The organism is Shewanella waksmanii (assembly GCF_043643685.1).
Taxonomy (GTDB): Bacteria; Pseudomonadota; Gammaproteobacteria; order Enterobacterales; family Shewanellaceae; genus Shewanella; species Shewanella waksmanii_A.
On sequence record NZ_JBHZSN010000002.1, the window covers coordinates 458884 to 516554 of the forward strand.

The following is a 57671-nucleotide window of genomic DNA, read 5'->3' on the forward strand; positions in this document are numbered from 1 at the left end:
TGCCTCTTCATTTAGGTTTTCTGAGTTGTCATGAATAAACTGCAGGTAGGCATCGGCTTTAGTTCCTGGTTGTAATAGCTCCTTCATTGGCATGAAAAAACTATTTTCATGGCCCCAGCCAAAGATAGCGTTGCCATAGCCATCGAATGCTCTGGCATAGGTTTGCTTGCTGTCATCGTACCATCGCTGACGAAAATCTTGCAGTAGCGCTGCGGCTTGTTGTTGATAGCGTTCGGCTTCAGCCTGCAAGGCATCTTGGGTCGCTCCTGGTTCAGTTAATGCTGCTTTTGCACTGAGCATCTTCTCAAAGGCTAATGTCGCCTGGTATTGAACGCCTAAGGTATCGCCTGCTTCTACAACACGATTCATCGCATTTTCAACGCGGTAGAGTTGACGGTTTTCAGTGGGGGTTTGACTGAAATCTAGGTTGAGGGTTACATCGGCTAAATTATGCCAGTCTAGGGTGATGTCGCTGACATCTAAGATATCACTTGCATGGGTTCTTGAGCCCGCTTCGACCACCATTCGTTGGCTGATGCCATCTGAGAAATCAAAGCCAAAAGAGAATTTATACCGGTAGGATTGACTGCGTAAAATTGCGTCGAGATAAGTGCTTTTTATGATAACTGTGTTGCCAGAGATGGTGTAATCGCTACCCAAAGTAAGCGCTGTCTCACCATCAAAAACCTCGCTAAGCGTTGTGGTTTCATCGATATTGAGCTGCACCGAGATATCGGGCACAGTTTGAGTGTTTTCGATAAACTGGTAGTCGTGGCTTAAACGAGGTGTTTGGCCTTGTTGGTTGGTTAGGTTGTTAATTCGTACCGAAAGGTAGTCATCTTTACCGTTTTTAAAACGGACTTTCAGCCCCATATCTTGTACGCCGAGTCGGGCAAAGTACTCCTGTTTAATGGTGAGCGTACCGCTCTGCTCATCGTTAGAGAGGTTGAATATCAGCTCATCATCGGCAATGTGGCTAGCGCCTTCAAATTCCCATAGGGTTGGGAGTATTCCCTCGTTTCCTCGGTTGTCGACAATGCCATTACCGTTGAAATCATAACGCTTGGCAAACTGTTGATGTAGCTGCCGACCGTAGTCGATAAAGGTATCAGATAGCCATCTGCTATCGCCAGTTTGCTCATACATTAGATAGACTTTCTCTAGTAACTCTAGTGGTGCCGGTAACTCTTGGAAACCTGCGTCCATATAGTAGGGGGCACCATAAAAGTTATACGACCATAGCGTCCAGTATTCCTGCCAAAAGCTCTTTGGTGTAGCCGAGGCCCAGGGGTCTAAGGGATCTAAATTGGGATCGCTTATCTGTACCCGTTTACTTTGCAGTGCATCAAAGGCAAAGCGATGCAGCATGTCGAAATTCTCTTCATTTAAACTTAACAGCGCTGCGCCTTCGGTTTGGTGTGCCACATCTCTAAGACAGAAATTTTCTCGGTAACCTTGGGCATTAGCTGTGGGGGTGCCATGATAACTGCCCCATAATGATGGCACAGCATCAACGCCAGCCTCTCTAAATTTAGTAATTCTGGGTTCAACCTCGGTAGTTGGAAATTGCTGTGGTCCGACAACGAGATAATCGTAGATGTAGTTAATCGAGCGGTCGATAGCAATATCCAACTGTGGATCGCTGGAGTTGATTTGTAGTTGCGATTGTGGACGAATGCGTGGGTCGGTGATTAAGCCATCGGCATCGGCACTGAGGCTTACAGTGCCTAGGGCAATGGAGATGGCTAGTGAGAGGGTGACGCAGGGTTGGTTGTTGAACATCATCTTATTCACTCCTGACTGAGTTTTATTAGTGGGAATTGACACCAGCAACAGCAGCTACCTCTATTGATGCCTATTTTTTATCCAACCATCAGTGAGCGTGGCTGACCACTCAAAACACAACGGATCATTACCGAAAAGTAAGCTTTGCTATCAGCTAGGGTTGTAAAGCCTGTTGCTGGTTACCTTTCTATTTTAAAAATCGTCTAATTTTCAGCGTGTAAATAATGTTTGATCACTAATTGGGAGCTAAACGCGCCTTTTCAGGAATGACAGCAATAGGGCTTGTGGCTGAGCATATCCCCATCGAAAAATAAACCGGATAGATGGCTGTTATGGTGCAGGTAATAGAGAAAATGGATCAGTTTATTGAAAGTGAGCACCCTCATCGACGTTTTAATCCACTGATGTCGGAATGGGTGCTATTGGCGCCTCACAGAGCAAAGCGACCTTGGCAAGGACAGATAGAGCCAAAAGAGGTGGTAGAGTCTGTCGCTTATGATGAAACCTGTTATCTCTGTGCTGGCAACACCCGTGTAAACGGTGAGGTGAACCCTAACTATCAGTCAACCTTTGTGTTTAATAATGACTTTTCAGCTTTAATGAGCGAAGGACCCAAAGCGCATAATGATGACCCGTTGTTCAAGTTAACTACCGAGCGTGGTGAGAGCCGGGTGATCTGTTTTTCCCCCCACCACAGTAAAACCCTACCAGAGTTGTCATTGATTGAACTGGAACAGGTGATCGCCACGTGGCGTCGAGAGAGCGAAGAGTTGGGACGTCACTACCGTTGGGTACAGATATTTGAGAACAAAGGGGCGGCCATGGGGTGTTCAAATCCTCATCCCCACGGTCAGATCTGGGCGCAAACTCAACTACCGACTCTTGTAGAGAGAAAACAGCAGAATTTGCTGCAATATAACCAGAAATACACCAGCAGTATGTTGGCTGATTATGCGCAACGCGAGTTAGCGAAACGGGAACGTATTGTAGTGCAAAATGAAGACTGGTTGGTGGTGGTGCCCTATTGGGCGGCCTGGCCATATGAGACGCTGCTACTGCCTCGCTTTACGATTAAACGAATCACTGAATTAACCCCAACTACTCAAACTTCATTGGCGGATATTATACAGCAGTTAACAATTCGTTATGACAATCTATTTCGCTGCTCGTTTCCCTATTCTATGGGGTGGCATGGCGCGCCATTTGACAAGAAGATCCATAGTGAGTGGACGCTACATGCACACTTTTTCCCGCCTTTGTTACGTAGTGCCAGTATTAAGAAGTTTATGGTGGGCTATGAATTGCTCGCCGAAGTGCAGCGAGATATCACTCCTGAACAGGCGGCGAAACGGTTACGGGAACAGTCAGCTACTCACTATAAGGCGGAGGAGATATGATGGAATTAGAGCAACTAAATCAGCGATTTAATCAGCTCTTTAGCCGACAGGTTGATGGGGTGGGATATGCGCCGGGACGGGTAAATCTTATTGGCGATCACACTGACTATAACCAGGGTTTGGTACTACCTGCAGCCATCAATATGGGCACTTGGGTGTTGGCGGCTAAGCGCAGTGATAAACGAGTGAACATGGTTGCTGTTGACTTCGATGACACCCTAGTGAGCTTTGAACTTGAGCAAATCCTATTCGATCACCAATGGCCCTGGAGCAACTATATCCGTGGTGTATTTGTTGCGCTTCACGCAGCAATGACAAACCAACAGTCAGCTTTGTTCGGGCGACAGCTCTCTGGTGTCGATCTTTTAATCGGTGGCAATCTGCCTCAAGGTGCAGGTTTAAGTTCATCTGCATCCCTAGAGGTCGCGTTGCTGCGCGCGTTAGCGGATCTTTTTCAGCTACCCATTGATGCAGTATTAGCAGCGCAACTTGGGCAGGCGGCTGAGAATCAGTTTGTTGGTTGTAATTGCGGCATCATGGATCAGCTGACCGCTGCTATGGGCCGTAAATCACAGGCAATGCTGCTAGATTGTCATGACTTAACGACCGAGTTTGTATCACTGCCGCAATCGTTGGCCTTGATGATCATTAATTCCAATATTAAGCGTGAATTGGTTGGCAGTGAATACAACGACAGACGACAGCAGTGTGACCAGGTGGCGCACTACTTTCGTCAGCCAAGCTTACGTGGTGTCACTCAGCAGATGCTCAATGGGGCAAGCGATAAGCTTGATGAGACACTATTGAGAAGGGCACGGCATGTGATCAGTGAAAATACGCGAGTGCAGCAGCTGTTTACCGCATTAATCGACAGTGATTTGCCCCAAATCTCTCGACTAATGGCTGCTTCACACGCCTCGTTGCGTGACGATTTTGAGGTGAGCACAAAGGCGATTGATCAGCTGGTGCAGATAGTCCATGCCATGTTAGGGGAAGGCGGTGGTGTACGTATGACTGGTGGTGGCTTCGGTGGCTGTGTTGTGGCGCTAGTGCCTAAAAGCCGTGTCAGTACGATAATCGATGACATCACTGCCCAATATAAACAGGCAACGGGCTTGGATGCGGATATCTACCTATGTCGAGCGCAAGCGGGCGCCTTTAGCCAATGCAAATAAAACCTTGCGCAAGCACTGCAAGTGAAGGCAATGAAACTAACAAGAGAGCAGGACTATGTTACATATAATTGATATCACAATATTTGTAGGTTACGTGCTGGCTTTGCTACTGCTGGCACTCTATATCTCTCGTGCTGATAAAGAGCATCAGCGTGATACCAAAGACTACTTTTTAGCGGGAAAAGCCCTACCGTGGTGGGCCATCGGTGCATCGCTTATCGCATCCAATATCTCGGCGGAGCAGATTATTGGGATGTCTGGTTCGGGCTATGCTATTGGCTTGGCGATCGCCTCTTATGAGTGGATGGCGGCGATCACCCTAATCTTAGTGGGTAAATATATGTTACCCATCTTCATTAAGAATGAAATCTTTACCATGCCGCAATATTTAGAACAGCGGTTTGATAAGCGAGTGAAGACTATATTGGCACTGTTTTGGCTATCTGTGTATATCTTTGTCAACTTAACAGCAGTACTGTGGCTTGGCGGCTTAGCCATTGAGACCGTGGCAGGGGTAGATTGGCTCTATGGCATGATATTTCTCGCCCTGTTCTCCTTGGCTTACTCCCTTTACGGTGGGCTTAAGGCTGTAGCCTATACCGATATCATTCAAGTGGTGCTATTGATTTTTGGCGGATTACTACTGAGTTATTTAGCATTAAATGCCATATCCGACAACCAAGGAGTCATCGCAGGCTTTAGTGAGCTAACAAAGCAAGCACCAGATCATTTTAAAATGATATTACAACAGAGTAACCCTCACTATATGAGTCTGCCTGGGATCTCTGTGCTGTTGGGGGGGCTATGGATAATGAATATCAGCTATTGGGGATTTAACCAGTATATTATTCAACGGGCACTCGCGGCGAAAAGCATTGGTGAAGCGCAAAAAGGGATAGCCTTTGCCGCCTATTTAAAGCTGCTGATGCCACTGATCGTGGTGCTGCCAGGCATTGCAGCAGTCGTGCTGCACCCCAACTTAACTGCACCGGACCAAGCCTATCCGTCAATGATGGCACTGATGCCTACTGGTATTAAAGGGTTAGTATTTGCCGCATTAGTTGCGGCGATCGTCTCATCACTGGCATCGATGACCAACAGTATCTCAACCATTTTTACCATGGATATCTATCAACCGTTGCAGCCTAACCGAAGTCAGACACACTATGTGATGATCGGACGCCTGGCGACTCTTGTAAGCTTATTGGTGGCATTGGGCGTTGCCCAACCCTTACTTGGCCAGTTTGATCAGGCATTTCAGTATATTCAAGAGTTCACGGGGGTATTTACCCCTGGGATTGTGGTGATCTTTTTGATGGGCATGTTTTGGCGGCAAACCAGCGCAGCAGGGGCTCTGGCTGCAGCGCTGGGCTCTGCGGTGTTTTCTTTCAGTTTGCGCATTTTTTGGCCCGAGCTGCCATTCATGGATAGGGTTAGTGTGGTGTTTATTCTCTGTCTATTGCTGTGTTATGTGGTTTCCTTGCTCGGTCAACCATCCACCCAAGATAGGAGTGTTGCATTGGCGGAGGTAAGTTTTACTACTGCTCGCTCCTTCAACCTGTCTGCGCTTGGAGTCGTTATCATCGTTAATTTGCTCTATGTCACTTGGTGGTAAAGGCACCAGATGATAAAGACCACATGGTATTAAGTCTGTTGCTACTTAGGAGGTATCAATGAAAGTATTAGTTACGGGGGGAGCCGGTTACATTGGCTCTCATACTTGTGTTGTGTTGCTGCAAGCGGGTATCGACGTTGTTGTGCTTGATAACCTGTCAAATGCCAGTGAACAGTCGCTGGTACGGGTAGAGCAGATCACCGGCTGTCAGCTTAGCTTTGTCAACGGCGATGTGCGTGATACCAGCCTATTGCAGCAATTGTTTAATCGCGAGCAGTTTGATGCTGTTATTCATTTTGCTGGCGTTAAAGCGGTCGGGGAATCAACCAGCGCACCGTTGCAATACTATGATATTAACGTCGGCGGCAGTATCGCGCTGTTACAGGCAATGCAAGATAATGGTGTAAAGCAATTTATTTTCTCTTCTTCTGCTACTGTCTATGGTGAGCCAGACTCGGTGCCGATTGTTGAGACAGCCCCACTGCGCTGCACTAACCCCTATGGGCAGAGCAAGTTGGTGGTTGAACATATCTGCCAAGATTGGGTTAGGGCTAATGCAGATGTGAGTGTCACCTTATTACGTTATTTTAATCCTATCGGTGCTCATGTTTCGGGTTTAATTGGTGAAGACCCTCAAGGGGTACCAAATAACCTGATGCCCTTCATTGCTCAAGTTGCTGTGGGGAAACGAGATTATCTGTCTATTTTTGGTGACGATTACGATACACCTGACGGGACAGGGGTACGAGATTACATTCATGTGGTAGACCTAGCACTCGGGCATCTTGCAGCACTGCAGCAACTGAATAACGAGACAGGGTGCCATCTGTTTAATCTTGGTACAGGCAAGGGAGTTTCGGTGATGCAGATGGTCGAACTATTTGCCCAAATCAGTGGTCGTAATATTGCCATTCAAATGGCACCCAGAAGAGTTGGTGATATTAGCAGCTGTTACGCTTGTGCAGACCGTGCCAAACACAGCTTAAATTGGCAGGCAACACGTGATCTTAACCAGATGATTGAGGATACTTGGCGCTGGCAACAAACTCATCCCAATGGCTATGCGAGTGACAGTTAACGCTGTCACCGCTTAATCGTTAATGTTAGTAGGGTCATGAGACTAAGGCAGTTAATTTAGCGATATTGATTGCTAACCGGATCGTAGTAAAAACCAGCTTGCATTAAGCGTTGCTCTAACTGCTCACTGGGGAGATCTAACTGGTAAAACAGCGCTTGTCTATCTTGGCAGTCTAGCCTCAGCCGCTCATTAACAATACCCACCAAAATCTCGCCACTAACGTCCCTAAGGTTATATTCCATTAGCTATCCTCCAGCCTTAATTTAACTCTTTAGGTTTAGTTCAATATGACGCCATTGCCAATAGTTTATCGCCAGTTTTGTGCCAGCGAGTTTTTACTTAGCTTATGGCTGTGGCTGTGGCGGCAAAGGCTGAGGTTGAGGTAGCATTTCAACTTTAGCAACTGTCAGTTCCTATGCGGCTGAAACTGTTGAAACTGCGCATCTGATTATTACCTTTGTTACTGCGGTATTGGTTGTTGTAGATTTTGAAAAATGGTTTTTACAACTATGGGCGAGGGAGCTGGTGTTGGGTTAATAGCCCCCTGTGAGGGGGCTATTAACCGTCATTGACGATGAGTGACGTTAGTTAGCGTACTTGATTATCTCGATTGAGGGCGATCAGTTTGTCGAGTATATGTTCGCCATCCATACGAATGCCGTTATGTTCATATTCAGAGGTTAACCAGTACTTGAGTTTGCCCACTTGTTGACAGGTTTCTAAGCTGTAGCGCATTTCAACAAACATATCTTCACTGTAGATGGCGGCAGCGACTGGCACTGTGTTTTGTTTTAACTTATTGAGATCATATAAGCTTGGCCAATTGGTTTTTTGCGCCAACAGGTGAGCGGCATGCTTCAGTGGCTTGAGATTGGTAAACTGGTCAAATAGCCAAGGGTAGACCATCTCACCGGTAAATAGAAACGGCATATTAGCTTGGTAGTTAAACTCACTGTATGTTTGCCTAACCTGTTGCGCAGCCCAGTTGGAGGCTTGTTGTTGGCAGTAGATGCTTTCATGCAGCAAGGCAAAGATGGGATTGGCGTTGTAGTCGAGTAGTTGACAGAAGTGGGCAAGAAACAATGGATTGAGACTGGGACCCGTGTTCCCCTCGACGAGGGCTTGTTCCAGTAGGTAGTAGACCGCTTCTTGCCCTTGCTCCATACCGATATTAATGCCCAGTAACTGTAGCATCTCGACACTAAGACGCTCACCGCTGGCGATACGCACTTCATGGTCTGTGATGTACTGTGCCAGTGCTTTGACTAAGGCTTGAGCATCGGGAAAGCGTTGGAAAAACTGACGGTTTTTTGCCAGTACTCGTTGATAGGTGGCTTGATAAACCTCCTGAGCTGGGCGTGTTAGTGACGGTAGGCCGCCGGTAATATAGGCCTCTTTCACCCCTTGAGGTGCATCATTGAGGTATTTTAATACGCAGAAGCCACCAAAACTTTGGCCTAAGATGCTCCATTTGTTATCGGGGCTCAGCTGGGCGCGGATCGCTTCGGCATCTTTAATGATGTTATCGGCACGAAAGTAGCTGAGGTAATTAGCTTGCTGCTCACTACTAAGGTGGCCCAGACTGAGGTGATTGACCGGTGTCGATAAACCAGTGCCGCGCTGATCCAGTAGCAGTACCCTAAACTCGCTTAGGGCGCGCTTGATCCAGCCGCTATTATCACTGGGACGGATAGCGCCAAAGCCAGGTCCACCTTGGAAGAAAACCAGAAACGGTAAGTTTTCATCGATGCTGTCATTGGCGACAAGCTCGCGGGCAAAAACGGTGATTCGTTGCTGGTCCGGTTGCTGGTAATCTAAAGGCAGGTGAAAATAATGTTTGACTGCAGTGATCCCAGGTAGCTGATGTATAGTAGGCATAGTCGGGTCATCTCTCATTGTTTAGCTGTTGTGGCAGAGGTTAGGATTGTATACAAAACTAGCCAGCCTGCAATAACTTATCCTAGATCAATTTTTTGTTAGAGAAGTTAGTGAAATAGGTGTAGTTATCGTAGTCTAGTGCTAGGAAGAGGAATGTGGGTAAAGTATATGAAGTATCAAATAGTTCCAGTTACGCCATTTCAGCAAAATTGTAGCATTATTTGGTGTGAAAAAACCAAGCGCGCTGCGGTGGTCGATCCCGGTGGCGATAGCGAGCGTATTGAAGCGCAATTAACCCAATTAGGTTTGACACTCGATAAAATATTGTTGACCCATGGTCACATTGATCATGTCGGCGGCGCGGTAACATTAAGCCAGCACACAGGTGTTGAGGTGATCGGCCCTCATAAAGACGATGAGTTTTGGTTAAGCAGTTTACCGGAGCAAAGCAAACACTTTGGTTTTCCACTCGTTAATGAGTTTACCCCACATCAATATTTAGCTCATGGTGATACTGTTGAAATTGGTGAGCAGTCTTTACAAGTGCTGCACTGCCCAGGCCATACGCCAGGACATATCGTGTTCTTTTCAGCAGATGAGCAGATTGCGTGGGTCGGGGATGTGATCTTTAGGGGCTCTATAGGTCGTACCGACTTTCCGCAGTCAAATCACAGTGATTTAATTCACTCTATTACCCAAGTATTATGGTCATTAGGCCGCGACGTGACGTTTGTTCCTGGTCATGGTCCTATCTCCACGTTCGCAGAAGAGCGACAGCAAAACCCGTTTGTTGCTGATCAGTTATTTGGCTAATTTCCCCATTTTGGTGCGTTGCTAACGTTTTGAAACGATTTGCAACGCATTGACCCTTCTTCTACCTATCTTTCTCTGTTAGCTTAGTTTGCCAATCACTTAAGTTGATAAGATGGACAGGTATGTCACACCATATCGAAGATTTAATCAAACAATGGGCGAGTAAACCACAGGACGGTTGGGTATTGGCGGTCATTACTCAGATCCAAGGCTCAGCTTATCGTAAACCTGGTGCCATGATGTTGTTCCATCCACTGGGACATAGTATTGGTTTGGTGAGTGGCGGCTGCCTTGAAGCGGATTTGAGCCGTAAAGCTCAGCAAGCCATGCAGTTACAGCAGATTATTCGTTGCCAATATGATGCCAGTGATGAAACCGATGCCAGTTATCAACTCGGCTGTGGTGGTATTGTCGATATTATGCTTATTCCTTTGCTTGAAACCAATAATTATGGTGGGCTGCCTGAGCTTCAAAGCCTTTTATCTCGCCATGGCAAGGGGTTTAGCTTAATGCCATTGCTTGCACATGGAACCAGCGCTGAGCAGTTTCGTGCCCAGATTTGTAGTGAAGGTGAAGCGATGGCAAGTTTCTCTGTCAGTGATTTCAAACGTGCAGGGCAGCTCACCTTATCATCAATAAATACATTGGGGCTGGCGCTTGGACAAGCCTATTTGGTCACACCAATATCACGTCGCCCTCGACTGGCTATTTTCGGTGGTGGGGTCGATGCCCAGCCCATGGCCAGTATTGCGCTGCAGTTGGGGTGGCATGTAGATGTTATAGACCCAAGAACCAGCTATGCTCGCGCCCATGACTTTGTAGGGGCTAATCTGTATAAGTGTCGTTTCGCCGATTTGCCCGCGGCATTTTGGTCAGATCTCGATGCCGTGGTCATTATGACCCACAACTTAACTTTAGATGCAGAAGCTGTCAGCCTAGCTGCATCTAGCCAAATCCGCTACTTAGCGTTATTGGGACCTGGACATCGTCGTGACAGGGTTCTCGATATCGCCAACATATCGATGCAACAAATAGGTTGTTATTTTTCCGCGCCAGCAGGGTTAGCATTGGGGGGAGAGCTCCCCAGTTCAATAGCACTGAGTATTTTGTCTCAATGCCATGGGGTGTTGTTCGATGCCAAACTTGTTGCACTAAATGGTGTGATGGTATGACATCAGCATCCAGCAGCAAGCTACTTATCACCTTGTTGGCGGCTGGCGCTAGTCGCCGCTTTGGCAGTCCTAAGCAATTAGCCACTCTAGGGCGCAAGAGCTTATTGCAACATAAACTTGGTGTGTTAAATGAGGTATGTGCTCGTAGTAACGCCGAACTTGTCATTGTGCTGGGTGCCAATGAAATATTAATTCGGGATGCATTGATCAATGATGCTACGACCCCGCCCGTGTCTATGTTATCGAATCCCGATTGGTCGTTAGGAATGGCAAGCTCAATAAAGTGCGCTGTTAGGTACGCCCAAGTTCATAATTATTCGCGATTATTGGTGTGCTTAGCGGATCAAATTGCCCTAACGGTAGATGACTACCTATCTATGTTGGCTGCGAGCAACCACCGACGAGTAGCAGCCTATTTTGAGCAGCGAATTGGCGCGCCAGCGCTGTTTTTAAAACAAGATTATCCCGAGTTATTAACATTGCAGGGCGATGTTGGCGCTAAAGCCCTGCTAAAACAATTATATCAAACCGGAAATCTCGTGGCCTGCGCCAAGCCGCAAGCAAGCATAGATATTGATACTCAAGCACAACTTATCAGTTGGCAAAATAAGCAAAAGCATAATAACAAGGTTTTTCACAGCCCAATAGAGATGAAGCGGTAGGGCAATCAAGGAGTGAGTCATGTCAAGCAAAGCAATAAAAATGACCATTAATGGTCAATCTTTTACTTTAGATGCGGATCCGAACATGCCCTTACTGTGGGCGCTCAGGGATATGCTGCAATTAACCGGTACTAAGTATGGCTGTGGCGCAGGCTTGTGCGGTGCATGCACCATTCATGTTGATGGCGAGCCAGCGAGAGCGTGTTTAACCAGTATCAAGCAAGTTGCGGGTAAGCAAATCACCACTATTGAAGGACTTGAGTTTGGTCGTTTGAAAGCGGCGTGGGCTAAACACAATGTGCCTCAGTGTGGATTTTGCCAAGCCGGGCAACTCATGTCCGCTGCTGCGTTGCTGGCAAAGCACCCAAAACCTGCAGACAAGCAGATTGACGAAGCCATGTCCGGCAATATCTGTCGCTGCGGTACGTATACACGTATTAAAGATGCGATTAAGTCGACTTCTCAGGGATATCAAGCAAGCCATAGCGAAAGCGCACTGGAGGCAGAAGCATGAGTCAATTTAACGCAGTTAAAAATTTCAGTCGCCGCGATGTTTTAAAGTTATTTGGTGCAACCGGTGGCGGCTTAGCATTGGGGGCAAGCGGCTTAGCTTGGAGCCCCGCTGCAATGGCGCAATCAGCGGAGTCTCGATTAAACCTGTTTATCGCAATAGGTGATGACAATAAGGTGTATTTAACCTGCCATCGTTCTGAAATGGGACAAGGCATCCGTACTGGGATCCCGCAAGTGCTTGCCGATGAGTTAGGAGCAAGCTGGGAGCAAGTCGTTGTGGTACAGGGGCTGGCTGATAAGCGATACGGGAGTCAAAATACCGATGGTTCACGCAGTATTCGTAATGGCTTCGATAAGATGCGAGAAATGGGAGCGATGGCAAGAACTATGCTTGAGCAAGCTGCCGCCGCTAAATGGCAAGTTAAGCTATCGGAGCTGACAACCCGTGATGGCATGGTTACCCATCAAGCATCTGGTAAGCAAGCTAAGTTTGGCGATCTAGCCCAAGCAGCGAGCCAATTGGCGTTGCCCGATGTCAGCGAGTTAAAGTTAAAGTCGCCAAATCAATACACCCATATTGGCGCGTCACATTCGATTGTTGATATGGATGATATGCTCAGCGGCAAAGCACAATATGGGCATGATGTTCAACTTAAAAATATGTTGTATGCCAGCATAGTCCATCCGCCGGTACTAGGTAGTGATATTGAAAGTGTTGATGACAGTGATGCCCGAAAAGTGGCGGGTGTTGTCGATATTATTACCATGCCAGTACTGACAGGTGCCCCCATGTTTCAACCATTAGGGGGAGTGGCGGTTATTGCCACTAACACTTGGAGCGCGATGCAGGCACGAAAAGCGCTAAAGATCACTTGGACTGCTAGCCCAAATGATAGCCATGACAGTGAGGTTTATTTAGCGTCATTGCTGGAAAAGGTCACTAAGCCGGGCAAGCTAGTGCGCCAACTCGGAGCGCCTGTTACCCAGTGGCCCGCAGATGATACTCTCAGCGCACAATACACCTTACCTTATTTGGCTCATGCTCCTATGGAAACACCGGTAGCCACGGCTAGTGTCACCGAGCAAGGTTGTGAAGTTTGGGCATCAACCCAGACGCCACAAAGAGCGCAGCAGGTAGTGGCAGGAGCATTAGGGCTTGCAGAAGAACAAGTCAAAGTTAATGTCACCTTGTTAGGGGGCGGTTTTGGACGAAAATCTAAGCCTGATTATTGTGCCGAAGCGGCTTTATTGTCTAAACAGTTACAAAAACCAGTTAAAGTGTGCTGGGCTCGTGAAGATGATATTCAAAATGGCTATTTGCATGCGGTGAGTGCCCAGCACTATCAAGCTAAACTTGATAAACAAGGCATGCCAACGGCAATTTTACAGCGAACCGGATTTCCCAGTATTGGATCGACATTTCAACAAGGTGCCAATTACCCTGCGCCGTGGGAGTTAGATTTAGGCTTTGTCGATGTGCCATTGGCCATTGACAGTTTGCGTTGTGAGGCCGTTGAAGCTGAAGCTCATACTCGAATCGGTTGGGTTCGCTCGGTGTGCAATATCCAGCATGGCTTCGGTATTGGCAGTTTTGTTGATGAGTTGGCTGCCAAAGCTGGGACAGATACACCTACTATGTGGAAACAACTGCTTGGTCCGGTGCGACAAGAACAGTTTAGCGACCAAGGTTTTGAATATGGTAACTATGGCGAAGATCTTAGCCGCCACCCTGTTGATATTGCAAGATATCATGGCGTGATTGACGCTGTGCAGGAAGCAATGAATAAGCATGGCAAGCCCAAAGCCAATCAAGGTTGGGGGTTTGCGGTTCATCGAAGTTTTGCCGCATTTGTTGCTACTGCAATCTTGGTCGAAGTGAAAGATGATAGAGTCGCGGTGCTCGAAGCCATTGGTGCCATTGATGCCGGAACCGTGGTCAACCCCGATAGGGCCAAATCACAAACTGAGGGCGCAATTATGTTTGGCCTGAGTTTGGCGCTGATGGGCGATATTCGTTTCAAAAATGGTCAGGTTCAGCAATCAAACTTCCATGATTACCCGATGTTGCGGTTGTCGCAGTGCCCTAATATAGAAACGATTGTGATTAAATCAACAGCGGCGCCTGGTGGTGTGGGAGAGCCGGGAGTGCCACCGGTTGCAGCCAGCCTAACAAATGCTATCTATGCCGCCAGTGGTAAACGTATAAGGAATTTGCCAGTTGCGACCCATTTGAAAATTTAGTCGATAGACGTAGAGCAAAAAGAGGCGTAATGCCTCTTTTTTGTTTTTTTACTACAAAAAACTTGTTCTTGAGCAAAAAACTCGCAATTAAAATCTGTTTTGTGTAGTAAACACTGTTTTCTTTATTGAGAAAGGAGTAATTTAACCATTCGTTTTACAAAATTGCTACACGGACCGCGTTGATATACAGCGATACCGTTGAGCTGTTGAGTGCGTTTTGATGTTTAAAGGTTGCAGGAGTACGGAAAGTACCCGCCATCATGCTTAGACATTAACGCAAGTATCCATAATAAGAGGGGTCATTTATGGAGCATCGATATCAAGTTGCAGTTTCTGCTGGATTACTTGCCGCATTATGGGCGGGAGTGGCGGATACATTTCATTTAGTCACTTGGGTTGGCTTTCTCGCTTGCAGTACTTTCTTTGCTCAGCCAAAGAGCGGGTTTCACGGTGTGTTGATGACCTGGTTCACTAACCTTTCCGGTGTCTTTTGGGCTTGGTTAGTCATCAGTGGCAGCAGTTATTTTGGTTCGGCTTGGCTAGGTTACTTACTAACGGGTATTGTCACCAGTGCTATGTGCTTGCAAGCAAGCCACAACAAACTATCCTTTATTCCAGGTGCTTTCATTGGCTGCTGTATCACCTTTGCACTCAGCGCAGATTTAGGCGCAATTTTACCCCCACTGTTTATTGGTGCTTTGCTTGGTTACGCCATGACAATTTTGACTACACAAATAGTCGGGCTTAGCCAAAAGCTTGGTTTTAGTCGTGAAGCCGTCGCAGTCGATGAGTCTGCTCGTTAAGTATCTTTTTATAGGTGGTGTGCGGTAGCACTTTTCTATAACCACAGCTAATGGTGGCATTATGAAGCAGATTGAATTTAGAAAGATTGATGCGCTGATGATTAAGTTCAGCCTCAACGGCAAGTTTTTTATCGTATGCGCTATGGTCAGCGTGATAAGTATTGCAATCGCTTTACTGAATATCTATCACGTGGCGCAGCTCACACACAGTCAGTCAGCTGAGCGGGCACAGTCTCAAGTAGATTCATTCGCCAAAGCCGCAGCTAATCTTAACTTAGACAGTGATGGTTTAGCGGCTTTTGCCTCGATGAATCAACTCACCCTTTCTCAGTATGAACAAAAGCGCCGTGAAGGTGATGGTGTAACGGTCAGCGCTGCTGTTGGCCAAAGCGGCGCCTACTTGGTCATGAGCCAGGATGTCAGTCAATGGGAGTCAGCTGCAAATGATCAAGCTTGGCTGATGTTTTATTTGGTTTTGATTGGGCTATTGCCTTTGTATCAATTGAGCTACTGGATTTCTACGTCGTTAGGTGGCGGTTTGTGGGACATGTATATTGCCATCAAACGTCTAGCAGATGGTGATTTATCGCAACGCTTAAATTTTTTTGGTACCGACGATTTCAGCATGATAGCTCGGGAGATTGATCGCAGCGCAGATAATATGAGTGAAATGGTTACTGCCATTGGTGAAAATGCAACGACATTAACCAAAGCATCTCATGAGTTTAATCAACAAGCGAGGCAGAGTGATGAGCTCACTCAGTTCCAATACCAATTTTTAGATACGGTTGCCGTGGCCATGGATCAAATGACCGCAGCGATTGAAGAGGTCTCGCGTAATGCGGCTAACACTTCCGAAGATACTAAAGCCAGCGCAGCACAAGCACAGCAGAGTACACAACGAATCGCTGATGCCATGGAGCGTATTGCCAAGTTAGTTTCACAAATCGATTCTGCATCCGGCTCAGTGGAGCAGTTATCAAGTCATGCATCAGAAATTGGCGCCGTGGTGACCACCATTAATGGTATTTCAGAGCAAACTAACTTGTTGGCACTCAATGCTGCCATTGAAGCGGCAAGAGCAGGGGAGCAAGGTCGGGGATTTGCGGTGGTTGCCGATGAAGTGCGTACGCTTGCACAACGCACGCAGCAGGCAACGGTAGAAATTCAATCTATGATTGAGGGGCTGCAAGTTGGTTCGAGCAAGTTGTCGACGATTACACAAGAAATTGTCACTGATGCAGAGCAAGGCCGCGGCGCAATTGAATTGGTTGGCGCTGATATTGGTAGCATGGCAGATTCAATCAATCATGTATTTGATATGAGCTCTCAAATTGCCGCCTCTGCAGAAGAGCAGAGTGTGTCTGCTCGCGATATCGCCTCGCAATTAAATGAAATACGTAGTCAATCTGAAACGATTAAAACCACATCTGAGCGCTCGGTGATCCTGGCCGATGATTTGAAAGCTTCTTCAGATCAGCTGGAAGGTATTTTACGGCAATATAAATTGGCATGATGATTCAATAAAAAAGGTCACCTAGCGGTGACCTTTTTTATTAGGGGTATGATTATTTAAATGTGCTCCAAATCGGTGCATGATCAGAGGGCTTTTCTATACCACGTAACTCGTAGTCAACATCAGACTCGATTAATCTTTCAGCCAACGAGGCTGTGGCAAGCACAACATCGATGCGTAGACCACGATTGTCGACAAAACCTTTTGAGCGATAGTCGAACCAAGAGTAGCGTTCAGTGCGCTGCGGGTGAAGTTGACGGAAGGTATCGATAACACCCCAGTCTAACAGGGTCTTTAACCATTCACGCTCTTCAGGCTGAAAGCTACATTTACCTGTTTTAAGCCAACGTTTGGCGTTTGGCTCACCAATTCCGATATCTAAATCCACTGGGGAGATGTTGATATCACCGATAATGGCAATGTCTTCATCTGGGCTATGGTGCTCATTAAGGTATTGCATCAAGTCTTTATAAAACTGACGTTTTGCAGGAAACTTTGTCTCGTGATGGATATTATCTCCTTGGGGGAAATAACCATTTATTACCGTCAATGGACGTCCATTTTCCTGTTCAAACGTCGCCATAATCATTCGACGTTGCGCATCATCGCTGTCTGTGGGAAAGCCTTTTTGGACTTTGGTTGGCGCCTTTTTACATAGCATCGCCACGCCATAATGTGCCTTGCCACCATGGTAATGTACCTCATAGCCCATTGCTTCAACATCTGCGACTGGAAAGGCTTCGTCGTGTACTTTAGTTTCTTGCAGGCCGATAACATCGGGGGCATGGCTATCGATTAGTGCTTGCAGTTGATGTAAGCGGGCTCGAATACCATTGATATTAAAAGAGACGATTTTCATGAATAGCTGTATTCCTTTCCCTGAAGATTATGGCAAAACACGTTTAAATGGTTTTACTGTGACGTTGGCGTAAACCCCTGCTTCGATATAGGGATCTGCATCGGCCCAGGCTTGGGCGGCTTCTAACGAGGTAAAATCAGCGATGACCAGAGAGCCAGTGAAGCCTGCACTGCCGGGATCTTCGCTGTCAACTGCAGGGTGGGGGCCAGCGACTAAGAGTCGGCCCTCATCAGTGAGTTGTTGTAACCGAGCAAGATGAGCTGGACGCGCCCCCAGTCGTTTTTCTAAACTGTTTTCCACGTCCTGAGAGGCTATCATATACCACATAACATTTAATCCTTTTACGTAAAGCGCCACAATGGCGCGGTGGGTAGACCCTTAGCTGGTTATTTATTGTTGAGCTGCTGTTTTTGCTCTTCGCTCATGTTTTTGTATAAATAGACGACCGTAATCACGGTATTTACCAAGGTAAGTGCCGTTAAGCCGAAAACCTTAAAGTTGACCCAAGTTTCCTGAGACAGACTAAATGCGACGTAAATATTGATAAGTCCGCAAGCGACAAAAAATAGCACCCAGTACCAAGTCACATGAGCCCATATTTTATCAGCAACAATGAGCTCCTTGCCTAGCATGCTTTTCAGGATTGGCTTGTTGATGATTTGGCTTATTGCCAGCGCGATGGCAAACAGTGCATAGACCACCGTTACCTTCCATTTGATGAAGGCATCATCATGGAAAATTAACGTAAGGGCACCAAAAAAGCTCACCATAACAAAAGTGATAATGTGCATTTTTTCGATGGTTTTGTATAAAGCGTAACAGACGATCAGTTGCAATGCTGTTGCAACGATAAGTGCGCCACTAGCGACATAAATGTCATAAAACTTATATACGGCAAAAAACACAACAAGTGGCAAAAAGTCGAGCAATTGTTTCATAGATTCATCGGGATTATAGCTAGAAAAAGTGCGGTCGAGTGTAACATGCATGAAGCGCAGTACAAAGCCTTGCAGCTGCCGATATGACTAACGCTACACAATATCTTTTAATCTTAATTTAGGCTTAATCTCAGTCAGTAAAACGGGCTGTTAATTTAAGGTTTGGTTGGCATCAATCAGCTCAATATTGCCTATGATTAGATGAAAGTCTTGGTTACGTTGATTGGCAATTAGAAAACCGATGTGACTTAAGGCCGCGAGGTTTGGGTGTGGCCTTTGTGGGAACACTTGACCGCGGTAACTCTCGACAAATTGTTCGTGACTAAAATAAAAGTGTTGCCACTGATTTGCCGCTGTTGTGAAGTAACTTTGATAATTTTTTGGCGAGTCATATATTGACTCGCAGGTTTGTAATCTAAGTTGATAGCAGTTGCCATCACCTTTCACCGTAATTTTGATGGTTGGCTTATTTGGGTTTAGCACAGCAGGGGTACTATTTACTGGCGATATAGATATTGGGGCCTTGATGGAAGCAAAGCCGCCATTATTTGCAATGCTGACTGTACCGCTAAAGTGAAGTTGACGGTTGACCGTGTCAACTTGGCTGCGGGATACGCCACCCATCACGGTGTCGTTAATTATCTGCCATTGGCCAATGTTAATCATCTTGTTCACCCCTATTGGCAATGTGCTTGCTGAGTGTGAGATAGAGCCAGCGAGGCGTGCAGATGTAGCAAGTTATCGAAACAAAAGTCAGCGAGGTTTTGATATGGCTTGTCGCTGCCAAATGTGAGCAATACAGATTGCATACCTGCATTGTTGGCCGCTTGCACATCATATAGGTAGTCACCCACATAAGCGATGTGCTGTGGTGCTATGTCCCAGTGTTTAGATAGCGACAGTAACGACTGCGGATTAGGTTTAGGCAGTGCATCTTCACGGGTGATAAGTTGTGAGATATTGAATTGGCACTGTTCTATTTTTATCTCTGCGGCTTGACGACTGTTACGGGTCACAATCGCTGTAGGGATGTTCTGTCTTTGTAAAAATCGCAGTAAGCTGCGTGCGCCATGGAGCGCCTTAGCATGTGTTGCATCAGCCATTTCGTGTTGCATAATGGTTTCGTTGGCCATGTGGTGTTGAGCAGGACTGAGCTTGTCGACAAAATTGAGAATGTCGCTATCAGCTGGACAGCCAATGTCTTGCTTTATGGTTTGAAAATTAAGCGAAGAGCTGACTAAAGTACCGTCCAAGTCAAAGATAATGGCCTCAATGCGTCTGTTATAATTCATGTTCAACAACGATATCCTCCTTGTTCATTCTTGATCTCACTTATACCAATCGGCATAAGAAAGTGATCTACTCAGAGCTATTTTTGGCAAACTAGTTCGAGACGAATAACTTAAGTAATAGTGGTTCTATTGGGAAGTTATTCAACGAAGAAGTAGGCAGCCCAAAAAGCTCCCAAAGGGCGAGTTTTAGCACTTCTGATACTGTGTAAACGAACTTGAACGTAGAGTAACTATGCCCTTCATTCGTTGCCTTGTCTCAGAAGCGCTAAATTCTCGCTGAGCGATCACATCTTTATGCTGATTGGTATTACTTGGGTTTCTAGCAAGCTTACCAATGACGGTTAAAAAGTCATTAAGCTGATCGCTCTTTTGATATTCCAGCTGATATTTACCATGAAAAAGTAGCGTCAAGGTGACGCCATAGGCACTTAAATAGCAGGTGTAGCCATCGAAATCATGCCAAGCTTGAAGGTGTTGATAGTGATAAACACCCTCGGATTTCTCACCGAGCTTGATGACTTGATTATAGGCGCATAGCGCCATCGTAACATCGAGTTGATTTTTCATTGGTCACTAACTGCTATAACTTGAGTTTCATTGTGGTCAGACAATGTTCTGTAGGCACACCAATCATTTCATCGTAAGCCGTATGCAGAGTAAAATGTGCCTCTTCAGCCCCTAAGTTTCTCAGCAGTTGTTTGGCGTGCTCGAACGACAAACAGGGAGTGGCAGCGTGTTGATTGGTGCTCAATTGAACAAAGTTACCCTGTGGGTCTGCACCGCCGACTAAGTAATGAGTGGCATCTGCGGTATTGATGATTGCCGGATAAAGGTGATTATTTTCAAACGCTTTAGCTAGTTGCTGTGGATGCATAGTGCTCCCTCTTGCTGATTGAAACTATCTAGTTTTACGTTTATGTGACGCAAAAGGATCATCTCAATTGCACATGCCGAGCTGTGACTCCAATAATGCGCAGGCAATTAAAATAACATTTTTATAACAAAGGTTTGCAATAAGTAATCGATAAGATGTGTAGCGTTAGGAAGTTGTTTACGTTTTGGATTGATTAACCCTATAATGCGGCGTCAGATCAAGAGAACAATAACAACATACACACGGACTGGAGTCTACTTAGATTATGAAGAGACAGTTTAATGCGGTTAAGCATGCCGTTGCATTATCAATTGGATTGTTTAGCGTGTCAGCGGTGGGCGCTGATCGTCTAACAGTAGAAGAAGTGATTGGGCTACAACAAGTTGCTCAAGCCAAAGTTAGTCCATCGGGTGATAACGTGGCGTTTACGCGTTATGTACCACGTGAACTATACAAAGAAGAAAATGGACTGCATTGGGCTGAGCTGCATATTGTCGATGACAAAGGGGTAGAGCGTCCGTACATTACTGGCCAAGTTAATATTGCAAATATTCAGTGGTCTGCCGATGGAAGCTTGGTTTATTTCCTTGCCAAAATGGGTGATGACAAGCACACCGCATTATATCAAATCCCGTTTAACGGTGGTCAAGCGACCAAAACCTTGTCATTAAAAGACACTAGTGTTGCAGACTATGCGTTAAGCAAAGATGGTAAGCAGATTGCGTTGATCGCTAAACCTGCGAAAGACAGCAGTGTTAAAGAGCTAAAAGAGCTAGGCTTTATGGCTGAAGTCTATGAAGAAGCCCTGACAAACAAGCAGTTGTTTGTGATTGATTTAGCTCAATCAGCCAAGCCGCTAACGCCAGTTGCTTGGAATATTGCCGATTTTGTTTCAGATGTACAGTGGTCAGCTGATGGTGAGCAGCTATTGGTTAAAACTCAGCCTACTGCGCTGATCGACGATCAATATATGAAGTCACAATGGCACATTGTCAATGTGGCCAAACAGCAAGTGACGACCTCATTCATGACCGAAGGTAAGCTTGGTGCTGCAGAGTTTTCTCACGATGGTAAGTATGTGGCAATTTTAGGCGCTGAAGATAAACATGACCCAGCTACCGGACGTTTGTTTTTAGCTGAAACCAACACGGGTAAGATTGTTGAGTGGATCCCAAATCATATGGGTCACATTAGCGATATTGAGTGGAAAAACAATAAAAACGAGCTGTACTTTATCACCAATATTGATACCGACTCGGTGGTTGGTTTAATTAAACCTGGCAGCGAGAAGTACAAAGTTGTGGTTAAGCCAGGTAAGTTTATCGCGTCGCAGCTAAGTATCTCAGAATCAGATAAGACAATTGCGTTAAGAGGCAATACGGCTAAACACCCAAATGAAGTGTTTATGTTGCGTGGCAGTAAGCATAAAGCGTCTCGTTTGAGCGACTCGAACCCGTTTTTGGCCGATAAACAGTTCGCCAAACAAGAATCGATTTCGTTTAAAGCTAGCGATGGCGTAGAAATTGGTGGTGTATTGATTTATCCATTGGATTACAAGAAAGGTCAACGTTACCCACTGATCATGTCAGTTCACGGTGGTCCAGAAAGTCATGATAAAGACGGCTGGTTAACCAACTACTCTCGTCCAGGTCAGTTAGGTGCAGCGCAAGGTTACGCGGTGTTTTACCCTAACTATCGCGGCAGTACCGGTAAAGGGGTCGATTATTCTAAGTTAGGTCAAAACGATTACGCGGGTAAAGAGTTTGACGATCTGGTTGAGTTTAAAGATCACTTGGTCGATATGGGCTTAGTTGACAGTGCTAAAGTGGGTATCACTGGCGGCTCATACGGCGGTTACGCTTCTGCTTGGGCTGCGACTAAGTTGACTAAGCACTTTGCTGCTAGTGTGATGTTTGTGGGTGTGACTAACCAGTTGTCAAAATTTGGTACCACAGATATTTCTAATGAGATGCACTTAGTGCATGCTCGCTCTTATCCTTGGGATAAGTGGCAGTGGTATTTAGAGCGCAGCCCAATTTACTGGGCGGGTCAGTCAGAGACGCCTCTACTGATTATGCATGGTAAAGATGATCCGCGCGTGCACCCAGCACAATCGATGGAGCTTTATCGTTACATGAAAGTGCAAGGTAAAGAAGTTCGTCTGGTTTATTACCCAGGTGAAGGCCACGGTAACCGCAAAGCACCTGCTCAGTATGACTACCATTTACGTCTGATGCGTTGGATGGATAACTACCTGAAGAATGATGCTAAGACCATGCCTGATCATAAGATTGATCACAAAGCTAAGCTAGAAGCTGCAAAAGAAGCTTAATTGATTGCTTAATAATCTCTATAAAACGCCTGAATTTATTCAGGCGTTATTTTATGGTTGTGAATACCGTACCAAATTTGGCCCAACGAGATCCCCGCATCGTTAACCGGAATTAAGCCACTGTCTAACACGTTGATTTGCTGCTGTAGCAAAAGCGTCAAAGTAAACTCGCTAAGGTAGCGATTTTGAAATACGCCACCGCAAAGTGCGACCGGTAGGTGAGCATGTTGCTGGGCAATAGCTAATACTGCATGGCCGATGGCCTGCATGAATCCCGCAGCAATATTATTGGTCAGTTGCTTGCTTGGTGGCTCACTGACTAATAACTTAACTATTTGCTGGAATAGATCGGCGCTTTTCCATTTGCCGTTGCTGCAATTTAACGTCAGTGGCGTTGCTTGGGTTGCCTGATTGGCAGCAGCTTCTAACAACATCCCAGCTTGGCCTTCATATTGCGTGGTAGTGATTAAGCCTAATACACAGGCTACTGCATCAAATAGCCGCCCCATGGAACTTGTCATAACACCATGGCTAGCTGCTTGATGTAGTTTGCAGAGGTTGTTGATGAGTAGCGGCGAATATTCATTGAAACAGGGTAAAGATTGATATTGTGCGTCTAATGAGCGGCGGCCAGAAAGTAGCAGCGCAATCACAACTCGGCGCGGGTCTTTAATGGCTTGCTCAGCGCCAATTAATTTAAAAGGCTGCAAACCAGCAATATGTTGATATTGGTGGCAGTCGGCAATTAAGGCTTCGCCCCCCCAAAGGCTACCGTCATCACCCAGACCAGTGCCGTCAAAACTTATGCCTAATACCGGGGTGCTGATTTGGTTAATCGCCATCACACTTAACACATGGGCATAGTGATGTTGTAGTGACAGGCGTTTAACACTCGGCTGGCTTTGCTGCAAGCGCTCACTCCATTTACTCGGCGCATAATCTGGGTGTTTATCGTGAATCACCCAATTGGGCTGCAATCGATAAAGCCGTTTGAAGGTGTCAATGGTGTTATCGAAATAAACTTCAGCTTCGACACTGAATAAATCGCCAATATGGGGGCTGACGAAAATGTTGTGGTCGAAGGCAAAAGCAAGGGTGTTTTTTTGCTGAGCCCCGACTGCCAATAGGGTTTGCTTGATGGGCTTATCAATAGCAAAAGACAGTGGCGCATAACCACGTGCTAATCTGAGCACTTGTGGTTTATCGTTGATAAGTTGCACCACACTATCGTCGCAAGCATTGATGATCTCACGATTATGATCAAGTACATAGTCGACCACATGACCGAGTTTGGAAAATATCTCTTTGGCATCAATGATAACGGGTTCACCGCTCAGATTTGCGCTGGTGGCAACAATCGCGCTGCCCAAGCCATCAAGGAGTAGATGGTGTAGTGGCGTATAGGGTAAAAATACGCCAAGTTTGTCAATGTCAGGCGCTACTAACGGGCTAAGTAGCGATGTGGTATCACCGTTTTTACGCATTAGTACAATAGGACGCTCTAAGCTTTGGAGCTGCTGCCACTCTTGTTGATTGCCAATCACTAATTGCTGTGCATAGGATGCATCAGGCACCATCACTGCTAAGGGTTTACTGGGTCGTTGCTTGCGTATTCTGAGTTGCTCGACCGCATCATGGTTGCTTGCATCACAGACAAGATGAAACCCGCCAAGGCCTTTAATTGCCACAATTTTCCCTTGTTTGATATAGCCAATACACTCGGTCAAGGCTGCGGTTTTTTCTGCGATAGGCTGAGCGTCGGCATTGAGCAAGGTTAAATGGGGGCCACATGTTGGGCAGCTAACCGGTTGTGCATGGTAACGGCGGTCAAGGGGGTTATGATAGCTATCGTGGCATGCCATACATAAACCAAAGTTTGCCAGGGAAGTTTGCGGTCTATCATAGGGGAGGTTAGTGATCAGGCTATATCGCGGCCCGCAATTAGTGCAATTGGTAAAAGGGTATTGAAAGTGGCGATTATCAGGCTGATTTATCTCGGCTAGGCAGTCAGCGCAGCAGCTTTTATCAGTAGGCACAACAACAATGGCATTTTTTTTAGCCAGGGTTTGCTCAATGACAAATTTATGGCAATTGGCACGTAGTTCTACGTCTTCATAATCAAAGCGATCGATACGCGCCAGAGGCGGGGGAGAATGCCGCAATGCGTCAGTAAAGGCGTTTATACTGCTAGCTGGTCCTTGCACTTCAATGGTGACGCCATCACTATGGTTACATACATAACCGCTCAATTGATGTGCCAATGCAATACGATAGACTTCAGGTCTAAACCCCACTCCTTGCACTATGCCTGCGATAGTTAATTTGCGACGACTAAGTGATGTACCCTTCATCCTAATTGGCCCAGTTTTTATGTATTGCCAATTCAGTATGCCACGATGTTTAACTGCAGATAGTTGGTTAGATCAAAGCTTAGCGTTATTTTAGTTAGCTATAAAACATAAAAATGCCTGAACGAATCAGGCATTTTTATGTTTGCACAGTTGGCGTAAGCTAATGGTTAAGTCGCCGCTTTCATATCCGCGGTAAAACTTGCCAGGGCAGCTAGCATTTTCGCTTCATCATGTTGATGTGCTTCGATGATTTTTACCACGGCAGAGCCCGAAATGGCCCCAGCTGCGCCGGCTTCAATGGCGGCTTTTACCTGTTTCGGCTCAGCTATCCCAAAACCTAACAATGGCGGTGGCGCATCATATTGAGCTAACTTTGCAAGGATATCATTGATAGGCATTCCCGCTTTAGATTCGGTACCGGTGACACCCGCTCGAGATAATAGATAAGTGTATCCACGGCCTTGTTCACTCACCTGCTTAAGCGTTGTACTGTCAGCATTGGGTGGCGCGATAAAAATCGGGTCGATGTGATGCGCGATTGCAGCGTCAATAAACGGTTGCGCTTCTTCTACAGGTACGTCAGCAATCAATACAGAATCCACCCCTGCTTCACTAGCTTTGGCGTAAAATGTATCAATACCATTGGCATAAACTAAGTTTGCGTAAAGTAATAAACCGATGGGGAGCTGCGGGTACTTAGCTCTGATTGTGGCTAACATTTCAAAGCACTGACTTGGTGTCGTGCCCGATGCAAGGGAGCGTAAATTGGCGCCTTGGATAACGGGTCCATCAGCCAGTGGGTCTGAAAATGGAAAACCGAGCTCTAAGGCATCTGCACCATTTTCCACTAAAGTGTCGATGATTTTTAGTGAGACTTCGACACTCGGGTCGCCTAATGTGACAAAAGGAACAAATGCGCCACGATTTTGCTGCTTTAATGCGGCAAAAGCTGCTTGATAACGATTACTCATTGCCGCTCTCCTGTTGTTCTAAAATATCTGATACGGTGAAGATGTCTTTATCTCCACGACCTGAAAGGTTGACAACCAAAATGGTTTCTTCGGTCGCGGCTTCCGCCATTTTTAAGGCGTATGCGATAGCATGAGATGATTCTAATGCTGGGATAATGCCTTCACTGCGCGCCAATTTTTGGAAAGCTTCTAACGCTTCATCATCGGTTGCTGATTCATAACTTGCACGGCCAGTGGCCGCTAAATGGGCATGCTGAGGGCCCACTGATGGGAAATCTAATCCGGCAGAGACAGAATAAGATTCTTCAATTTGTCCTTCAGGGTCTTGCATTAGCGGTGCTTTCATTCCGAAGAAAATGCCGGTTTTACCATGTTTAAGCGGTGCCCCATGTTTTGGCGTATCGATACCTAAGCCTGCGGGCTCTACACCGATTAACTTTACGTCTGTTTCATCAATGAAATCAGCAAACATACCGATGGCATTGGAACCACCGCCGACACAGGCTATCACCGCATCAGGTAGGCGACCTTCTAAAGCCAAAATTTGTTGCTTGGTTTCTTCACCAATCATACGCTGGAATTCACGCACGATTGTTGGGAATGGATGCGGGCCAGCAGCTGTACCAAGTAGGTAGTGCGCTTTATCATAACTTGCTGACCAGTCACGCATGGCTTCGTTACACGCATCTTTAAGGGTTGCCGATCCTGATGTGACAGGGATGACTTCAGCACCCATTAGTTTCATTCGAAACACGTTAGGCGATTGACGCTCAACATCTTTTGCACCCATATATACTTTGCATTTTAAATCAAGCAGTGCACATGCCAATGCCGTCGCAACACCGTGTTGACCGGCCCCGGTTTCAGCAATGATCTCTTTCTTACCCATGCGCTTTGCCAGTAAAGCTTGGCCTAATACTTGGTTAGTTTTGTGGGCTCCACCATGGAGTAAATCTTCTCGTTTAAGATAGATTTTGACCAGTGGGTTAGGGCTGAGATTACGTGTCAAAGTAAGAGCGGTTGGGCGACCTGCATAGTTTTTTAGCAGATCACTAAACTCCGCTTTAAAGTCTGCATCATTTTGAGCATCAACAAATGCAGCTTCTAACTGCTTTAGTGCTGGCATCAATATCTGTGGTACATACATACCACCATATTCGCCAAAATAAGGGTCAAGCTTGGTCATAGATCATGTCCTAATTGGGTTGAGGTGATTGCGAGTCCCTTTTCGATGGAACTCGCAATCACGTCATGTAAATTAATATTGTCTTATTGCTGCAAATGCCGCTTTAATTTGTTGGGGATCTTTTTGCCCAGGCTGCGTTTCTAGACCCGAGTTTAAGTCTAATCCCAAGAAACCTTGTTGACTTGCTTGCTGTGCGTTTTCTGTATTAAGGCCACCTGCGAGCATTGATAGCGCTTTGTTAGGCAGTGACGCTTGCCAGTTAAAACGGCTTCCTGTGCCACCAAAGTGCTGCGTATCACCTGTGTCTAGCTTACTGTCGTAAAGCAGGCGATCGGCATTGTCTGGTAGTGAGAGTTGATCTATCGTGCTGGTATTAACATCCACAGCAATTGCCTTCCAGACTTGAGCTTGGCAGCCAAGCTTGGCGAGTTGCTGTTTCAATTGTTCAATACTGTACTGGGTTTCACTGCCATGGAGTTGCACAGCGTATAAATTTAGCTCATTGGCGATAGCGGCAATTTTCTCTACTGATTCATCAACAAATACCCCGACAAAGTGAAGTGCTGGCGAGGATGCTCGGTGAGCTGTGACGATATCAAGCGCTTGTTGTGGAGAAATATAGCGCGGTGATTTTTCTGCGAAAATTAGCCCACCATAAATAGCGCCAAACTCACTCACGTGTTGGGCATTTTCTAATGTAGTTAATCCACAGACTTTATTGTGGCCGAATGTTAGGGTACGACAGGCTAAATCCAAATCATCTTCTGCCATTAACGAACTACCCACTAGGAAGCCATCAACCAAAGGGCTTAATCTGAGCACCTGCTGGTGGGTATAGATCCCTGACTCACTGATCACTACGGTGTCGCTAGGTATTAAAGGTGCAAGATGCTCTGTAGTGGCTAGATCTGTGCTTAAATCACGTAAATTACGGTTGTTAATCCCAATAATCTTGGCGTTTAATGCCACGGCGCGATGCAGCTCTTCTTCATTGCTCACTTCGGTGAGAATATCTAGCGAGAACTTGTTAGCCTCTATGGCGAGCTGTTGGTATTGCTCATCGGTCAGTACCGATAGCATAAGTAAAATAGCATCAGCACCCTGATGTGCGGCTAATTGCACTTGGTAACGGTCAACGAAAAAGTCTTTACACAATATGGGTTGCGTCACCCGTTGGCGAACTTGCGGTATGTAGTCCATATCACCTTGAAAAAATTGCTCATCAGTGAGGACTGAAATACCTGCTGCATATTTGACATACACATCCGCAATAGCCTCAACATCGAAGTTTTCTCGAATCAGGCCTTTGGATGGGCTGGCTTTTTTGCATTCAAAAATAAAACCAGCATTAGGAGCTTTAAGAGCTTCGTACAAGCTTCTGTCTGAGATTTGAGGCTTTAAGCTCTCCGTTGGGAAACGCTGTTTTAGCGCAGCAATATGTTCAACCTTGGTATCGACGATCTTGGTCAACACGTTGGCTTGTTTAACTTCAGTGGTCGTTCTTACACAGTTTTCCACGAGCGACTCCATTATTGCTGGCTAGCGTTAGCGAGCTGTTGTAATTGATTATAGGCTTTGCCACTGGCTAATGTTTGCAGTGCGAGTTGGGTTCCCGCCGCAGGTGTGTCACAGACACCTGAAACATACAGGGCACAACCTGCATTCACCGCCACAGCGTTTTGATGAGCGCTTTGGCCATTACCTTGCAAAATGTCACGGGTGAATTGGGCATTTTCCTCTGGTGTACCACCGGTTAAATCGCCGAGCTGCGCGGTTTCAACACCTAATTGCTCCGGCGTTAATTGATAGTGATTAAGTTGATTATCTTTTAACTCACACACCAAGGTTTCACCGTGTACGGCCACTTCATCGAGGCCACTGCCGTGCACAACCATAGCTCGTTTTACGTTGAGGGCCTGTAGTACCTCTGCGATAGGGGTTACCAAATCCGCGTGATAGACACCAAGTACCATATATTCTGGGTGAGCAGGGTTAATCAGTGGGCCTAATACATTAAACAATGTGCGTGTTTTTAGTGCTTGGCGAACAGGGACTGCGTGGCGTACACCGCCGTGATAATGCGGTGCAAATAAAAAGCACAAACCGATATCATCTAGGCAGTCTCTGGCTGTTTCAGGCGACATGGTTAAATCAATACCAAATTGTGCCAACAAATCTGATGAGCCAGACTTACTTGAAACACTCCGATTGCCATGTTTAGCGACTTTAGCGCCACTTGCTGCAGCAACAAATGCTGCTGTGGTTGAAATGTTAATTGTATTATGACCATCACCACCGGTGCCGACAATATCGACAATACCGCGAGACTGGGTATCTGTGCTAGGTGTTGGGAAAGGTTTTGCAGCTTGTCTTAGCGCATCGGCTGCACCAGAGATTTCCTCGATGGTTTCACCACGCATTTTCATCGCCACTAGCATGCCGGCCATAGTGGCCTCATGCATCTCACCGTTAACGATACTGGTAAATAAGTGCTTGGCTTGTTCGCGACTAACACTTTTCCCTTCAAAGAGTTGATCTAAAATAGTTTGTTGCTGGCTCATGAGTTGGGGTCCTTGCATGTATCGGCGGTAAGATATGTCAGGCTTTGGGTTAACAGTTGGCTACCTAAAGTCGTGAGTATTGACTCAGGGTGAAACTGAAAGCCAATGATTTTATGAGTACGATGTGATATCGCCATTGGCATTGACTCTGTGGTTGCGATGACTTCTAAACAATCAGGTACCTCAGTGGCGACCAGACTGTGATAGCGCGCAACCGGTAATGGTGAGGCTAATTGGCTGAAAACCCCTTGTCCATTATGGAAGGTGGGACTTGCTTTACCATGGACGACATTGTTTGCGCGTTCCACTTTACCACCGAAGTGCTCAACAATTGCTTGGTGACCTAAGCAGATCCCTAAAATAGGGGCTTTACCAGCGACCAGCGCTAATAGTTCCATCAAACAACCTGCTTCATGGGGAGCCCCCGGGCCAGGTGATAAAACTAACGCGCTTGGTGTAAGCTCACTCAATAACTTGTCTGCAATAAATTGTGCATCGACATCGTTACGGTAGATCACTACCTCAAACCCGAGGCTTCGAAATTGGTCAACGAGGTTGTAGGTGAACGAGTCGAAATTATCAAGAAGATAGATCTTCATTGTCCGCCTCCTAGTTTGATGGCTGAAATCACGGCTTGGGCTTTTTGTCTGGTTTCATCAGCTTCTGATTGTGGATCTGAGTCATAAACCACACCCGCGCCGGCTTGAATATGGGCGATCCCTTGTTTAACGAATGCGGAGCGAATAACGATACAGGTATCCATATCTCCCAATCCATTGACGTAGCCTGCAGCGCCGCCATAACTGCCTCGCCTTGCTTTTTCTACCCCTCTAATTAATTGAGCTGCACTGACTTTAGGTGCACCAGTGAGTGTGCCCATATTCATACACGCTTGGTAGGCATGCAGGGCGTCAAGATCTTCACGTAGTTGTCCCGTCACACGGCTAACCAAATGCATAACGTGAGAGTACCTATCAACCTTGAGCAGTTCAGGTATTTTGCGAGTGCCACTTTGGCTAATACGTGCCACGTCATTTCTTGCTAAATCAACGAGCATCAGATGTTCTGAGAGCTCTTTTTTATCCAGCCTCAGCTCTAATTCGATACGACTGTCAAGGTCCGCATCAATTTGACCTTGAGAGTTTTTGCCACGTTTGCGCGTACCGGCAATAGGGTAAATTTCGACTTGATTCGTATGGGTTTCATACTTTAGCGCACTTTCTGGCGATGCCCCAAAAACAGTGAAATCATCGCCGCGAAAATAAAACATATAAGGACTTGGGTTCGTGAGTCGTAATGCTCGATATGCGCCGAGTGTATTGGGGCAGGGTAAACTGAAGCTACGAGAGGGGACCACTTGGAAAATATCGCCAGCACATACATGCTCTTTTAAATCTTTTACATGCTGACAAAATTCAGCGTCGGAAATATTAACGTTAACTTCAGCGTCAATTGGGCGTAGTGCTATGGGCTCTGGTAGCTCAGCGACTTGCTGTTTTATCTTATCAACCCGAGTGTTGAGTACTTCAGCGTATTGTTGATTGCAATTTTGCTGATGAGAAAAGCGGTGGGTAATGACTTTTGCCGTTTCAGCTTGTCTATCGACCGTAATTAAGGTTTCTGCGAGATAAAATAGGTAGTCAGGACAACTATTTTCGCTTTCGGCTACGATGGGTAAAGGCTCAACAGTATCGATTAAGTCATAAGCTAACACACCGCCGAGAAAGAGGTCCTCAAATTCGGGACTAGCGCCGCAATCAATATGTTGGATAAGGGCCCTTAAGCCGTCTAGTGGCGAAACAGATTTTAATCTCGCGTCTTCATCCAGTGGTTGTGTTGACTTGTTTAAGCCAATATTGAGAACACGCTCGTTAAGCTCAACGGTCGCATCGCTGAAAAAATCGGCAATGGGGGCAAGTAGGGTTTCGCCATTACTGGTTAACGCAGTAAAGGTGAGCTGATAACCGCTACAACGAATGGATAATGCTGCGTCGGTTAATATTAAACTTCGAATATTATCCTTACTTTCTATCTCAGCAGATTCTAACAGCATGCTGTGCGCTTTATCTTGGGTTATTAATTGATAAAGGCTGAGCGGATCATTGGGATAATCTATCCGTTCCTTAACCGTTGTGACTTGAGCTAATGTCATCTATTTCTCTCGCTTCCAATTATAGGTATCGCAATCACGGGCAATATGTAGAGTAAAATTTAGTTAACAAAAAGCCCGCATCAAGTGCGGGCTTTTTGTTGAATTTCGTCTCTTTTACATGAGCACAGTTATTCACACCACCCGCTATGTTGGGAAGTGCCACCACCAATTGATGTTGATAAACTGTTTGGTCATTATGCTGTGCTCTGGTTCTGTAAAAGATAAAATCTGTTAGATGGCTATATAAAACCTCAGCAAGCCGATGATGTCAATTGAATATTATTCTATTTAGGAACTAAATGGCCTAAAACTGAATTTGGTGGTGATTTTGTAGCAGATTATTAAGGCTTTGTTCGCTGGGATAGTGTTTATATTAACAAACTCAAGTAGAATAAGGCCATGATAGATGAATCTATAGTCGTGGACTTACATTGTCACACGTCGGCCTCTGATGGCCAACTGTCTCCTAGTGAAATCGTTGAGCGAGCCATCCAAAAAGGTGTTGGGGTGTTAGCGATTACTGATCATGACACTACCGCGGGTTTAGCCGAAGCCCACCAATACAATCAATCACACCAACAATCGCTACAATTAATTAATGGCGTTGAAATTTCCACTCGCTGGCATAATTTCGATATTCATATCGTGGCGCTGAATATCGCCATAGATCATGAAGGGCTACAAGATTTTTTGCTTAAGCAACGCCAATTAAGGCAAACGCGAGCAGAGGAAATTGGCGCTAGACTTGATAAAGCAGGTATTAGCGGTGCCTTTGAAGGGGCGACACGTTTAGCCGACGGTGCGGCGTTGAGTCGAGGTCACTACGCGCGTTGGTTAGCTGATAATGGTTATGCTGTCTCACCTGCGGCAGTGTTTAAAAAGTATTTAGCGCGGGGCAAAACTGGCTATGTACCCAATAATTGGTCCGATATGGCCACAGCCATTGAATTTATTCATCAGGCTGGTGGCGTAGCTGTGCTTGCACACCCAAGCGGATATAAATTATCAGCTAAATGGTTAAAAAGGTTGGTTAGAGAGTTTGCTGAATCCGGTGGTGATGCCATTGAAGTTGTCTTGGGACAGCAGAGTATAGAAGATCGTAATAACTTGATTGCATTAAGTAAGCTCAATGGTCTGTCGGCATCACTAGGCAGTGATTTTCACTTTCCTGGAAGTTGGATAGAGCTAGGTAAGAATCTATTTAGGCCAAAAGATGTTCAATGGATTTGGCAAGATGCGACGTGGCGAAATGCCGACGCGTGATTAAGCAACAGCAAATAATAATGACAGCTTGGATGAGAACAACATGAGTCAGTTTTTTTATGTACATGAAGAGAACCCGCAAGCACGGCTGATTGGACAGGCAGTGCATGTGATAAAACAAGGTGGCGTAATTGTTTACCCAACCGACTCGGGGTATGCATTGGGCTGCATGATAGGTGACAAAGATGCCATGACGCGTATTGCCCGTATTCGTCAAATTGAGAACGACCACAATTTTTCCTTAATGTGTCGCGATCAATCTGAGTTAGCTAATTATGCTCGGGTTGATAATCAAGCCTATCGGGTGCTAAAACACAACACCCCAGGGCCTTACACCTTCATTTTTAAAGCCACAAAAGAAGTCCCCAAAAGACTACAAAATCCTAAAAAGAAAACCATTGGTATTCGCGTGCCCGATAATGTGATTGCTTTGGCCTTATTAGAAGCACTGGATGCGCCCTTGATGTCGACCAGTTTAATTTTGCCAGGCGAAGAATTTACCGAATCTGATCCGGAACATATTCGTGATGTGTTGGAGCATCAGGTTGATGTGATTATTCATGGTGGGTATTTAGGAGAAAAGCCAACGACGGTGATTGATATGTCTGATGGTGATATTGAAGTTATCCGTGAAGGCGCCGGCGATATCAGTCCTTTCGTATAATGCTATCCATTATACTAGTAAACGGGTATAATCGCGCGTTTGGCTAAATCAGGTCGCGGTTTTGGCAAGATGCAGCGCGGTTTTCTATGGGTGAAGGGTAGTGCATGCAGGGAACACAGCAACGTTTACCTTTAGCGATTGTGAGAGGGGAAGCGGTAAAACAACTGCCTGCTGATCTGTTTATTCCGCCTGAAGCACTTGAGGTTTTCCTTGAGTCATTCGAAGGTCCGTTAGACCTGTTGTTGTATTTAATTCGTAAGCAGAAGTTAGATGTTGTCGAATTGGCGATTGCCCCGGTCACTGAGCAGTATTTGGAGTACATCGATCTACTTCAAGGTGCCCGAGTTGAGTTGGCCGCAGATTATTTAGTCATGGCAGCGACGCTTGCAGAGATTAAATCTCGACTATTATTGCCAAAGCAAGCCAGTGATGAAGAGGATGAAGAAGATCCTCGAGCACAACTGATTAAGCAGCTAAAGGCGTATGAAGTAATAAAACATGCGCAGCAGTCGCTGGATGAATTACCTCGGATGGAACGCGATTATTTCCAGGCTAAAGCGATGCCTGCACCCGATATTAAACCCGTGGTTTTACCACCGACGGTATCACTAGGTGAGATAGCTTTGGCTTTTTCAGCGGTGTTAAAACGGGTTGAAGCGAACGAGCATCACCATGTTCAACGGGAAACATTGTCTACCCGAGAACGCATGGCAAAAATACTGGCGATGTTGGAAGGCGAAGCATTTGTGCCATTTGAGAAACTCTTTGATGTTTCCGAGGGGAGAGCTGGCGTAGTTGTGAGCTTTTTAGCCTTGATGGAGTTGGTCAAAGAGATGTTAGTTGAGCTCGTGCAAAGTGAGCCATTTTCAACCATACATGTAAGAGCGAATTAATTGGCTAAACGTAAAGCGTTGCAGATCAATCCCGATCAACTGAAACAGTTGATAGAAGCAAGCTTATTTGTCATGGCTAAAACGGTGTCCATTAAACATTTAATGGAATCTGTTCTTGTGCCTTTTGCTGTATCGCGAGCAAAAGTAAAACAAGCGCTTGAGGAGTTGCAACATGACTATCAAGGACGTGGTGTACAATTAGTTAAGGTGGCTGGCGGTTACCGGTTTCAGTCCGCCGCCGAATTAAGTCCTTACCTGCAAACATTATGGCAGGAAAAGGCACCGAAATATTCTCGGGCAACGTTGGAAACATTAGCAGTCATTGCTTATCGCCAACCTGTTACTCGGGGAGATATAGAGTTTATTCGTGGTGTGGCGGTGAGTAGCCATACGATTAAAAGCCTGACAGACAGGCAATGGGTTAAAATAGTAGGGCATAAAGATGTACCTGGTCGACCAGCGCTTTATGCCACTACCAATGAATTTTTAGCCTACTTTGGCTTAGAAGCGTTAGCGGACTTACCGCCATTAACCGAACCTGAGTCGTTAGAGGCATTGTTTACTAAATCAGTCGCGGCAAATCCGCAACCTGAAAACGTGCCAAACCCAATAACACAAGAGTCTATTACTAATGAGTGAAAAATTGCAGAAAGTCTTGGCCCGTGCAGGCCATGGCTCCCGTCGTGAGATGGAGGCATGGATTGCTGCAGGTCGAGTTAGTATTGATGGCGAGATAGCAAAACTTGGCGATCGCGTTGAATCCGATGCCAAAATTCGTATCGATGGTCGCGCAGTATCAATTAAGTCTGAAGAAGATATCGTTTGCCGAGTTATTGCTTATCATAAACCTGAAGGTGAAATTTGTAGCCGTAAGGATCCAGAAGGACGCCCAACCGTGTTTGATCGTTTACCAAGAACCCGAGATTCTCGCTGGGTCGCGGTAGGACGTTTGGATATCAATACCTCTGGTTTACTTTTGTTCACCTCAGATGGGGAGTTAGCCAATCGATTAATGCATCCATCCCATGAGGTTGAACGTGAGTACGCGGTACGCACGTTTGGTGAAGTAACCGATGGCATTATTCAACGTTTGCGTACCGGTGTCACTTTAGAAGATGGGCCAGCCCATTTTGATAAAGTGAAAGCAGCCGGTGGTGAAGGGATGAACAAATGGTGGCATGTCTCGCTTGCAGAAGGGCGTAATCGTGAAGTTCGCCGTTTGTGGGAATCTCAGGAAGTTCAAGTAAGTCGTTTGATCCGTATTCGTTATGGCATGATTGAATTACCTAAGTCACTACCTCGTGGTGGTTGGGTTGAGCTACCTATTGAACAAGTGAACTATTTACGCCAATTGGCGGGTTTACCAGAAGAGAACCGTACCCTTTTAGGCACAGATAAACATAGTGTTGCTCGTGCTAAAGTGAAAAGTGCCAAGATTCGTCGTGCAGTGCGTAAGCATAAAAGTGCTGGCGCTAAACCTAGACAGCGCAGCTAACTATCGCTGTCAGTTGACGAGTATCTCCAATGTTAAGGCCGCTTATATAGCGGCCTTTTTTATTCATGTTCGCCAACTAGCTTTGCTAGGCTGGATTTCGACAACAATAAAAATTACATTAGCTTAAGCAAAGGTTTTAGAGGATAGCTTGGCGATGCAACTTATTCACAGCAATATGATTTGGGATTGTGCCCCTCACAATGCATTTACTGATTTAGTGCGATTTAATGGTGCTTTGTATTGCATATTTCGAGAAGGTGAAGCCCATGTGTGTGCTCATGGTGCATTGCGACTGCTTAAGTCGGTAGATGAAGGTCAAACTTGGCAGTCTGTCTACCAATTTACCGTGAAAGGACGTGATCTTCGTGATGGTAAACTGGTGGTATTTAACGGCCTGTTACTCGCTTTTGGTGCTGGGCCAGTTCGTGAACCACAAAGAGCGCCTTTGCAGAGTTTTGTGTGGAAAAGCGCCGATGGCAGCACTTGGTCCAAACCTAAACCGATTGCCGAACAAGGCGAGTGGTTATGGCGTATCGCCAAATACCAAGACAGGTTATATGGTGTGGCGTACTTTCCCAATGAAGATGATGGTTATGTGGCATTGTATCAAAGTGAAGATGGCGATAACTATCGCGCTATAATTGAGCGGTTTAATCAGCAGGGCTATGTTAATGAGTCAGGCTTATCGTTTATCAGCACCTCTGTATCAGATCAGCTGCAAACCCAAGCTTATTGTTTATTACGTCGAGATCCGGTTTGGTCAGATGAGCAGCTAGCCTTGTTAGGCGTGGCTTCGGCCCCGTTTACTGATTGGCGTTGGGTGGAGCTGGATAAAAGAGTTGGTGGGCCGGTGACTTTTGTTTATCAAGATAAGCTGTATGCCGTGGTTCGGCTTTACGACGAGCAGGTTAGGACTGCGATCGTACATATTGATATTGAGCGTCATATTGTTAATGAACTTATTCGTTTACCATCGGCAGGTGATACCAGCTACGCGGGCGTGGTCGTTGAAGGCGATGAGTTACTGGTGAGTTATTATTCGTCTCACGAGGTCAAAACTGCAATCTATTTTGCAAAGGTTGCCCTCAGTTAAAGCGCTCTACTTTAGCTGTTCATGTGATTGAGCAGCTAATTAGTACGTTTTGCTGCTCGCTAATCACTTGCTTTCTCTTATCATTGCTATCTTTTCTAGTTTATCATTTTCTTTCTAAAACAAGCTTGAAGGCTAGCTGCTGATACCGTGCCTCTCGCTTTTACTACTTTTTACTTGCGATGTGGTAAAACCTCGCTGTTTGTCCATCGATTTCGACATATTGTTTCGCATCACCTTTCCCATTTAGTGCTCCATTTTTGTTTCGTCTTACGTTGCCACTTAGCTTATGGCCTAGCTGATACCCCAAGGTCACCTCTATGACATCACGCGGGGAGATCTATTGCAGTCGAGTAGCGTCATAGAAACCATATTTAAATACCTGAGTATTGCACTCCTAAGAGGCTTTTTAATGGCTTTCAGCTATCGCTTCCCCTTATGTGGTGATTTATTAAGCATACTTCTAAAAGTCATTTAGTATTTCTAATTGTTATTTATATTTTGTTAGTGGTTGTTTTAATTTTGTTGGCTCGCATTTTTTTAATTATGTATCAAATCTATATTTATTGTTTTTAATATGTTTCCAGGTTTCACCCTTGTTAATCGATCGTATTTTATTTAACTTTGTTTTTTCATATGTATTATTTTGTAACCATGGTTTGATAAATAACTTTCTATCTGGGTGTTATGCTTTTTCTGGTATTGAAGTTGTTGATTTTAATGTTTTTAAATTTATTTTGGAGGTGGTTTTTTGTTTGTGTTTTGAGCCTGTTTGTATCAATTGTTTTCAAAGAAGTTGTTTGCTTGTGAATCTAATTGACTTGTTTTTGTTATTTTTGCAGTATTTTTAACGAAGTCATTAACTTCTAACAACAAAATAAAATAACAAACATCATTCATCTGATTTTTATTAACTTTAAATCTGGTGAAGAAGGGAGAAAATATGAACTCTTTGACCTTAACAGCGAAAGCAGTGCGCATTGGTTTGCTAGCGACTGCAACTAGCGTTGCATTTTCGGGCGTCGCGTTTGCTGAAGAGCAAAGCGACAAAGTTGAGAGAATTGAAGTTACCGGTTCACGTATTAAGCAGGTGGATATGGAAACTTCTTCACCTGTTACAGTTCTGAGTGCTGCAGATATTGCCCTAACAGGTGAAAAGACTGTTGCCGATGTATTAAATAATGCATCTATTAACGCTTTTGGTTCTTGGCGTGGTACGTCAGGTTATGGTTCTGGTGCTAGCGCGACCTCGAGCGTAAACATGCGTGGTTTGGGTTCTCAGGCTACATTGGTATTACTAGATGGCCGCCGCATGCCAGGCACAAGTTCGAGCTCTGGTTCGACTGCTGATACTTCTCAGATCCCAATTGCTATTGTAGAGCGTATCGAAATTCTTCGTGACGGTGCCTCAGCCGTTTATGGTTCTGATGCGGTTGCAGGTGTAATTAACATCATTACTAAAAAAGATTTTGATGGTTTTCAATTAGACTACAGTCTTGAACAGCCTTCTGTAGAAGGTGGTGATGCTAATCGATTCTCTATTGCTACAGGTTTCAACAGTGATAAAGGTAATATTACGTTTACCTATGAGTACTATGACACTAAAGCAGTAATGGATAGAGATATCTGGAAAATGGATGACCCGAGCTACGGTGATTATAGTTCGTTCAGTTCAGTACCTAACGGCTACTACAACACAGGTGAGAAAAATGAAGATGGCGACGATATCTATGCGTTCTATTCAAACTCAGACATGTGTGAAGAAACTGAAAATGTTTCAAATGGTACCGATGGTGAAAACAATGGTCGTTGTTTCTACAGTTATGGTGAAGTAACTAAGCTATTTGGTGATTTAACACGTAACTCGTTTATGACCAATTTTAACTATGAAATCACTGACAATATTCAGTTCCGTGGACGTGGTACTGCATCATTAAGTGATACTCATACTCGTTATGCAGGTACCCCTGTTTCGACGAACTATCCTGTAATGAGTGCAGATAACCAGTACAACCCTACTGGCGAAGATATGACTTTGTACATGCGTTCAGTGCAAATTGGTGAGCGTGATACGTTAACTGAAACAAATAGCTATGACATTCTTGGTGGGTTTGTGGGTTATGCTGAGCTTGGTAATGGTTTAGATTGGGAGCTGAATGTTCAGCACTCTGGTTCAACCACCAATGCATTTAATTATAATTTGATTAATGATGACATTATCCAGAGTGAAATTGATACAGGAAATTATGACATCTTTAATACCTCTGGTATGAGTTATACCGAGTGGGATCAACAAATGACCGCTTTGTATAGTGCTGCTGCTCACACAGGTGTTTATCAAGGTAAATTCGACAGTACCCAAATTGATGGTTTAGCTAGCACGCTTTTGTATGAAGAAGGCGACGTATCGGTAGCTATTGTTGGTGGTGTTGAATATGAAATGATTAATTTCAAGCAAACATCAGATCCTGAATCTGCTGCTGGTATTATTTCTGGTGGGTCAGGTGGTGATGATGTTGATGCTGAACGTACTAGACAATCGGCTTATACCGAAGTTCAAGTGGCACTACCTGCAAACTTCGAAGTTTCTGCAGCTCTTAGATATGAGCGTTACGAGCAAGAAGGTACACTTACTGGACCAGAAGGTCAGGTGACCAACTCATCAACTTTTGATGCAGTTGTACCTAAGTTTGGCCTAAGCTGGCGTCCAGTTGATTCACTGTTATTACGTGCAAGCTATGGTGACTCTTTCCGCGCGCCAAATATGGGCGAAATGTTCTCATCGCAATCTTTGAGCTTCGAGAAAGCTTATGATTCTGTTTGGTGTGAAGCTAACCCAGGTGCTGATGAAAACTACTGTGCAACAGGTAACCAACACAAAACTTGGTTTGGTGGTAACCCAAATCTTGAAGCTGAAGAAGGTAACTCGTTGACCTTAGGCGGCGTTTGGAATGTTACCGATGCTTGGAGTCTTGAGCTGTCATATTACTCAATAACTTATGACAATAAGATTGAGTCAGTTAGTGCAACTGATGTGATTAGAGATGAAAAGCTTAACGGTGGCTCTCCATTCGTAACACGTGGCTCAGATGGCAAGATTGAATACATCGAAAGTGGTTATGTTAATAAAGCTTCACTAGAAACATCCGGCTTTGACTTTGCCACTAGCTATAATGTCGAGACGGGATTCGGTGATTTCAACCTAAAGCTTGATTTGACACACATTCTAGATTTCAAAGAGAAAGCAGATGCTGAGTCTGATGTAATTGATTGGGCTGGTGTACAAGACTATCCACAATTACGTGGTAACTTTGCTGCAGCTTGGTATTACAATGACTTCAACGCTGCTTGGACAACAGTATATATTGGTAGCCAATCAGCCGATTTCTGGAATGATTTAGGTTACGATTATATTGTTGATACGCCGCATTACTTTAAGCATAACTTCCAAGTGGGTTATACTCACGATTGGAATGGTACAATTACTGTTGGTGTGAACAACTTGTTTGATGAAGAAGCGCCTACTTGGTATGACTACGCTGGGTACCGTGATGTGAATACAAATCTATATGATGTCCTAGGTCGTACTTTCTACCTAAGAATCAACCAAAAATTCTAAACTTGTTTAGATAAGTAAAAAACCTCCCAATTGGGAGGTTTTTTTATATCTGCTTTATTAAAAAGACTGCGAAAATCACGATGTAAGCGTTGTGTGCAGTGTTATTCGGCTAATGAGTTAGGCGTAATTCTTGCCTGTGCTGGTGAAAAAATTCGGCGCTACAGGCAGCACAGCGTTGCTCGAGGGGATCTTTAGCGAGCCGCTCAGCTTCAATTTCTGATTCGCAGTCAGCACACAAGCCGTACATGCCGATATCAAGTTGACAATATGCTGCGTCAAGCTTGGTAAGTTGTATGAACAAAGGATCATCGCAACGTTTAAGTTGGGTGAGCTGTTCGATTAAATCACTGATAGAGGCTGTATAAGCCAGGCTGCCAAGTTGACTAATTTGCTGTCTATCCAAGTCAGCCCTCAGATCAGCTTCTACTTCCGACAAAACTTGTCTGACCGAGTTATTATTCACGTGTCTTCGCCTAATTACTGATAGTGGTTATTCAGTGTAAACAGGTGGCGAATATCAGCTATGATTGAGATCAAATCTGTGTGACATTTTGTCTTGCTAGATCAATTAGTCACAGAGATCTGACCTGTATGGCGGAATCATTGCGCTTGTTAACGCTTTTAGGCTTGTTTTAATAGCGACAAAATGTCTGCGGTCTGCTTAAGTACTCTTAGCTCAACAAATAGCTGTTCACCTTCTGGATAATGACGTGCAACAAATTTTAGCCATTGCTTTATTCTTGCTGGATAGTATTTTTCTTTATCACTGACAATTTCAAATTCAGAATATTGCAGTAGCAAGGCTTTGACTGCTTGCCAAGATAAAGGCGATTGTTGTCCTTTTACTACATGGGCAAGGTTGGGCACAGTAAGGGCACCACGACCCAACATCACATCTTCACAGCCGCTGGCTTGTTTACAGGCGAGGTAGTCCTCCTGGCTCCATATTTCACCATTTGCAATCACCGGTATATCAATCGCATTTTTGATTTGCTTAATGTATTGCCAATGGGCCGGTGGACGATAGCCTTCTTCCTTAGTTCTAGCATGAACCGTTAATTCAGTTGCGCCTGCAGCGGCAATGGCTTGTGCGATCTCTACGCAGCGACTTTTATCATCCCAGCCAAGGCGGATTTTTGCAGAGACGGGTTTTGAGCTGTCTACAGCTTGACGCACTGCGGCAACGACTTGGTAAATAACATCTGGCTGCTTTAATAGCGCAGCCCCGCCATTGCTTTTATTGACCATAGGGGCAGGGCAACCGAAGTTGATATCAACGCCGCGGCTACCAAGATCAATCGCTCTTACCGCGTTTTCAGCCATCCACTGAGGATGTTGTCCCAATAGCTGCAGTCTGACGGGGGTGCCGGCAGGAGTGCGGCATTGATGATTGAGTTCACTACATAGACGATAGAAAACGCGTTTTGGCAACAGTTGGTCAACAATACGAATAAATTCGCTAATCACCAGATCATAGCCGCCGACTTGGGTAAGCAATGAACGCATTGGGGCATCTGCAACCCCCTCCATCGGAGCAAGAATGACACGCATGATTATTGGTTATCCATAGTATGCCTAGGTATTAGCCTGAAAACGTCGGGCTATTTGCTGGCTGGTTAAATAAAGGCGCGCCATTCTACTTGAACCTTACCTGATACACAAAGGTGAAAATTTTATGTTGTTCAACAAGTGCTTCCTAACACTTATTGAACAAGATTTATTTGCAAGATCTCACATTTTGAGCCATAAATGTGAACGATGAGTAATTTTTTTGAAATAAAGTTGTTTGCTCTCAGGTCTTATTATCCGAGCCAGCAAAAATTGGTGTTGGCAAACATATACATGTAGAAATTATTGAAGGAATATATTATGAAATTAGTTAAAAATACTGCTGTAGCTGTTGCCTTGGGTACTGTTGTTGCTGGTTCGGCTTACGCGGGTCAAGCTCAGGCAAACCCTTTTGGATATAGTGAATTACAAGCTGGTTACCAAATCGTAGATGGCGAAGGCAAATGCGGTGAAGGTAAGTGCGGCGGCGAGAAAAAAGGCAAGGAAGGTAAGTGCGGCGAAGGCAAATGCGGTGAAGGCAAGTGCGGCGGCGATAAGAAAGCCAAAGAAGGCAAGTGTGGCGAAGGTAAATGTGGTGAAGGTAAATGCGGCGGCGACAAAAAAGCCAAAAAAGCCAAAGAAGGTAAATGTGGCGAAGGCAAGTGTGGTGAAGGTAAGTGCGGCGGCGATAAGAAAGCTAAAGAAGGTAAATGCGGTGAAGGCAAATGTGGTGGTAACCACTAATCCGGCATAACCTCATTGAATTAACACAGATTCGATGTGCGAGAGTGAATTCATCGCAGTCAAAACTCTGTACAATTCATTGGTATCAATAGGCCAGTTTACTGGCCTATTTCATTTTCACTATGGGATGTGGAGTCGTAATGAACCAACAAGCTAAAGTCGGTCTTGGATTACGCCGAGAAATGCTCGATGAATTTTGTCAGTCAGTACCTAATGAGATTGATTTCCTTGAAGTCGCGCCAGAAAATTGGATGACTTTTGGTGGCAAATTTGGCAAACAGTTTCGTCAGCTTACCGAGCAACATCAGTTCTTTTGTCATGGCTTGTCGCTATCAATTGGTGCTAGTACGCCTTTAGATATTGCTTTTGTAAAGCAAATTAAGGGATTTCTCGATACCCATGGTATTGATATTTATTCTGAACATTTAAGTTATTGCTCAGGCGAAGGTCATATGTATGATCTGATGCCAATTCCCTTTACTAGTGAAGCTGTCTCTCATGTAGCTAAACGGGTTAAGCAAGTTGAAGATATTTTAGAGCGGCCGCTAATCCTTGAAAATGTGTCTTTCTATGCGCAACCCGGCAGTGAAATGACGGAGTGCGAATTTGTCAATGCGGTTTTGCAAGAGGCCGATTGTCAGCTACTACTCGATGTTAACAACATTTACGTCAATTCGATTAATCAGCAATATGATGCGCTTGAGTTTTTAAAAACGATGCCAACCGAGCGTATTCGATATCTACACATAGCTGGCCATTATGTTGAAGCAGAGGACCTAATGGTCGATACCCATGGTGCAGATGTTATCGATCCGGTTTGGCGCCTATTACAGCAGTGTTATGAAATACATGGGGTGTTTCCAACACTACTTGAACGTGATTTTAATATTCCAGAGACGTCAGTGTTGTTGCAAGAAATCAATCAAATTCATCAATACCAACAACAAGCTCTTCCGAAAGTACCAAGGAGCGCATAGTGGCATTTACTGATATTCAACAGGGTTTCATTGATTATATCCGTGATCCAAGTCGCCCCTTGCCTGAAGGGATTGAACAGCGGCGTATGACTGTTTATCGCGAATTGTTTTTTAATAATGTGAATGGTTTTGTAAGTAATGCATTTCCGGTCTTATGTTCCCTATATCAGCAGCAAGACTGGTTGGATTTAGTGCAAAAGTTTTTTGCCAATCATAATTGTAAGACGCCTTTGTTTATTGAAATTGCCCAAGAGTTTTTGGCATTTTTGCAAAATGAGTACCAACCGACTGAACATGATCCTGAGTTTATGTTGGAATTGGCACATTATGAATGGCTAGAACTTTGTGTGGCAACTGAGCGTGATAACCCCTTGCATATCCTCGTTGAACAGCAATCCATCGATAGTGGCGTGTTAGTGATAAGCGATAGTGCGAAAATTGCTCAATACCATTATGAAGTACACAAAATTAGTCCTGACTTTCAACCTGAACAACCCCTACAGCAACCAAGCTTTTTTTGTGTATATCGTGATTTCAGCGATGAAGTTTGTTTTTTGCAGCTTAACCCGCTAAGTGCACAGGTGTTGGCGCTTATCTCACAGCAAGATGGTGTGACTTATGAGCAGGTGTTAACTTGGTTGACAGAGACTTATGTTGATATGGATAAAGCGGTATTAGCTCAAGGCAGTCAACAGATGCTTGATGACATGGCACAAAAGGGCATTGTGCGCTTTAGTAAGTTCAGCCAAGGTTAATCTTCAGCGACTAAAATAGTTTTGGTTAAAGGCTATCTATCTGTGATTCAGATCACTATAATGACGCCAAAAATTGATCTAGATCAATAAATCAACGTCAACATAGAGTGAGGAATGCATGAGCAAGCCGTTTAAAGACCCATTTGATGCAGTTTATTTTATTGGATTTTTACTAGTCTTATTGCTACCAACATTACCAGCAAGTTTGTCTTGGTTACAACATGCAGGTGTGCTTTAGTCACAGTAATGATAAGCATTCCTGTTTTAGCAGATGCTTTTGAGTATAATAACCACTCTTAAACGGGTGGTTTTTTATTGGGAACTTCATGGTATTAAAACGCGGTTTCTTTCTAATCGTTGGCTTATGTGCGCTGGTTCTGGGGCTCATTGGCATTATTGTACCTTTATTGCCAACAGTACCATTTATATTACTGGCGGCTTATTGTTTCGCACGTTCAAGTCAGCGCCTACATAACTGGCTAATGACACACCCTTGGTTTGCAGAAGCGTTGGCTGATTGGGGTGAAAAAAGAGCGATTCGCAAAGGCTTGAAGCGTAAGGCTTATATTGCAAGCACATTGAGTTTTGCAATTAGTATCGCCATCGTGCCACTCCTATGGGTCAAAGTGATGTTGGCGTGCTTTTGTACCTGTTTGCTGCTGTATTTACGCCAAATTCCTGAGCTAGAAGATGAATAGCTCAAAAGTAGTCTCTCGATGCGTTGCCCAAAAGAGCACCGTCGAATTGTTAAAATGTGATCTGTCATAGTAATCTATGTTGTAGATCTAGGCTTCGATTGTTGCAACGGCAGGTAAAGCGGCTTAAGCTTAGCCGAAAATTCTAATCTAGTGGTCAAGTTTGGCCCGCCCGAAATATACCGGGATGACTCAAAAGATGATAGCAATGAACACAGATAAACTCGCGTTAATCAAGCAAAGCATTAAATCCATTCCAGATTATCCAAAACCAGGGATATTATTTAGAGATGTGACTAGCTTGATGGAGCAGCCAGAAGCGTATCAGGCTACTATCGCTTTATTAGTTGAGCACTACAAAGACCTAGGTTTTACTAAAATTGTGGGTACTGAAGCGCGTGGTTTCCTATTTGGTGCGCCTTTAGCATTAGAGTTAGGTGTTGGTTTTGTGCCAGTTCGCAAGCCAGGAAAATTACCTCGCCAAACAATCAGTGAAAGTTATGAGCTTGAATATGGCCATGACATGCTAGAAATCCACACTGATGCAATCGATGCAAATGATAAAGTGTTAGTGGTTGATGATTTGTTGGCAACAGGTGGCACCATCGAAGCAACGGTAAAACTAATTCGTCAGTTGGGTGGTGAAGTATCCCACGCCGCATTTGTGATTTCTTTACCTGATTTAGGCGGAGAAACTAAACTAGAAGCGATGGGATTAGAGTTAGTAAAACTCGTTGAGTTTGAAGGTGAATAACCGCTAATAGCCTATAGGTTTTTATCCTAAAAGCGCCAATGATAATGCTGATTATCATTGGCGCTTTTTGTTTTGTGATGATTATTCAGTTAATTTTCCATCAGTTGCGCTGAGGATTTTTGTGGTTGCTAGCGACTTTATCGTTAGCATGGTATTGTGCTTCAATTAGGGCAATTGTCCCGCTTTCTCATTTTCATGACACGTTGGGGAGTTCCATGTCATATCAGGTGTTAGCCAGAAAATGGCGCCCTGCCACTTTTGAGCAAATGGTAGGTCAATCACATGTGTTGCATGCGTTGACCAATGCATTGACACAAAATCGTTTACACCATGCTTATCTGTTTTCTGGAACTCGCGGTGTCGGAAAGACCAGTTTAGCGAGATTGTTTGCCAAAGGCTTGAATTGTGAGCAAGGCATTACAGCGACGCCGTGTGGAACGTGTTCAAGCTGTGAAGAGATTGCCCAAGGTCGATTTGTTGATTTAATTGAAGTCGATGCGGCATCACGCACTAAAGTTGATGATACCCGTGAGTTACTGGACAACGTGCAGTATCGACCGAGTCGAGGTCGATTTAAGGTTTACCTGATTGATGAAGTGCATATGCTGTCTCGAAGCAGTTTCAATGCGCTACTGAAAACCTTAGAAGAGCCACCTGAACACGTGAAGTTTCTCCTAGCAACTACCGACCCACAGCGTTTGCCTGTGACGGTGTTGTCACGGTGTTTGCAGTTTAACCTCAAAAGCTTAACGCAGAATCAAATTGCTGAACAATTGAGCACGATATTATCCAAAGAAAATGTTAGTCATGATCAAACAGCGTTAAACCTGCTGGCAAAAGCTGCCAATGGCAGTATGCGTGATGCGCTTAGCTTAACCGATCAAGCCATCGCTTTCGGGGCTGGTAAAGTGCAGTTGGAACTTGTCCAAACTATGTTAGGCAGCATAGATGAGCGTTATGTTATTTCGCTTCTTGATGGCTTGATGCAAGGTGATATTGGTCAGTTGATGACTTTAGTTAATGATGTCTTATCAAGGGGGGCACAGGCTGAGGAAGTGTTGCGTTCTCTGTTGGAGTTATTGCATCAAATTACCTTGACCCAATTTGCCCCGGCTGCCGCGCAAGTCTCTGCCTATACAACCCAAATTGAACATTTTGCTCAGCAGCTCAACCCTGAGCAAGTGCAGCTTTATTATCAACTGTTATTAAATGGTCGTCGTGATTTACCTCACGCAGCAGATCCTAAGTCGGGCTTGGAAATGGCTTTACTGCGCGCTATTGCTTTTGTGCCTGAAAAGCCGGTCAATCGCTGGCTTGCACAGCCTCATGAGGGTAAATCACTGCCAGACGCTAAGCCTGTTATCAGCGCAGAAAGTGCAGTTAGCTTAGATAGTGCAGAAAAAATAAAGCACAACGAACAAGCTGTGACAGCTAAACCCGTTGACTTGCCCCTTGCTGCTACACCTTCGAGCAATGATGCGGTCAATGATAGGCCGACTTCATCAAGTGCTAAAGATTCAATCGATGTAGAACAGCAGACTGCGGATGGCGATAACAGCAGCGAATTTGACAGTAAAAATGACGATGAAATAGCAGATGCTGCACTGTTAAGTGAACAAGCCTTAATACTCAGCCAAGCGGCTAGCCAAATGGGTAGTCAGTCAGCTGCTTCGTCCGCTCAGGATAAAGCGAGTCTTGATACCGATGAGCGCGACTCTCAGCATAGCACTGGTCAACCAAGCACCCACAAAGAAGGCACACAGCAGCAAAGCACTCATCAACAAAGCACTCTTCAACAAAGTACTCAGCAACCAAATAACCAGCTAAGCGCTGAAAATGAACTAGCTGCGGCGCAGAGTCTATCTGCCGCTGAAGAAGCGCGCCAACAAAGTTTAACTGATGAGCAGCAAATCCCGCTTGAACACTATGAAATGCAATCAGCGGCGATGGACGATGAGCCAGAAGAGTATTACGTAGAGCCACCGTTGTTTGATACGTTAGCAGAAACTGCGCAGTCTGCACCGAATCAATCATCACAATCGTTTGATACAACAAGTGCAGTGGAAACCGCCAAAACAGCAGTTAGATCGCCAAGCAGCCAGCGGGACAATGCGGAACCATCAAGCGGTGAGGTCTTTGATGATCCACTTGATGCAGTGCTCGCTGCCCGCCAGTCGCTGCTGACAGACTTAGATGCAGAGCCTGCTAAGGAGAGTGACACAAAAAAGCCTTTAGCCGGTAAAAAGGCTTATGTGCCACCCACACGTAAACCTGCGGCTGATGAAACCAATGCGCTTGGTGATAGCAATGAAACGACTGAAGTTGAAACCGAAGTCAATCGGTCACAATCAATAGATAAGGTCCAGCAAGATAGCGAGACGCTGCCTGAAAAAAATACACAGGCTGCGAATAAACAGCTAATTAGTGCCGATGATAGGCCGCCTTGGGAGCCAGCAGCACCAGTAAATGATTCGTCTTTAGCGAGCCAAACAGGGGACATTGAGGCCGCTGAAACCGGTCAATATCATCAAACTGATGAGCACGCGTTGTTAGCAACTGAGCAAACTTCGCAAGCAGCACAGCAAGCTTTGCCTGCAACGAGTGATGCTACTGGGCTAGTTAATGCTCAGGGACAAGCAAGCTTACCGGCGGTATTACCACCGTTAGGTGAAGGAGAGGTCACTGGCAATGATATTGATTTGAAATGGTATCGGTTAATGTCGGTGTTGGAAGTGGGTGGCCGCGTACGTCAATTGGCAGTTAACTCGGTTTGTCCACAGTTTAGTTCACCATTATCTTTGCTGTTGAAACCCAATCAAAAGCACTTAGCAGCGCCAGTTGCTGTAGAACAGTTACAGCAAGCGTTGGACAAAGCCCTTGGCGAGCATTTTGAGATTAATATTGATGTTGGGGTTGACTCACAACGAGAAACGCCGCTTGAAATTCGGCAGCGATTTCATAAAGAGTTGGTTGCGCAGGCTGACTACAGTTTTCAAACTGATGATAACATTAAGTGGCTGCAGCAATTTATGCAGGTCGAAATGGAGCCGGACACTATCAGTTATGCACCGGAGCTAATGGCGGTTAAAGGCGAGAGTATCGAACTGATAAATGGCTCGAACTTTTCACGGTTAACCAAGTCATAGCCATTAAGCTGGATTGTCATTTGTGCGTGCCCCCGTGAAACAGACAATCATCGATATGCATTGCCGTATTGGGCCAATAACGGTGAGTTGATTAAGCGGGGGTTAAGCTACAGGCAGGATATACTTGCACGGTGCAATTCACACTACTTACAATTTATTTGAGTTTAACAGTCGGCTTTAATTGCTTATTCATGCTAATTGAGTAAGATTAGCCAGATTTTATTATTGATAGAGAGATCGATATGTTTGGAAAAGGCGGTATGGGTAACCTGATGAAACAGGCCCAGATGATGCAAGACAAGATGGCCAAAGTGCAGGAAGAAATTGCTCGTATGGAAGTCACTGGTGAAGCCGGTGCGGGTCTTGTTAAAGTGACCATGACTGGCTCGCATAGCGTACGTAAAGTCGATATCGACGAAAGCTTGCTAGAAGACGACAAAGAGATGCTAGAAGATTTGATCGCTGCTGCGTGTAATGACGCGGCGCGCCGTGTAGAAGAAAGTCAAAAAGAGAAAATGGCAGAAGTTACTGGTGGCATGCAATTACCACCAGGTATGAAGATGCCATTTTAATTGACGATGAAGTTTAGTCCTCTTGTTGATGAATTGATTCAATCGTTACGCTGTTTACCCGGCGTTGGGCCAAAATCAGCGCAGCGTATGGCGTTTCAGTTACTTGAGCGTGACCGCAAAGCTGGCAAGCAGTTGTCGCAAGCTTTATCGAGCGCGATGAGTGATGTTGGTCATTGTGATGATTGCCGTACGTTTACCGAAGAAGCGCTTTGCCCTATTTGTGCTAACCCTAAACGTACCGATTCTGGCTTAGTGTGTGTAGTAGAAACACCTGCTGATGTGTTAGCCATTGAAGCGGGGGGACATTTTTCTGGACGTTACTTTGTGCTGTTGGGGCATTTGTCACCTCTCGATGGTGTGGGCCCTGATGAATTAGGGTTAGCATTACTTGCCAAACAAATTGCATCAGGCAAAGTGACCGAACTTATTTTAGCGACTAATCCAACGGTTGAAGGGGATGCCACTGCGCATTATATCGCTGATATGGCAAAACAAGCCGATATTGCTGTGAGTCGTATAGCCCACGGCGTCCCTGTTGGCGGTGAACTTGAATATGTCGATAGCACTACGCTCGCGTTGTCGTTTAACGGTCGTATTCCCTTGTAATCACGTCCAAGTTTTTATGTTGAAAAAGCCCAGTTACCCGAGTAACTGGGCTTTTTTTATCCAAAAAGATAAATGGGTCACTTTTTTTCTTGAAAACGAAAAAACTAACCCCATCTCTACTGCCATAGAGATGCTAATTGCATCGACGTGTTTAGTGTATTAGAAGGAATAATCGATGTCACAACAAGAAACTCATGGCTTTCAAACTGAGGTCAAACAACTACTGAATTTGATGATTCACTCTTTATATTCAAATAAAGAGATTTTCTTGCGTGAATTGGTATCAAACGCGGCAGATGCAGCGGACAAACTACGTTATGAAGCACTGACCAACGATGCGTTATATGAAGGCGATGGTGAGCTTAAAGTTCGCGTTAGCGCTGATAAAGAAAAGGGCACAGTGACCATTGAAGACAATGGTATTGGTATGACCCGTGACGGCGTTATTGAACATTTAGGTACGATCGCTAAATCTGGTACTGCCGAGTTCTTCAAAAATCTTTCCGGTGATGAGTCAAAAGATTCACAATTGATCGGTCAGTTTGGTGTTGGTTTTTACTCTGCATTTATTGTTGCAGACCAAGTTACCGTTGAGACACGCGCGGCAGGTCACAGTGCCGAAGAAGCCGTTCAGTGGCAGTCTGCTGGTGAAGGTGATTTCACTGTAGAGACCATTAATAAAGCAACTCGCGGTACCAAGATTACGTTGCACCTGCGTGAAGAAGAGAAAGAGTTTGCTGATGATTTCCGTCTGCGCTCTATCATCACTAAGTATTCAGATCATATTTCAGTACCGGTAGAGATGTGGCAAGAAGGTACACCGGCACAAGAAGCGACAGAAGAGGGCGGCGAAGCCATTCCTGCAACTGAAGGTCAGTGGCAGGCAATGAACAAAGCAACAGCACTGTGGACACGCAATAAGAGTGATGTCACAAAAGAAGAGTACCAAGAGTTTTACAAGCACATCTCTCATGACTTTACTGACCCGTTATTATGGAGTCATAACCGCGTAGAAGGTAAGCAAGAATACACCAGCTTACTTTATATTCCGGCTAAAGCGCCGTGGGACCTATGGAACCGCGACCGTAAGCACGGACTAAAACTGTTTGTTCAACGGGTATTCGTGATGGACGATGCCGAGCAGTTTATGCCAAGTTACCTGCGATTTGTTCAAGGCTTGATTGATTCCAATGATCTGCCATTGAACGTGTCGCGTGAAATTCTCCAAGACAACAAAGTGACTACCGCATTACGCACTGCTGTCACTAAACGTGTGCTCGGCATGTTGGAAAAACTGGCTAAGAACGACGCTGAAAAATATCAAAGTTTTTGGGCTGAATTTGGTCAGGTGTTAAAAGAAGGTCCTGCTGAAGATTTTGCTAATAAAGAGCGTGTTGCTGGCTTATTGCGTTTTGCTTCAACCGAAGGCAAGGGTGCAGAGCCGACTGTGAGCTTAGCTGACTACGTTTCACGTATGAAAGAAGGCCAGTCAAAAATTTACTTTATTGTTGCAGACAGTCATGAAGCAGCGGCCAATAGCCCACATCTAGAGTTGCTGCGTAAGAAAGGCATTGAAGTGCTATTAATGTCTGAGCGTATTGATGAGTGGTTGATTAACCATTTGACTGAGTTTGACGGTAAGCAACTGCATTCAGTGACCCGTGGTGATTTGCAATTAGGTGATCTGGAAGATGCCGCTGATAAAGAGGCACAAGAAAAGTTACAGACTGAATCTGAAGGCCTAGTTAAACGTGTCAAAGATGTATTAGGCGACAAAGTGGCTGACGTTAAAGTGACTTCTCGTTTAACCGATACGCCTGCATGCGTGGTTGCAGGAGAAGGTGAGATGTCTAGCCAAATGATTAAGTTGATGCAAGCGGCTGGTCAAGATGTTCCTGAATCTAAGCCGACATTCGAGATTAACCCAGAGCATCCATTGATTGTTCGCCTTGATAACGAACAAGATGAGCAGCTATTTGGACAATGGGCAGAATTGCTATTGCAACAAGCTCAGCTTTCAGAAAAAGGCAGTTTGGCTGACCCATCAGCGTTCATTAAATTGATGAACCAGATGTTGATGGCGAACTTGAAGTAATCTTCACGACCCAATATAGCAAAGGCAGTTTATACTGCCTTTTGCTTTTTTGATTAAATGCAAGGATGGTTATGCAACCTGTATTAGATCTTACCAAAGAGAATATTCAACAAGTTGTTGATGCTTCAATGCAGCAAGTCATTGTGCTGAACTTTTGGAGCGAACAAAGCCCTGAAAGTGTTGCGCTGGCCAATACATTGGTGGCGATGGCTCAGCAGCAAGCTGGCCGATTTATTGTAGCCAAAGTCAATTGTGATATTGAGATGGAAATTGCCAACTATTTCCAGATCCAGAGCTTGCCTACCACGATGGTGCTTAGTGAAGGTAAACCAATCGATGGTTTCGCTGGTGTTCAAGAGGCCGCGCAAATTGAACAAATGCTAGAAAAGCATTTGCCTGCCCAATGGCAGCTGGACTTGCAACAAGCAAAGCAACTGCTTGCTGAGCAAAACGTCGATCAAGCCTTACCGCTATTAAAACAAGCATATAGCGAGTCTACGTCAGCAGAAGTAGCGCTACCTTATACCGATGCACTGTTGATGAAAGGCGACTTAGTGTTAGCGCAAAGTCTACTAGACGCAATTGGCTTAGCAGATCAAGATAGCTACTTTCAGAGCTTAAAAGCCAAATTAACCTTGGCATTGGAAGCCGCTGATACACCAGAGATTCGAGGATTACAGCAACAATTAGCGGCCAGTCCCGATGATATTGCTTTAGTGCATAAGTTGGCGAGTGCGTTACATCAAGCGAGTCGTAATGATGAAGCATTAGAAAGTTTGTATGTGGTGCTTCAAAAAGATATGACGGCGTTAGATGGCCAAGTGAAGCAGTTATTTTTAGATATTTTAACGGCCTTGGGTCAAAGTGATGCCATGGCGAACCAATATCGTCGAAAGCTATATACCTTGTTGTATTAAGGCGAGTGTGGTTAGGCGAAACGTCTAACAGTAGCTATGCAAAATTACAAGTAAAAGGGGCAATTAAAACTCTACATCGCCCCTTCAAAATAGCGGCTATTTGTGCGAAGATCGCCGCCCAATGATAAAAACTATGCGAAATAAGAGGACTCTCAGATGCGCATTATGCTATTAGGTGCCCCAGGTGCCGGTAAAGGTACCCAGGCACAGTTCATCATGGAAAAATATGGTGTTCCACAAATCTCAACTGGTGATATGTTACGTGCTGCAGTAAAAGCGGGTACGCCGTTAGGGTTAGAAGCCAAAAAAGTGATGGACGCAGGACAGCTAGTTTCTGATGAGCTCATTATTGGCCTTGTTAAAGAACGCATTGCTCAAGATGATTGTGCAAAAGGTTTCTTATTCGATGGTTTCCCTCGTACCATTCCGCAAGCTGATGCAATGGCTAGCAGCGGTATCGATATTGATTATGTGGTAGAAATTGATGTGCCAGACGAGGAGATCGTTAAGCGCATGAGTGGCCGTCGTGTTCACCCAGGTTCTGGTCGTGTCTATCACATTGTTTACAATCAACCTAAGGTTGAAGGTAAGGATGACGTGACCGGTGAAGATTTAGCAATTCGTCCTGATGATGAAGAAGAGACAGTACGTAAGCGCCTTGGGATTTATCATGATCAAACTAAGCCATTAGTTGAATATTACGGTAATCTTGCAGACCAAGGTAAGCTGGTTTACAGCAAGTTTGATGGCACTAAGAGTGTTGCTGACGTTAGCGCTGAAATCGAAGCAGCATTAAGCTAGTCACGATTAGTACAATCTCTATATGAGCTAGCTCTCATATTTAATAAAAGCCCACATTGGTGGGCTTTTTTATTGCCTAACTCAATGGTAGCCTTACATTTTTCTTACATATTCTTCATATAGTGCGGCCAGTAAAATCCATCGTTTATTGTTTATATGGTCAAGGGCACTTTTAAGAAAAATATACGCCTTAAAGAGATTCATATTCATACTGTTTTGCAGGCTTTGTCTGAGTTTGGGAAGACTCATAATAACCCCAGGATAGCGGTGTACTTAGCCACTGGTTTGAAGCTGGTTCTTATGTATCTATTCTGTTTAGTTGATAAAGAGAGTTATCTTGAATATTCAGTCAGAAAAAATTGGTGTTTTACTTGTCAATTTGGGCACGCCCGATAGCCCAGATATTGCCGATGTGCGTCGTTTTTTGCAGCAGTTTCTCAGCGACCCACGTGTTGTTGACGTTAACCCGCTTATTTGGAAGCCGGTATTAAATGGGATTATTCTCAATACGCGGCCTAAAAAGGTAGCTCAGCTATATAAAAGCATTTGGTGGGAACAAGGTTCTCCGCTTATGGTCATCAGCCAACGCCAACAGCAAAAATTACAAAAAGCACTGCAATCAGTAGGCTTAAATATGCCTGTTGAGTTAGGCATGACTTATGGCAATCCATCGTTAAAAAGCGGCCTTGACGAGCTAAAAGCGCGGGGCGCTGAAAAGATCATTGTGCTTCCGCTCTATCCACAATATTCATGTTCAACGGTCGCACCGGTCTTCGATGCCATTACCGGTTTGTATCAGACGCAGCGAGATTATCCGGAAACTCGGTTTAATAAACAGTATTTTGATGATCCTAATTATATTGCCGCGCTAGCGAACTCGGTTAAGGCGCATTGGCAACAATATGGTCAAGCAGATTGTTTATTGATGTCATTCCATGGCGTACCAAAGCGTTATGTGACCGAAGGCGATCCCTATCAAGCTCAGTGTCAAGCAACCGCTGAATTGTTAGCACAAGCTTTGGGGCTGAGTGAGTCTCAATGGCGAATTTGTTTCCAGTCTCAGTTTGGTAAAGAGGAATGGTTAACGCCATACACAGATAAGCTGCTGCAAGCTTTGCCAAAAGAAGGCATTGAATCTGTCGATATTATGTGCCCAGCATTTGCCGCTGATTGTTTGGAAACCTTAGAAGAAATTGCGACTGAGGGGAAAGAAGAGTTCATTGAGGCAGGGGGCAAACAGTACCGATTCATTGATTGTTTGAACGATAATGATGCCCACATCAATATGCTGGCAGAGATCGTCAAATCTCAATCTGCAGGCTGGTTAGCTGCACCTGCATCATAAACTGCTACGCTTAAGGCTAAATTGTGCTAGTATCTGCCGCCATTTGATAATTTGATGGCGGCATAGTCTTTTTTGCCACGCATGCTAGTGGGGGGAAACTAGTGTGCTATTTTTAGATGATAGCAAGGATGCCAATATTGAGAATCTGTTATGAAGTTTCCTGGACAGCGCAAATCTAAACACTATTTTCCAGTCAAAAATAAAGACCCACTGCTTGCGCAGCTGACTCAGCAACCACAGCATGTTTCTACTCATATAAGTGGTATTGACCAAACCTTAGTGGATATTGAGGCTAAAGTTGCCGACGAACTCCTGCAACGCTATGGATTACCTAAAGGTAATTCGACGTTAATCGACGATGACAAAGCTCATGAGTTGTACAATGAGCTAAAGGATAATCGATTAGTCAGTGATGAGTTTGCTGGAGGAACGATCGGTAATACTGTTCATAACTATTCGATATTGGCAGATGACCGCTCAGTGTTGTTTGGGGTTATGAGTAACAATATTGCGGTAGGTAGTTATGCGTACCGTTATTTGTGCAACACCTCTTCCAAAGTTGATCTGAACTATCTACAACCTGTAGATGGGCCGATAGGGCGTTGTTTTACACTCATCTCTGAATGTGGTGAGCGAACCTTTGCAATTAGTAAAGGTGCTATGGATAAACTGACGCCTGAATATATTGATGAGAAAATTGTCAAAAGCTCTTCAGCATTGGTATTAACCGCTTATTTAATGCGTGCTAGTGGTGGAGATCAAATTGGCGCAGCGGCATTAAAAGCAATCGAATATGCCAAAGCTGCTGACGTACCTGTAGTATTAACTTTAGGTACCCGATTCCTGATTGAAGAAGATCCACAATGGTGGCGTGACTTCATTAAGGAAAATGTGTCTATTTTGGCAATGAATGAAGATGAAGGTGAAGCGTTAACCGGGTTTAAAGATCCATTAAGCGCAAGTGAGGCAGCCTTAGATTGGTGTGATATGGTGTTAACCACGGCAGGGCCTTTGGGTTTATATACTGCAGGTTATACCGACGATAGTGAAAAACGTGAAACCAGCCATGCTTTGCTACCGGGTGCCATTCCTGAGTTCAACCGTTATGAGTTTTCTCGACCTAAGCGTCGTAGAGATTGTGATGAGCCAATTAAAGTGTATGCTCACATCTCGCCGTATATGGGCGGGCCTGAGAAAATCCGTAATACTAACGGCGCAGGCGATGGCGCGTTATCAGCATTACTGCACGACTTAGCATCTAACGATTATCATCGCGCAAATGTTCCTGGGTCTAGTAAGCACAAAAATGATGGCCTGTGTTATAGCTCTTTCTCGCAAATCTGTAAGTATGCTAACCGAGTGGCTTATGAGGTATTAGCACAGCACAGCCCAAGGCTATCTCGCGGCTTACCAGAACGAGAAGATAGCTTAGAAGAGTCGTATTGGGAAAGATAAAGTTGGATTAATAAAAAAGGCGCCTAGGGCGCCTTTTTTAGATTTAGTGACCCGTCCTAAATAACGTTGACAC

General features: G+C 44.9%; 51 protein-coding genes and 1 other annotated feature (1 of these 52 running past the window's edge). Of the genes, 32 read left to right on the top strand and 19 right to left on the bottom strand.

What is annotated here, in order from left to right:
• Positions 1–1785, bottom strand: partial view of an NPCBM/NEW2 domain-containing protein gene (locus ACHUFW_RS04845; protein ID WP_394201033.1) — the 5' portion only. 1404 nt of this gene lie to the left of the window's left edge; 1785 of the gene's 3189 nt are visible here — the first part of the coding sequence; the start codon lies at positions 1783–1785; its stop codon lies off the left edge, out of view.
• Between the two features lie 353 nt (positions 1786–2138).
• Here ACHUFW_RS04845 and ACHUFW_RS04850 point away from each other — a divergent pair, with 353 nt between their 5' ends.
• Genes ACHUFW_RS04850 through galE form a run of 4 tightly spaced genes read left to right on the top strand, consistent with a single transcriptional unit; the run spans position 2139 to position 7050 of the window.
• Positions 2139–3182, top strand: a complete 1044-nt coding sequence (locus ACHUFW_RS04850) for a UDP-glucose--hexose-1-phosphate uridylyltransferase (protein ID WP_394201034.1) — start codon at positions 2139–2141, stop codon at positions 3180–3182.
• Positions 3179–4357, top strand: a complete 1179-nt coding sequence (gene galK / locus ACHUFW_RS04855) for a galactokinase (RefSeq protein WP_394201036.1) — start codon at positions 3179–3181, stop codon at positions 4355–4357. The genes ACHUFW_RS04850 and galK overlap by 4 nt, the downstream gene beginning before the upstream one ends.
• 55 nt (positions 4358–4412) lie before the next feature.
• Positions 4413–5972: a sodium/sugar symporter gene (locus tag ACHUFW_RS04860; RefSeq protein WP_394201037.1), complete on the top strand. Its 1560-nt coding sequence runs from the start codon at positions 4413–4415 to the stop codon at positions 5970–5972.
• A gap of 58 nt (positions 5973–6030) precedes the next feature.
• Positions 6031–7050 (top strand): UDP-glucose 4-epimerase GalE, encoded by a 1020-nt coding sequence (gene galE, locus ACHUFW_RS04865; protein WP_394201039.1) that lies wholly within the window; start codon positions 6031–6033, stop codon positions 7048–7050.
• Between the two features lie 56 nt (positions 7051–7106).
• Here galE and ACHUFW_RS04870 read toward each other — a convergent pair whose 3' ends face one another.
• On the bottom strand, positions 7107–7292 hold the full coding sequence (locus ACHUFW_RS04870) for a DUF4250 domain-containing protein (RefSeq protein WP_394201041.1): 186 nt from the start codon (positions 7290–7292) through the stop codon (positions 7107–7109).
• A 346-nt stretch (positions 7293–7638) separates the two neighbouring features.
• Positions 7639–8928, bottom strand: a complete 1290-nt coding sequence (locus ACHUFW_RS04875; protein ID WP_394201042.1) for an alpha/beta fold hydrolase — start codon at positions 8926–8928, stop codon at positions 7639–7641.
• A 168-nt stretch (positions 8929–9096) separates the two neighbouring features.
• Here ACHUFW_RS04875 and ACHUFW_RS04880 point away from each other — a divergent pair, with 168 nt between their 5' ends.
• The 7 genes from ACHUFW_RS04880 (at position 9097) to ACHUFW_RS04910 (ending at position 16648) form a co-directional block, all read left to right on the top strand.
• Entirely contained in the window at positions 9097–9741 is a 645-nt protein-coding gene (locus ACHUFW_RS04880; RefSeq protein WP_394201146.1) for an MBL fold metallo-hydrolase, read from the top strand.
• A 122-nt stretch (positions 9742–9863) separates the two neighbouring features.
• On the top strand, positions 9864–10913 hold the full coding sequence (locus tag ACHUFW_RS04885) for an XdhC family protein (protein WP_394201044.1): 1050 nt from the start codon (positions 9864–9866) through the stop codon (positions 10911–10913).
• Positions 10910–11575 (top strand): nucleotidyltransferase family protein, encoded by a 666-nt coding sequence (locus ACHUFW_RS04890; RefSeq protein ID WP_394201046.1) that lies wholly within the window; start codon positions 10910–10912, stop codon positions 11573–11575. Before ACHUFW_RS04885 ends, ACHUFW_RS04890 begins: the two co-directional genes overlap by 4 nt.
• Before the next feature lie 19 nt (positions 11576–11594).
• Complete coding sequence (locus ACHUFW_RS04895) at positions 11595–12089, top strand: (2Fe-2S)-binding protein (RefSeq protein WP_394201048.1); 495 nt, start codon at positions 11595–11597, stop codon at positions 12087–12089.
• Entirely contained in the window at positions 12086–14329 is a 2244-nt protein-coding gene (locus ACHUFW_RS04900; protein WP_394201050.1) for a xanthine dehydrogenase family protein molybdopterin-binding subunit, read from the top strand. Before ACHUFW_RS04895 ends, ACHUFW_RS04900 begins: the two co-directional genes overlap by 4 nt.
• Before the next feature lie 305 nt (positions 14330–14634).
• Entirely contained in the window at positions 14635–15132 is a 498-nt protein-coding gene (locus ACHUFW_RS04905) for a DUF1097 domain-containing protein (RefSeq protein ID WP_394201052.1), read from the top strand.
• A gap of 61 nt (positions 15133–15193) precedes the next feature.
• A complete protein-coding gene (locus tag ACHUFW_RS04910) occupies positions 15194–16648 on the top strand; it encodes a methyl-accepting chemotaxis protein (protein ID WP_394201054.1) in 1455 nt (484 codons plus the stop codon).
• Between the two features lie 52 nt (positions 16649–16700).
• Here ACHUFW_RS04910 and xthA read toward each other — a convergent pair whose 3' ends face one another.
• From xthA to ACHUFW_RS04945, 7 genes are all read right to left on the bottom strand, one after another.
• Positions 16701–17507, bottom strand: coding sequence for an exodeoxyribonuclease III (xthA, locus tag ACHUFW_RS04915; protein ID WP_394201056.1), 807 nt, complete (start codon positions 17505–17507; stop codon positions 16701–16703).
• Positions 17508–17534: 27 nt separating this feature from the next.
• Entirely contained in the window at positions 17535–17834 is a 300-nt protein-coding gene (locus ACHUFW_RS04920) for a YciI family protein (protein ID WP_394201058.1), read from the bottom strand.
• A gap of 59 nt (positions 17835–17893) precedes the next feature.
• Positions 17894–18445 carry a septation protein A gene (locus ACHUFW_RS04925; protein WP_394201147.1) on the bottom strand — a complete coding sequence of 184 codons (552 nt, stop codon included), beginning with the start codon at positions 18443–18445 and terminating at the stop codon, positions 17894–17896.
• A gap of 150 nt (positions 18446–18595) precedes the next feature.
• Positions 18596–19111, bottom strand: coding sequence for a CIA30 family protein (locus ACHUFW_RS04930; protein ID WP_394201060.1), 516 nt, complete (start codon positions 19109–19111; stop codon positions 18596–18598).
• 11 nt (positions 19112–19122) lie between these two features.
• Positions 19123–19737 carry an HAD family hydrolase gene (locus ACHUFW_RS04935; RefSeq protein WP_394201062.1) on the bottom strand — a complete coding sequence of 205 codons (615 nt, stop codon included), beginning with the start codon at positions 19735–19737 and terminating at the stop codon, positions 19123–19125.
• A gap of 186 nt (positions 19738–19923) precedes the next feature.
• Positions 19924–20304, bottom strand: a complete 381-nt coding sequence (locus ACHUFW_RS04940; protein ID WP_394201064.1) for a DUF3081 family protein — start codon at positions 20302–20304, stop codon at positions 19924–19926.
• Between the two features lie 13 nt (positions 20305–20317).
• On the bottom strand, positions 20318–20611 hold the full coding sequence (locus ACHUFW_RS04945) for a DUF6482 family protein (RefSeq protein ID WP_394201066.1): 294 nt from the start codon (positions 20609–20611) through the stop codon (positions 20318–20320).
• Between the two features lie 265 nt (positions 20612–20876).
• Between ACHUFW_RS04945 and ACHUFW_RS04950 the strand changes: the two genes are divergently transcribed.
• A complete protein-coding gene (locus ACHUFW_RS04950; RefSeq protein WP_394201068.1) occupies positions 20877–22943 on the top strand; it encodes an alpha/beta hydrolase family protein in 2067 nt (688 codons plus the stop codon).
• Positions 22944–22978: 35 nt separating this feature from the next.
• On the opposite strand, the gene hypF is transcribed toward ACHUFW_RS04950, so the two are convergent.
• The 7 genes from hypF to ACHUFW_RS04985 all read right to left on the bottom strand — a co-directional run bounded on the left by hypF (position 22979) and on the right by ACHUFW_RS04985 (position 32164).
• Entirely contained in the window at positions 22979–25294 is a 2316-nt protein-coding gene (hypF, locus tag ACHUFW_RS04955) for a carbamoyltransferase HypF (RefSeq protein ID WP_394201070.1), read from the bottom strand.
• A gap of 167 nt (positions 25295–25461) precedes the next feature.
• On the bottom strand, positions 25462–26265 hold the full coding sequence (gene trpA, locus ACHUFW_RS04960) for a tryptophan synthase subunit alpha (RefSeq protein WP_394201072.1): 804 nt from the start codon (positions 26263–26265) through the stop codon (positions 25462–25464).
• The gene (gene trpB / locus ACHUFW_RS04965; RefSeq protein WP_394201074.1) at positions 26258–27451 is read right to left on the bottom strand and encodes a tryptophan synthase subunit beta; all 1194 of its coding nucleotides are present in this window, start codon (positions 27449–27451) and stop codon (positions 26258–26260) included. Before trpB ends, trpA begins: the two co-directional genes overlap by 8 nt.
• A gap of 72 nt (positions 27452–27523) precedes the next feature.
• Positions 27524–28969: a bifunctional indole-3-glycerol-phosphate synthase TrpC/phosphoribosylanthranilate isomerase TrpF gene (gene trpCF, locus ACHUFW_RS04970; protein ID WP_394201076.1), complete on the bottom strand. Its 1446-nt coding sequence runs from the start codon at positions 28967–28969 to the stop codon at positions 27524–27526.
• Between the two features lie 11 nt (positions 28970–28980).
• On the bottom strand, positions 28981–30012 hold the full coding sequence (gene trpD / locus ACHUFW_RS04975; protein ID WP_394201077.1) for an anthranilate phosphoribosyltransferase: 1032 nt from the start codon (positions 30010–30012) through the stop codon (positions 28981–28983).
• The gene (locus ACHUFW_RS04980; protein WP_394201079.1) at positions 30009–30611 is read right to left on the bottom strand and encodes an aminodeoxychorismate/anthranilate synthase component II; all 603 of its coding nucleotides are present in this window, start codon (positions 30609–30611) and stop codon (positions 30009–30011) included. The genes trpD and ACHUFW_RS04980 overlap by 4 nt, the downstream gene beginning before the upstream one ends.
• Positions 30608–32164 (bottom strand): anthranilate synthase component 1, encoded by a 1557-nt coding sequence (locus ACHUFW_RS04985; RefSeq protein WP_394201081.1) that lies wholly within the window; start codon positions 32162–32164, stop codon positions 30608–30610. Before ACHUFW_RS04985 ends, ACHUFW_RS04980 begins: the two co-directional genes overlap by 4 nt.
• 65 nt (positions 32165–32229) lie before the next feature.
• Positions 32230–32338: a sequence feature (Trp leader region), on the bottom strand.
• Positions 32339–32563: 225 nt separating this feature from the next.
• On the opposite strand from ACHUFW_RS04985, the gene rnm reads away from it, so the two are divergent.
• The 7 genes from rnm to ACHUFW_RS05020 all read left to right on the top strand — a co-directional run bounded on the left by rnm (position 32564) and on the right by ACHUFW_RS05020 (position 41188).
• The gene (gene rnm, locus ACHUFW_RS04990; RefSeq protein WP_394201083.1) at positions 32564–33427 is read left to right on the top strand and encodes an RNase RNM; all 864 of its coding nucleotides are present in this window, start codon (positions 32564–32566) and stop codon (positions 33425–33427) included.
• Between the two features lie 43 nt (positions 33428–33470).
• Positions 33471–34091 carry an L-threonylcarbamoyladenylate synthase gene (locus tag ACHUFW_RS04995; protein WP_394201085.1) on the top strand — a complete coding sequence of 207 codons (621 nt, stop codon included), beginning with the start codon at positions 33471–33473 and terminating at the stop codon, positions 34089–34091.
• A 104-nt stretch (positions 34092–34195) separates the two neighbouring features.
• Positions 34196–34984 (top strand): segregation and condensation protein A, encoded by a 789-nt coding sequence (locus tag ACHUFW_RS05000; RefSeq protein ID WP_394201087.1) that lies wholly within the window; start codon positions 34196–34198, stop codon positions 34982–34984.
• Positions 34985–35002: 18 nt separating this feature from the next.
• Positions 35003–35623: an SMC-Scp complex subunit ScpB gene (gene scpB, locus ACHUFW_RS05005; RefSeq protein WP_394201149.1), complete on the top strand. Its 621-nt coding sequence runs from the start codon at positions 35003–35005 to the stop codon at positions 35621–35623.
• Complete coding sequence (gene rluB / locus ACHUFW_RS05010) at positions 35616–36479, top strand: 23S rRNA pseudouridine(2605) synthase RluB (RefSeq protein WP_394201088.1); 864 nt, start codon at positions 35616–35618, stop codon at positions 36477–36479. Before scpB ends, rluB begins: the two co-directional genes overlap by 8 nt.
• Positions 36480–36633: 154 nt before the next feature.
• Complete coding sequence (locus ACHUFW_RS05015) at positions 36634–37572, top strand: beta propeller repeat protein (RefSeq protein WP_394201090.1); 939 nt, start codon at positions 36634–36636, stop codon at positions 37570–37572.
• Between the two features lie 940 nt (positions 37573–38512).
• The gene (locus tag ACHUFW_RS05020; RefSeq protein ID WP_394201092.1) at positions 38513–41188 is read left to right on the top strand and encodes a TonB-dependent receptor; all 2676 of its coding nucleotides are present in this window, start codon (positions 38513–38515) and stop codon (positions 41186–41188) included.
• 109 nt (positions 41189–41297) lie between these two features.
• Here ACHUFW_RS05020 and ACHUFW_RS05025 read toward each other — a convergent pair whose 3' ends face one another.
• Positions 41298–41651, bottom strand: a complete 354-nt coding sequence (locus tag ACHUFW_RS05025) for a TraR/DksA family transcriptional regulator (RefSeq protein WP_394201093.1) — start codon at positions 41649–41651, stop codon at positions 41298–41300.
• A 158-nt stretch (positions 41652–41809) separates the two neighbouring features.
• The gene (gene dusC, locus ACHUFW_RS05030) at positions 41810–42739 is read right to left on the bottom strand and encodes a tRNA dihydrouridine(16) synthase DusC (protein WP_394201095.1); all 930 of its coding nucleotides are present in this window, start codon (positions 42737–42739) and stop codon (positions 41810–41812) included.
• Between the two features lie 318 nt (positions 42740–43057).
• Between dusC and ACHUFW_RS05035 the strand changes: the two genes are divergently transcribed.
• From ACHUFW_RS05035 to ACHUFW_RS05095, 13 genes are all read left to right on the top strand, one after another.
• Positions 43058–43480 carry an HvfA family oxazolone/thioamide-modified RiPP metallophore gene (locus ACHUFW_RS05035; protein ID WP_394201097.1) on the top strand — a complete coding sequence of 141 codons (423 nt, stop codon included), beginning with the start codon at positions 43058–43060 and terminating at the stop codon, positions 43478–43480.
• 140 nt (positions 43481–43620) lie between these two features.
• Positions 43621–44457 carry an HvfB family MNIO-type RiPP peptide maturase gene (locus tag ACHUFW_RS05040; protein ID WP_394201099.1) on the top strand — a complete coding sequence of 279 codons (837 nt, stop codon included), beginning with the start codon at positions 43621–43623 and terminating at the stop codon, positions 44455–44457.
• Positions 44457–45212, top strand: a complete 756-nt coding sequence (locus tag ACHUFW_RS05045) for an HvfC family RiPP maturation protein (protein WP_394201100.1) — start codon at positions 44457–44459, stop codon at positions 45210–45212. Before ACHUFW_RS05040 ends, ACHUFW_RS05045 begins: the two co-directional genes overlap by 1 nt.
• A gap of 326 nt (positions 45213–45538) precedes the next feature.
• Positions 45539–45910: a YbaN family protein gene (locus tag ACHUFW_RS05050; RefSeq protein WP_394201101.1), complete on the top strand. Its 372-nt coding sequence runs from the start codon at positions 45539–45541 to the stop codon at positions 45908–45910.
• Positions 45911–46109: 199 nt separating this feature from the next.
• On the top strand, positions 46110–46661 hold the full coding sequence (gene apt, locus ACHUFW_RS05055; RefSeq protein ID WP_394201151.1) for an adenine phosphoribosyltransferase: 552 nt from the start codon (positions 46110–46112) through the stop codon (positions 46659–46661).
• 215 nt (positions 46662–46876) lie between these two features.
• Positions 46877–49807 carry a DNA polymerase III subunit gamma/tau gene (dnaX, locus tag ACHUFW_RS05060; RefSeq protein ID WP_394201103.1) on the top strand — a complete coding sequence of 977 codons (2931 nt, stop codon included), beginning with the start codon at positions 46877–46879 and terminating at the stop codon, positions 49805–49807.
• 242 nt (positions 49808–50049) lie between these two features.
• Positions 50050–50379 (top strand): YbaB/EbfC family nucleoid-associated protein, encoded by a 330-nt coding sequence (locus tag ACHUFW_RS05065; RefSeq protein WP_394201105.1) that lies wholly within the window; start codon positions 50050–50052, stop codon positions 50377–50379.
• 6 nt (positions 50380–50385) lie between these two features.
• A complete protein-coding gene (gene recR, locus ACHUFW_RS05070) occupies positions 50386–50985 on the top strand; it encodes a recombination mediator RecR (RefSeq protein WP_394201106.1) in 600 nt (199 codons plus the stop codon).
• A 175-nt stretch (positions 50986–51160) separates the two neighbouring features.
• Positions 51161–53080 carry a molecular chaperone HtpG gene (gene htpG, locus ACHUFW_RS05075; RefSeq protein ID WP_394201107.1) on the top strand — a complete coding sequence of 640 codons (1920 nt, stop codon included), beginning with the start codon at positions 51161–51163 and terminating at the stop codon, positions 53078–53080.
• A gap of 71 nt (positions 53081–53151) precedes the next feature.
• Positions 53152–53997, top strand: coding sequence for a co-chaperone YbbN (locus tag ACHUFW_RS05080; RefSeq protein WP_394201109.1), 846 nt, complete (start codon positions 53152–53154; stop codon positions 53995–53997).
• 156 nt (positions 53998–54153) lie between these two features.
• Entirely contained in the window at positions 54154–54798 is a 645-nt protein-coding gene (adk, locus tag ACHUFW_RS05085; RefSeq protein ID WP_394201111.1) for an adenylate kinase, read from the top strand.
• A 337-nt stretch (positions 54799–55135) separates the two neighbouring features.
• On the top strand, positions 55136–56143 hold the full coding sequence (gene hemH / locus ACHUFW_RS05090; protein ID WP_394201112.1) for a ferrochelatase: 1008 nt from the start codon (positions 55136–55138) through the stop codon (positions 56141–56143).
• Between the two features lie 150 nt (positions 56144–56293).
• Complete coding sequence (locus ACHUFW_RS05095; RefSeq protein ID WP_394201114.1) at positions 56294–57598, top strand: inosine/guanosine kinase; 1305 nt, start codon at positions 56294–56296, stop codon at positions 57596–57598.
• The last annotated feature ends 73 nt before the right edge of the window (positions 57599–57671 follow it).

Coding starts and splice junctions, on each gene's coding strand:
- ACHUFW_RS04850 (WP_394201034.1), top strand. CDS start 2,139: ATGGATCAGTTTATTGAAAGTGAGCACCCTCATCGACGTTTTAATCCA.
- galK (WP_394201036.1), top strand. CDS start 3,179: ATGATGGAATTAGAGCAACTAAATCAGCGATTTAATCAGCTCTTTAGC.
- ACHUFW_RS04860 (WP_394201037.1), top strand. CDS start 4,413: ATGTTACATATAATTGATATCACAATATTTGTAGGTTACGTGCTGGCT.
- galE (WP_394201039.1), top strand. CDS start 6,031: ATGAAAGTATTAGTTACGGGGGGAGCCGGTTACATTGGCTCTCATACT.
- ACHUFW_RS04870 (WP_394201041.1), bottom strand. CDS start 7,292: ATGGAATATAACCTTAGGGACGTTAGTGGCGAGATTTTGGTGGGTATT.
- ACHUFW_RS04875 (WP_394201042.1), bottom strand. CDS start 8,928: ATGCCTACTATACATCAGCTACCTGGGATCACTGCAGTCAAACATTAT.
- ACHUFW_RS04880 (WP_394201146.1), top strand. CDS start 9,097: ATGAAGTATCAAATAGTTCCAGTTACGCCATTTCAGCAAAATTGTAGC.
- ACHUFW_RS04885 (WP_394201044.1), top strand. CDS start 9,864: ATGTCACACCATATCGAAGATTTAATCAAACAATGGGCGAGTAAACCA.
- ACHUFW_RS04890 (WP_394201046.1), top strand. CDS start 10,910: ATGACATCAGCATCCAGCAGCAAGCTACTTATCACCTTGTTGGCGGCT.
- ACHUFW_RS04895 (WP_394201048.1), top strand. CDS start 11,595: ATGTCAAGCAAAGCAATAAAAATGACCATTAATGGTCAATCTTTTACT.
- ACHUFW_RS04900 (WP_394201050.1), top strand. CDS start 12,086: ATGAGTCAATTTAACGCAGTTAAAAATTTCAGTCGCCGCGATGTTTTA.
- ACHUFW_RS04905 (WP_394201052.1), top strand. CDS start 14,635: ATGGAGCATCGATATCAAGTTGCAGTTTCTGCTGGATTACTTGCCGCA.
- ACHUFW_RS04910 (WP_394201054.1), top strand. CDS start 15,194: ATGAAGCAGATTGAATTTAGAAAGATTGATGCGCTGATGATTAAGTTC.
- xthA (WP_394201056.1), bottom strand. CDS start 17,507: ATGAAAATCGTCTCTTTTAATATCAATGGTATTCGAGCCCGCTTACAT.
- ACHUFW_RS04920 (WP_394201058.1), bottom strand. CDS start 17,834: ATGTGGTATATGATAGCCTCTCAGGACGTGGAAAACAGTTTAGAAAAA.
- ACHUFW_RS04925 (WP_394201147.1), bottom strand. CDS start 18,445: ATGAAACAATTGCTCGACTTTTTGCCACTTGTTGTGTTTTTTGCCGTA.
- ACHUFW_RS04930 (WP_394201060.1), bottom strand. CDS start 19,111: ATGATTAACATTGGCCAATGGCAGATAATTAACGACACCGTGATGGGT.
- ACHUFW_RS04935 (WP_394201062.1), bottom strand. CDS start 19,737: ATGAATTATAACAGACGCATTGAGGCCATTATCTTTGACTTGGACGGT.
- ACHUFW_RS04940 (WP_394201064.1), bottom strand. CDS start 20,304: ATGAAAAATCAACTCGATGTTACGATGGCGCTATGCGCCTATAATCAA.
- ACHUFW_RS04945 (WP_394201066.1), bottom strand. CDS start 20,611: ATGCATCCACAGCAACTAGCTAAAGCGTTTGAAAATAATCACCTTTAT.
- ACHUFW_RS04950 (WP_394201068.1), top strand. CDS start 20,877: ATGAAGAGACAGTTTAATGCGGTTAAGCATGCCGTTGCATTATCAATT.
- hypF (WP_394201070.1), bottom strand. CDS start 25,294: ATGAAGGGTACATCACTTAGTCGTCGCAAATTAACTATCGCAGGCATA.
- trpA (WP_394201072.1), bottom strand. CDS start 26,265: ATGAGTAATCGTTATCAAGCAGCTTTTGCCGCATTAAAGCAGCAAAAT.
- trpB (WP_394201074.1), bottom strand. CDS start 27,451: ATGACCAAGCTTGACCCTTATTTTGGCGAATATGGTGGTATGTATGTA.
- trpD (WP_394201077.1), bottom strand. CDS start 30,012: ATGAGCCAGCAACAAACTATTTTAGATCAACTCTTTGAAGGGAAAAGT.
- ACHUFW_RS04980 (WP_394201079.1), bottom strand. CDS start 30,611: ATGAAGATCTATCTTCTTGATAATTTCGACTCGTTCACCTACAACCTC.
- ACHUFW_RS04985 (WP_394201081.1), bottom strand. CDS start 32,164: ATGACATTAGCTCAAGTCACAACGGTTAAGGAACGGATAGATTATCCC.
- rnm (WP_394201083.1), top strand. CDS start 32,564: ATGATAGATGAATCTATAGTCGTGGACTTACATTGTCACACGTCGGCC.
- ACHUFW_RS04995 (WP_394201085.1), top strand. CDS start 33,471: ATGAGTCAGTTTTTTTATGTACATGAAGAGAACCCGCAAGCACGGCTG.
- ACHUFW_RS05000 (WP_394201087.1), top strand. CDS start 34,196: ATGCAGGGAACACAGCAACGTTTACCTTTAGCGATTGTGAGAGGGGAA.
- rluB (WP_394201088.1), top strand. CDS start 35,616: ATGAGTGAAAAATTGCAGAAAGTCTTGGCCCGTGCAGGCCATGGCTCC.
- ACHUFW_RS05015 (WP_394201090.1), top strand. CDS start 36,634: ATGCAACTTATTCACAGCAATATGATTTGGGATTGTGCCCCTCACAAT.
- ACHUFW_RS05020 (WP_394201092.1), top strand. CDS start 38,513: ATGAACTCTTTGACCTTAACAGCGAAAGCAGTGCGCATTGGTTTGCTA.
- dusC (WP_394201095.1), bottom strand. CDS start 42,739: ATGCGTGTCATTCTTGCTCCGATGGAGGGGGTTGCAGATGCCCCAATG.
- ACHUFW_RS05035 (WP_394201097.1), top strand. CDS start 43,058: ATGAAATTAGTTAAAAATACTGCTGTAGCTGTTGCCTTGGGTACTGTT.
- ACHUFW_RS05040 (WP_394201099.1), top strand. CDS start 43,621: ATGAACCAACAAGCTAAAGTCGGTCTTGGATTACGCCGAGAAATGCTC.
- ACHUFW_RS05050 (WP_394201101.1), top strand. CDS start 45,539: ATGGTATTAAAACGCGGTTTCTTTCTAATCGTTGGCTTATGTGCGCTG.
- dnaX (WP_394201103.1), top strand. CDS start 46,877: ATGTCATATCAGGTGTTAGCCAGAAAATGGCGCCCTGCCACTTTTGAG.
- ACHUFW_RS05065 (WP_394201105.1), top strand. CDS start 50,050: ATGTTTGGAAAAGGCGGTATGGGTAACCTGATGAAACAGGCCCAGATG.
- recR (WP_394201106.1), top strand. CDS start 50,386: ATGAAGTTTAGTCCTCTTGTTGATGAATTGATTCAATCGTTACGCTGT.
- htpG (WP_394201107.1), top strand. CDS start 51,161: ATGTCACAACAAGAAACTCATGGCTTTCAAACTGAGGTCAAACAACTA.
- ACHUFW_RS05080 (WP_394201109.1), top strand. CDS start 53,152: ATGCAACCTGTATTAGATCTTACCAAAGAGAATATTCAACAAGTTGTT.
- adk (WP_394201111.1), top strand. CDS start 54,154: ATGCGCATTATGCTATTAGGTGCCCCAGGTGCCGGTAAAGGTACCCAG.
- ACHUFW_RS05095 (WP_394201114.1), top strand. CDS start 56,294: ATGAAGTTTCCTGGACAGCGCAAATCTAAACACTATTTTCCAGTCAAA.